We start from the raw sequence: 57,671 nt of genomic DNA, 5'->3' as shown, positions 1-57,671 counted from the left end.
TATGTGATGGCTTGCTGAAAGTATTCTCCAAAATGGGTATCTCTACCCTGCAATCCTATCAGGGAGCGCAGATATTTGAGATACTGGGTATCAACCAGCAGGTGGTGGATAAATACTTCACCGGCGCGGTTTCCCGTATCCAGGGCCTCGATACGGATGATATTGCCCGCGAAACACTGGCTAAACACTGGATGGGCTACGGCCGCAAAGAAACGCCGGTACAACGCCTCACAGAAGGAGGGGTGTATCAGTGGAAACGCAAAGGGGAATTCCATCTCTTTAATCCAACCACGATTCACTTGCTGCAATATGCCACTCGTTTAGGCGATTACAGCATCTTTAAAAAATATTCCAAAGCCGTCAACGAACAAAGTGAAAAGGCTTGTACCCTGCGTAGCATGTTTTCGTTTAAGCGTAACCGTGCGGCCATCTCCATCGATGAAGTGGAGCCGGCAGCCACTATCCTGAAACGATTTGCTACAGGTGCCATGAGCTTTGGCTCTATTTCCCATGAGGCACACTCCACCCTGGCAGTAGCCATGAACCGCATCGGTGCGAAAAGCAACACCGGTGAGGGCGGAGAAGATGAGCTGCGCTATGAAGAACTCCCCAACGGCGATTCTATGCGTTCTGCCATCAAACAGGTAGCCAGCGCCCGTTTCGGGGTAACCAGCTACTACCTCACCAATGCCGATGAACTGCAGATTAAAATGGCGCAGGGGGCAAAACCCGGCGAAGGCGGACAACTGCCCGGACATAAAGTAGACGATTGGATTGCCAAGGTAAGACACGCTACACCAGGTGTAGGACTGATCTCTCCGCCACCGCACCACGATATTTACTCTATCGAGGACCTGGCGCAGCTGATCTATGACCTGAAAAATGCCAACCGGGCGGCCAGAATCAGTGTAAAACTGGTATCCAAGGCCGGTGTAGGCACCATTGCTGCCGGCGTAGCCAAAGCACATGCCGATGTGGTACTGGTTTCCGGACACGATGGTGGTACCGGCGCCTCTCCGCTCAGCTCTGTTAAACATGCCGGTCTCCCGTGGGAGCTGGGACTCGCAGAGTCACACCAGACCCTGGTAAAAAATAAACTGCGCAGCAGGGTAGTACTGCAAACAGACGGACAGCTGAAAACCGGCCGTGACATTGCGATCGCTACGTTGCTGGGAGCAGAAGAATGGGGTGTTGCTACCGCAGCACTGGTGGTAGAAGGCTGTATCATGATGCGTAAATGCCACGTGAATACCTGTCCGGTGGGTGTAGCTACCCAGGATCCGGACCTGCGTAAACGCTTCAATGGCGATCCGCAGCACGTGGTAAACCTCTTCACCTATCTCGTGGAAGAACTCCGCGAAATCATGGCAGAACTGGGCTTCCGCACCATCAATGAAATGGTGGGACAGGTAGAATGCCTGCAACTGCGCGAGAATATTACCAACTGGAAAACCAAAAAACTGGACCTGTCGCCCATCCTGTATAAAGAAGCGGCTGCTGCTGAAACCGGGTTGTACAAACAGGAAGAGCAGGATCATGGTATCAGTGAAGTGATAGACTGGCAACTGCTGAAAGCCGCACAACCGGCACTGGAAAAGAAATCCAGGGTATTCCGGCAGTTTGCGGTAAAAAATACCGACCGTACGATCGGTACCATTCTTTCCAACGAAATCTCTAAGCTTTATAAAAGTGAAGGATTACCGGAAGATACCCTGCACTTCAAATTCCTGGGTTCCGCCGGACAAAGCTTCGGTGCCTTCACCACTAAAGGCCTTACACTGGAACTGGAAGGAGAAGCCAATGACTATTTCGGTAAAGGATTATCCGGCTCCAAACTGATCTTATATCCTCCGGTAGAAGCCGGGTTTAAGGCAGAAGAAAATATCATCGCCGGAAATGTTTGTCTGTATGGCGCTACTTCCGGAGATGCCTATATCCGGGGCAAAGCCGGCGAACGCTTCGGTGTCCGGAATTCCGGCGCTACCGTGGTAGTGGAAGGAGTAGGCGATCATGGATGTGAATACATGACCGGCGGAAAAGTAGTGATACTGGGAGAAACCGGCCGCAACTTCGGTGCTGGTATGAGTGGAGGTATTGCCTATGTATATGATGTAAAAGGCGCCTTCGCGAATCACTGCAACCGGGATATGATTGACCTCGATCCACTCACACAGGAAGACGTAACCATTCTGCAGGATCTGATTACTAAACATCACGCCTATACGAATAGTACGGTGGCGAAGTTTATCCTGAAAGACTGGGAAAATCAGTTACGTCATTTTGTGAAAGTATTCCCGAAAGAATACAAGGCTGTGTTGAAATCCGGTAAAGTACAGGGACAACAGGTAAGCCGCTAGACAACAAACAATCTATATTCATCATCAAAATATCCCTTGCAGGTAAGGGACTTGTGGAGGAAAATTATGGGTAAACCTACAGGATTCCTGGAATTTACACGCGAGTTGCCCGGGAAAGCAGATCCCCGGGAAAGGATAAACCATTACAACGAATTTGTTGCGCGTTTTCCGGAAAATAAACTGAATGAGCAGTCTGCCCGTTGTATGAATTGCGGGGTACCTTTTTGCCACAGCGGATGTCCGCTGGGTAACGTCATCCCCGAATTCAATGATGCGGTATACCACCAGGACTGGCAGAATGCCTATGATATCCTCACTGCTACCAATAACTTTCCGGAGTTTACCGGCCGTATCTGTCCGGCGCCCTGTGAAAGCGCCTGTGTACTGGGTATTAACCAGCCGCCGGTAGCTATTGAAGAAATAGAGAAACATATTATTGAAATAGCCTTCGACAAAGGACTGGCACAGGCTAAAATACCACGTGTACGCACCGGCAAAAAAGTAGCCGTTATCGGCTCTGGTCCGGCCGGACTGGCCGCAGCAGCCCAACTCAATTATGCCGGACATCAGGTGACGGTATTTGAGCGGGATGATCTGCCTGGCGGACTTTTACGCTACGGCATCCCCGATTTCAAACTGGAAAAATGGGTGATAGACCGTCGTATAAAACTGATGGAAGAAGAAGGCATCGTATTTCAGTGTAATGCCAACGTAGGCGTTAACGTTAGTATCAACGACTTATTGAGAGAATACCATGCACTGGTACTGGCCGGCGGCTCCACCATTCCCCGCGACCTGGGTATTCCGGGCCGCGAACTGAAAGGAGTGCATTATGCCATGGATTTTCTCAAACAACAGAATAAACGGGTAAGCGACATTGCCGTTACGGAAGAAGAGTTATGGGCTACCGGCAAAAATGTGGTTGTAATTGGCGGCGGCGATACCGGCTCCGATTGCGTAGGTACCAGCAACCGGCACGGTGCTGTCAGCGTTACACAGCTGGAGCTGTTGCCCAAACCGCCGGGAGAGCGCAGTACCTATATGCCATGGCCTACTTTCCCTATGATTCTCAAAACATCTTCCTCCCATGAGGAAGGGGCAGACCGCCAGTGGGCTATTGCTACCAAAGCCTTTATCGGCGACGACAATGGCCAGCTGAAAGCTTTACGCCTGGTGAATCTGCAATGGTCGCTCAGTGCAGATGGCAGACCTGCTCAGTTCACGGAAATACCCGGTTCTGAAAGAGATGTCCCTTGCGAACTGGCTTTATTAGCCATGGGCTTTATTCACCCGCAACATACCGGCCTGCTTGATCAGTTGGAAGTAGATAAAGATGAAAGAGGTAATGTAAAAGCGTCAGAAAAAGATTATCTTACTTCTATACCGAAAGTTTTTGCCGCGGGCGATATGCGTCGCGGACAATCACTGGTCGTATGGGCTATCAGCGAAGGACGGGAGTGTGCCAGAAAAGTGGATGAATTCCTGATGGGCAGCTCACAACTGGAAAGCAAAGACCACTCGCTGCAAGCGATGGCTTTATAAAATATTTACTAATCAAAACTTTTCTCATAAGCAGGTTTAGATTTTGTTGTAACCTTCAGCCGGGCCGGGTTTTTACCCGGCCTTTTATTTTTCTCTCCCGGTATCATATACCGTAAAAAGAATATCTTTTTTAGCCCCTTTCACATTTAAAGACAGAAATCCGATATCAGGAGAAACAAAGCCGCCATTCAGCTATTTCCTCCACTGTTCCTGTATCAAACCGGATACATTTGTTTTCTATGAAACATCTATGGTACATCGGCAGTTTTCTCTTACTGTTCTTCCCCGCATTGGCGCAGGAGGAGAGCGGAGTTAACCTGATTATCCATGCACAGAAATTTAAAAAAGGATTGTATAAATCCTTCGCGGAGTTTCAAAACAACAGCCCGTCTGCAGATGGCGACCTGGTGATAAAAACCCGTAGTAATGCCGCACAGATCTACCTGCTGGCCAACAGAAACGAACTGGTCCTCCGGGATGCCTATGGGCAGGAACATAAGGTGAAGAATTACTGGGGATATTGTGACGGACAAAACATTTATGTCCGGGACAACGGACTGAATAAAATCCAGGAGCTGGGCTTCTATTGCATATATGAACAGCATGGCGTGCAGCCCTCCCGCAGTTATATCAATCAGGCCGATATGACTATCAACAGTATGAATACACCCTATCGGCTGAAAAAGCTGATTAATATTCTTACCGGAGAAATACTGGAATTATCTGCCTATAACCTGAAAAAATATATACTGCCACAGGATCCGGAATTATTAAAGGAATTCCGGGCAGACAGACAAAGAAAAGATCAGGAAGCGTATTACATATACCGGTTTAATCAACGTAATAAACCACTTATCACAACGTCCGGCGGGTAGCTTCCTCACAAACCAACCTGATTATTTTATTGTAGACATGATGCCCCTGATAGTGGGACCGGTACCCTCATAAAAACTATGCGACAGTTCCTGGCTGTCACGTTGCTACCCTCATTTTTTATCGTTTTCTTCTCCCAATTTTATCTTAAAAAAGTGTGTCCGTTACCGTATTTAATGTATTCTTGCAGTAATAATCAATAACATGTACCCCTGGGTATGGATTTTGTTCTATGCCACAAACAAGTGCGCTAGTTAAGCCGTCATTGCGGCAAAGTAAACCTTAAACGTGTTATTGCGTTTATATTTCAGTAAATTACTATAGTAATAAATCATAGTGACAGAACCAGCAGAAACCGGAGAAAAACAGGGCCGCCCCTGGTGGCGTTGGCTTATATGGATATTTATTGCGGTGCTCCTTTTGCCCGTAATGGCCGTGCTGTTATTGCAGCTGAACGGTGTCCAGAATTATTTGAGAGAACAGGGAGAACAATACCTGCAACGAAAATTACATACCAAAGTACAGATCGGCTATCTGCGCGCCAGGGGATGGCAGTATCTCGAATTACGCAATGTATTCGTAGCAGATACTGCTAATAGTGCATTGTTTTATACAGGCTCCCTTAAAGTACACTACAATCTGTTGTCATTAATCAACAATGAACTGCGGATAGATAAACTGGAGTGGGATTCCCTGCTGGTGAATATTTACCGGTATAAGGGCGATTCTGCCTTCAATTACCAGTTTGCAGTAGATGCTTTTGTCAGCAAAAAAACAACGCCCGATACCCTGGCACCAGCTACCGGCACAACCATGCAGTTCCGGTTGAAAGATATTTCTCTGAACAACGTGAAAGTGAATTATGCAGATGTTCCCGGTGGTATGCATGCCGTACTTACCTGGAAAACCCTGCATGTTGATCCGGATGATCTCATCATCAACGATGGCATCTATGCTTTCCGGGGTATTCAGCTCAATGGGCTGAAAGGTTTCTTCCGGCAACAGTATATCCCGGCTGCCACTACAGGAGCAGCTCCGCCCCCGCCGGCAGATACCAATGCCACCGCCTTTCACCTGCTGTTGAAAAAATTACTGATTACCAACAGTACCTTCCTCTATGCCAGCGAAGGTAGTGGTATCAATACCTCCTGGAAAATCGGAGAACTAAAACTGCTCAATAGTAACCTGGACCAGGACTCTACCCGCATTCAGGTAGGAGAGCTGTCTATCCGCAACACTGCCGGCGCCTTTGCCATGGTGCCCGGAAAAGATACCACCCCGGCGCCACCGGATACCAGTTCGCCCAACACCTGGCAGGTATTTGCCACCCAGGTAAACCTGGAACGCCTCGGGCTCCGCTACGACAACGGCGGACCGGCTCCCAAAGCCGCCGGCCCCGACCCGGATTATAATCACCTGTTACTCACAGACTTCTCCGGCAAGATCACCAATATAAAATACCGCCCGGATAGTACCAGCGCAGAACTGAAATCACTCACGGCCCGCGACTGGTCAGGGTTTACGCTCCGGAAAGCCAATATGGACGTGTTGTTCACACCTCACTCCCTGGTACTTCGGAACTTCCTGTTGCAAACCAATAAGAGCACCCTGCGGAAACATATAGCCGTTACCGTACCTTCCTGGTCAGGTATTGCCGATCACCTGGATCAGCTGGGGTTAGATGCAAACCTCGACTCCGTACATATTGCACTCGGTGAATGGCTGCCTTTTGTTCCGGACGCCCGGAAAAACAAATCGTTTGCCCCGCTCTGGAAAAAAGAACTCTCCCTCACAGCCATCCTGAAAGGCACCCTGGGAGAACTGAATATCAAACAGCTATACCTTACCGATCACGAAGGCAACCTGATTAAAACAGAAAATGGACAGGTTACCCACGCAGCCAATCCGGACCTGCTCAACGCCAATCTGCCCAATCTGTATATCCAGTCCGGCAATAAGGCCCTGCGTTCCTGGCTGCCTGCCGGTACTTTACCTGATACTCCCCGGTTACCGGAGCACCTGCTCATTACCGGTCTTTTCAACGGGGGCATGAAAAGTATGATCACCCAGCTGCAGCTGAAAAGTGATTACGCCAATGCCTCCGTCAATGCACGGCTGGCCAATATCACCGATAGTATCCGCAGCACTTATGAAGTGAACGTACCTTATTTCCGGGTCCACCCGGGCATCATGCTATATGATACCACCTTCGGATGGATAGCCGGAAAACTGAATGCAGCAGGGCAGGGGTATACCCTTAAACAAATGCTGGCAAAAGCAGCCATACAGCTGAATGAAGCTACCTATAACGGCTATACGTACCATAATGTACAGGCAACAGCCGGTATCAATAAAGGAACTTTCCAGGCACAGGGCGAAAGCGCCGACAGCAATATTATCACCACCTTTGATATCAGCGGGCAACTGGGTGATACGGCCCTCCGTACCCTTAATCTGCAGCTGGCACTGGATAAAGCAGACCTTTATAACACGCACTGGTATAAAACACCGCTGACGCTGAAAGGCAACCTGTCCGCTAATTTCAACAGCCTGGACCCCACCCGGATAGAAGGAGATGCCTTCCTGAGCGGCTGGCAGATTATCACCGACAAGGATATCCTGAAACTGGACAGTACCTCATTGGTAGCCCAATACACGGATCAACAATACATTACATTAAAAAGTCCGCTCGGATTCATTAACGCCAACGGGCAGATTGATTACAGAAAAATAGGCGCCGCATTTTCCGGTATTATCAGCAAACCTATTATGCCGGCAGATTCCGGGCAGATCGTACACATCCCGGCCGGCCAATGGCTGCAATGGAATGGCTCCCTGATACTACCGCAAAGTCTCCAGCCACTATTGCCGGCGCTCCACATGGAAACGCCACTTGTAATGAATGGCCGCCTGAACAGCGACAGCAGTCTCCTGATCGTAAATGCGGGTATTCCTAAAATAAAATACGACTCCCTGCAGGTAGATAGTCTCCGGTTTACCGCCAGTATCCTGGATACATCCCTGCAAACAGATATATCACTGGCCCGGATGTTACATCCTACCTTCCCGCTCTACAATACCTGGCTGACAGCACATGCCAATACCGGGGTGGTAGACTTCAACCTGCTGCTCGATGATGCACAGAAAAAGGCCAAATACAAACTGGGCGGCATATTCACTTTCCTGCCGGAAAATGCCATGCAGTTATCGCTGAAGCCCGATCTGATGTTGAACAAACAACAGTGGGAGGTAGCAGCAAACAATATCCTGCGTATCAAAAACGGCGCTCCGGATACGGCTAATATCAAGCTGTCGCAAGGTGTACAGTCTATACAGCTGGCTACCCAAAACGATACTTCCGGTACCCCGCTGTTACAGGCCAACATCGCCAACTTCCAGCTGTCTACCATTACGGGCTTGCTGGCAACAGATACTTTACTGGCCAATGGCGTATTACATGCCGCCGCAACGGTCAGCAACTGGCAACGTTCCCCGCTGATCAATGGCAACGTGAAACTGGATAGCCTGGTGGTAAAAAACAAACCAATGGGCAACCTGCAGGCGACCCTGGAAAACAAACAGCCCAACCAATACCAGCTCAACGCAGTCCTGAATGGTAGCGGTAATGATGTGACAATAAACGGGGCATATGATAGTACCATCAATGCACAGGTCAACATCAACCGGTTGAATATGTCCGCCCTGGAACCTTTCACAATGGGTACCATCTCCCAGCTGAGAGGAAGTGCCAGCGGAAAATTTGAGATCACCGGCACCCCGGCCACAGCGGAAATACAGGGAAACCTGCACTTTAATGAAGCGGGTGGTATGGTGAACTTTATTGGTAGTACCCTTTACCTGCCGGATGAAGACATCGTGATCGATGAAAAAGGGATACAGTTCACCAACTTCGTTATCACCGACAGTCTGCGTAATGAACTGGTAGTAAATGGCCGTATCAATACCCCAGACCTGTCCACCTTTAACTTCAACCTGGATGTCAATGCCGATAATTTCATGGCACTCGGCAAACAGCAAAATCAGGATCAATGGGTATATGGCCCCGCTTTCATCGACAGTAAGGTGAAAATACGCGGCAACCTGGATCTGCCCAGGGTAGACGCCAATCTGAAATTAAGGGATAAGTCCAGCGTAACGGTGATGCTCCCACAGGAAGAACCAGGCCTCGCCGACCGTTCCGGCGTGGTAGAATTTGTGGATAAGTCCAATCCTGTGGATACCGCTTTACAGGCGAAACTGGATAGCCTCAAATACCAGAACCCCAAACTGAAAGGACTGATCTTCTCCGGTAATGTGGAAATCACACCGGAGTCTGTGATCAAGATCATTATCGATAAACAAAATGGCGACTTTGTACAGGCGAAAGGAGCAGCAAATATAAATGCAACCCTGGACCCCAGCAGTAAAATGAGCCTGACCGGCCGTTACGAGATTTCGGAAGGTAAATATGAGATGTCGCTGAATCAGCTGATCAAACGTTCCTTTGATATCGAAAAGGGTAGCTTCATTTCCTTTAATGGAGATGCCATGAGCGCCGACCTCGACATCACAGCCAAATACACAGTGAATGCACCGGCCTATGAACTGGTACAGGATCAGCTAAGCGGGAAGTCTACCGAAGACCGTAACCGCTACCGGCAACGCCTCCCATTCCAGGTATACCTGATGATTAAAGGTAGCCTGCTGAAACCCGACATCAGCTTCCGGTTGGACATGCCGGAGAAAGACCGCAATATGCTGGGAGGTACTGTTTACAATCGCCTCAAACAAATCAACCAGGTACCATCCGAACTGAACAAACAGGTGATGGGATTACTGGTATTAAATGCTTTCATTCCGGAAGATCCGATGAACACCCTCGATGGCGGTGGCGGCGTAGCCCAGGCAGCCAAAAACAGTGTGAGTAAGATCCTTTCCCAGCAATTGAACAACCTGGCAGGTAGCCTCATTAAAGGAGTAGACCTCAATTTCGACCTGCAGAATAAAGAAGACTATTCTTCCGGTACCGGAAAAGAAACCACCAACCTGAATATCGGCGCCTCCAAAAATCTCTTCAATGATCGTTTAACCGTTTCCGTTGGTTCCAATATCATGCTGCAAGGCAATCAGCAAAACGCCAGCTCACTGATCGGGGATATTTCGGTAGAGTATAAACTCACCCGGGACGGACGCTATCGGGTACGGGTATACCAACGTAACGACAACCAGTCTGTAATCGAAGGACAGGTGGTAGAAACTGGGGTAGCCTTTATGCTGGTAATGGATTATGACGAATTCAGGGAAATCCTCAGACGCGCCGGAAAAGATAAGGTGGCAGAGAAACTGCGCGATAGCAAAAATAAAAAACAGGATAAAAAAGACGATAAAAACACGACTACTCAGGATGCGGACAAGAAATAGTCATATCATTGTTGCTCACGTAATTGTTTGCCTGGCCATGCTGGTGATCAGCGCCTGCAGCACTACCAGAACAGTGCCTGCCGGCGATCGCCTGTATACCGGCAGCTCCATTAAGTGGGAAAATGATAGTACTTCAAAAAAGAAAAGTAGCAAGCCCAAAGACTATAGCACCCTGAATGATGGGCTGAATAAAAAAATAAGGCCCAACACCAACAGGAAATTCCTGGGTATGCCCTTTAAATTATGGCTATATAATTTAGGCAAGGAACCTAAAGGAAAGGGCCTGAATTATTTACTCCGCAAAAAATGGGGCGAAGCCCCGGTACTGCTTAGTCAGGTTAAGTCCGATTATACTTCCAAAGTATTACAGGGCTACCTGGTAGATAACGGTTACTTCGAAGCAGCCGTGTCTTCTCAGGTTAAAAACATCGGCAAGAAAAAGGCGGAAATAAAATATACCGTCGCACCGCATCACCGGTATACCATCAAAAGCGTTACCTATCTGACGGATAGCAGCGCCATTGGCAGAACCGTCAATAAAAGCAGGCCCGGCAGCGTACTGATAGAAGGGAAACCTTATTCCCTGGATATGATCAAGGCTGAACGGGAACGTATACACGCTGATCTGAAAGAACAGGGCTATTATTATTTTACACCCGATTATCTGCTCGTACAGGTAGATAGTACCAATAACGGCACCGTAGACCTGTTTGTTAAAATAAAGGACAATACGCCCATGCTGGCGTTGCGGCCATACCGGATGCATGATATTACCCTGTACCCGGACTACTCCCTGGAAAATGATTCCGCTTCCACCATGGGTACCCCTTTATTCTATAAAGGCAATTATATTGTGGATTCTGCCAAACGGTTTAAGCCCATTGTATTTGAGCGATCTGTATTCCTTCGGCCAGATAGCTTATACCGGTTAAGTTCCCATAATATTACCCTCCAAAGGCTGATCAACCTGGGTACCTTCAAATTTGTAAAAGGACAGTTCCGGCCCATCCGCGATACCTCACAGCATAATATTGTAGGAGGTAGTCCCAATGTAACAGTCATCAGAGATACGGCTTCCCGTCCGCGAAAAGACTCCGCTGCCAGACGCGATGCCTTACAATCCGTTACATACCGGTCTATGGTCAATAACCGGGTGGCATTGGATAGTGGCTGGCTGGATGCAAAGTTTTACCTGACGCCCTATAAAAGACGTTCTCTCCAGGCTGAGTTGCGGGGTACCTCCAAGTCCAATGGATTTATAGGCTCCCAGGTAAAACTCACCGCCAAAAACAGAAACTGGCTGCACTCGGCAAACCTGTTGGAAATATCCTTGTCTGGCGGGATGGAATGGCAAACCGGCAACAGAAGCGCCGGTGGATCCAATTCCTATGCGGTAGGAGCAGAAGTAGCTGTTACGGTACCTCGTTTCCTGACACCTATAAAGGGGATTAATATCCGTACACCTTATGTGCCTCGTACACGTATCAGTGCCGGATACGAATTATATAGCCGCGCAAATCTGTATAACCTGAACGCATACACGCTGCAGCTGCAATATATGTGGCAGCGTACCGCATTCCTGAGTCATACTTTTGCCCCCATCGCGGTCACCTATGTATTGCCGACCAAAACAACGGCGGCGTACGACAGCATCCTGAAAAATGATCCCAGCCAGCGGGCTGCCATTGAGAAACAATTCATCATGGGAGGCAATTATACGATCACGTATAATAATCAATCCGCTAACCGTATTCATAGCTTCTATCTGAGTGGCAACCTGGATGTTTCCGGTAACCTTGCCGGATTACTCATCAAAAAAGGAGATTCTACCAAAAACATCCTGAAAAATCCTTTTGCCCAATATGAAAGACTGACACTGGAAGCACGCCACTACTGGGCGCTTGGGAAAGGAAAACAATGGATTAACCGCCTGATATTAGGATATGGTTTGCCTTATGGCAACTCTTCCACACTGCCTTTCGTGAAACAGTTCTTTACGGGTGGTAGCAGTAGTATCCGTTCCTTCCGGGCACGTACATTAGGGCCGGGTTCTTATCATAATCCGAGAGTAGATTCTTCTGCTTTGCTGGCCAACGAAGCAGGGGATATTAAATTGGAATTCAACTCTGAGGTACGTATACACGTAGCCAGCGTATTTAATGTAGCTGCCTTTGTGGATGCCGGTAATATCTGGTTGCAGAAACAAGTACCCGACAAACCCGGCAGCCAGTTTAAGTTTGATACCTTCTATAAGGAAATTGCTGTAGGCGCCGGTGTAGGTGTGCGTATAGATGCTTCTATAGTAGTTGTACGTTTTGATATGGCCATGCCTTTACGTATTCCTTATTTACCGGAGAATGAACGCTGGGTAATCAATAAAATAAATTTCGGTGACCCGGAATGGCGTAAAAAGAACCTGATACTCAATATCGCCATCGGCTATCCGTTCTAGCATCGGATATTAAAAATAGCAAGGGGAGATATGTACTGCACCAGCCGTATATATCTCCCCTTGTTGATGATAGCAGTTCTTACAACACCTCTTTCAAGTGTTTGTAGTTGGACTTCACCGCGTCAAATACATCTTCATATCTGCCGCTTAAAATCAGTTTGCCCATCCATAACGCAAACCCTTTCATTTGTGCAAATTCTATCTTGGGCGGCATCGCCAAAGCTTCCGGATTGGTGAAAACATTCACCAGTACCGGGCCGGCTGTTTTAATGGCTTCGCTTAAAACGTTCTCCACTTCCTCCGGCTGACGGATCGTAAAACTCTTGAATCCCATCGCTGCCGCCACTGCCGCAAAATCAGGATTTTCCATATCGGTTTGCCAGTCCGGAATTCCGGCCACTTCCATTTCCAGTTTTACCATACCCAGTGCACGGTTATTAAACACAATTATTTTAACCGGCAGCTGGTATTGTTTGATGGTCATCAGGTCTCCCAGCATCATGGTAAGTCCGCCATCGCCACAAAGGGCAAATATTTCCCGGCCGGGCTGCGCCAGCGCAGCACCTATTGCCTGTGGCATCGCATTCGCCATGGAGCCATGATTAAAAGATCCCAGCAGGGTGCGTCTGCCGGTAGCTTCCAGGTAGCGGGCAGTCCATACATTCGTCATGCCCGTATCCACAGTAAAAATTGCATCCTGGGCAGCCAGCCGGTTGAGCGTAGCAGCAACAAACTCAGGACTGATGGCATTTTCTTTTCCCTGGTCTGTTACGTAGGTCTGTAACCGTTGTTTCACTTCTCCGTAAAACGATAGCATCGCATCCAGGAAAGAACGGTCTGTTTTTTCTTGTAACAGGGGTAATAAAGCATTGAGGGTATCCGCAATATCGCCGCATAATCCCAGTTCAAGGGCCGCCCTGCGTCCCAGCCGCTCCGGCTGAATATCTACCTGTATAATTTTTGCCTTTTCCGGCATAAAAGGCGTGTAGGGAAAATCTGTTCCCAGCAGCAATACCACATCCGCTTCATGCATGCTTTTATAGGCCGATGCCAGGCCCAGTAATCCGGTCATGCCTACTTCATAGGGATTATTATGCTGAATCCCCATTTTTGCCCGGAAAGAATAGGCCACCGGCGCCTTTAACAGCAAAGCCAGGGCTACTACTTCATCATGTGCGTCCACGGCTCCTAGTCCGCAATAAATAGCAACTTTATCTGCTTCTTTCAACAGGCCGGCCAGTTGCTTCAACTCTGCCGGCGAAGGGCATATAACAGGGCGGGGATGATATACTTTGGTGGACGTCGTAATTTCCTTTGCATCTGCCGCCGCCACATCTCCCGGCAATCCCAATACTGCCACCCCATGTTTGTGTATTGCGTGCTGCAGGCCGGCCTGCAACATGCGGGGTACTTGTTCTGCAGTGGTAGCCAGCTGGTTATAACAGCTGCAATCATCAAACAATTTAATGGTATTCGTTTCCTGGAAATAACCACTGCCAAATTCGTTGGTGGCACAGGTAGAAGCAATCGCTATCACCGATGCACCAGAACGGTGTGCGTCATACAAACCGTTGATCAGGTGTACATGTCCGGGGCCACTGCTGCCTGCACAACAAGCCAGTCCGTTCAGCTGTGCCTCTGCACCGGCCGCATAGGCGCCGGTTTCTTCATGCCGTACATGTATCCATTGAATACGTCCATCCCGCCTGACAGCATCATTCACATGATTCAGACTATCGCCGGTAACGGCATAAATACGTTTAATGCCTGCTTCCGCCAGCATATTTACTAATTGATCTGCTACCAGTGTTCCCATAGAATTATTTTTTGAATGTTGAGCAACTTATAAAAACACCCCTGCACCTACATTGTTCAGGTACTTGACATCGCAACGCCGGTGTAAAAATTAATTAGCAATCGCTGCAGCATACCTGTAAATTTGTATCTCTGTTGATAAAATATGCGCGTATGAGAATTTCAAAAACCACACTGCCAGACAGCTCCCTCCTGAAACAAGCCGGCCAGAGAATAGATTATCAGGATGGTTTTTCTACTATCATTACTGCCACTCCTCCGGTAACCATCGAACAAACAGGTAACGCTTTTTTCTCTTATTCACCCCGGTGGGTAAATGGTATGATGACCGTACGGGACAAACTGGTGGGTTTATTCGGATTAAAAACAACCGGCAATGGCCCCCGGCAAATTACCATCACACCAGGAGCGCAGGCTGGTGTTTTTAAAATAATGGATAAAACCGAACAGGAACTGATCATCGGGCAGGATGATAAACACCTCGATTTCCGGGTGTCTTTATTGCTGCAGCAGCAAACACCAGCAGCGCAACAGCTAACCTGTACCACGGTTGTATATTATCACAACATATGGGGCCGGATTTATTTCATCTTTGTAAAACCATTTCATCGCCTGATTGTGCCAGCAATGTTGAAAAACATACAACAACATCTTCATGGCTGAAACGATCGGAAATTTGGCTTATTTTTATGCTATTGCCTAAACAATAGCAACATGAAAACTATCCCTGCAAACGTGCAACGCACTTCCCTGTTTATTTTTACAACCGCGCTGTTGTTTTGCACGACTGCCTGCAGTCGTAAAATCACACAAACGGGCAAGGCATCCTATTATGCCGATTCTTTTGATGGCCGGCGTACCGCCAGTGGCGAAGTATTCCGCCAGAATCATCTGACCGCCGCACATAAATCATTGCCTTTTGGTACCAAAGTTACTGTCATCAATGTTTCCAACGGAAAAAGTGTCAAGGTGCGGATAACAGACCGTGGCCCTTTTGCAGCCGGCAGAATCATTGATTTGTCCCGTAAGGCAGCTGCCAGAATTGGTATGATAAACACCGGAGTCGCCAATGTGGAAATAAAATATAAAAAGAAAAAATAAGTATAAGAGACGGCATGAAACCGTCTCTTATATAGTTTGTTTAGTTCGTTGCGTGTACACCTTCCGCTATTTCTTCCACTATCTTTTTACAGAATGCCGGCAGATCTCCGGGATTACGACTGGTTACCAAACCGTTGTCGGTAACTACCGCTTCATTTACCCAGGTCGCGCCTGCATTTTCCAGGTCTGTTTTCAGTGATGGATAGGAGGTTACTTTCCGTCCTTTCAATTCACCGGTTTCTATTAATGTCCATGGACCATGACAGATCGCTGCAATAGGCTTTCCCGTTTCAAAAAAATGATGAACAAAACGGACCACTATTTCATCCGTACGTAAATAATCCGGATTCATCACACCTCCCGGCAACACTAATGCATCATACTCCGCGGCGGCCGCATGATGAATATTTTTATCTATCTGATAATCTTTTCCCCAGTTTTTTTCTGCCCAGGCACGTACCGCATTTTTTTCCGGAGAGATGATCTCCACTGTTGCCCCGGCTTCTTTTAAAGCCTGCAAAGGAGCAGTAAGCTCTACTTCCTCAAAACCATTGGCCACTACTATGGCTACCTTCTTGTCTTTCAACTGATTTTTCATAAGATGATCATTTATATGGTTAAAAATATCCCGAAACAAACACAGCTGGTTTCGGTGGATGCTTGTTGATGGTAGTAGGTGCACAAAAACAATTCCCATAACATAAAAACAGCTAACAATAGCCATGGCAGATACTATCAGGAAATAAGGCCTGTAAATAAAATTGCCCACACCGGGGATGTTTGTTGAAAAATGATTTTCATTCCATTGTAATTTTTTGCGATCAGTATTGCATTTAGCGTGGCCGGCAGTTTTCTTTGTTGTTACTCAACTGATGAACAATGAACAGAAAAAAAATGATGGCAACATTACTCACTATTGCTGTGAGCGCCGGCTACACTTTTGCCCAGACAGCAGCAGCTGTATTACCCGGATTTACAGCTTACGCTGATCCTTTGGAAGAAAATGTCACGATAGACGAAGCAAAAGGTATTATCAACTGGACTGATAATACCAATGCAGTCAATTTCTATTTTCACGCTGTTAAAACAGGACCACTGAAAATAGCATTGATGGCAAAATCAACGGCTCCCAACAAAATCAAGGTAAGCATCAACGGAACTGAAAAAATAATCAGCATTCCTAACAATAGTGATTATGAAAAAATACCCGCATTGCAAACCAGCATCAAACAACCAGGTTTCTACTGCATCTCTTTAAAAGGAGTAGAGAAGACGGGTAATAGCTATGCGGAAATTCAGTCGGTTACATTGGAAGGAGCCGCAGCCCAACAGATACAATTTAACCCCAAACCCTGGCGTCGGGCCGCTTCCGTACATTTAAACTATCCGGTTCCGGAAGGAAAAAATGCCGAATGGTTTTATGGCGAAATAAAAGTACCGGCAGGAGAAGATAAAACAGGTACCTACTTTATGTCTTGCGGTTTTCATCGCGGATATTTTGGGATGCAGGTAAATTCTCCTACTGAAAGAAGAATTATTTTTTCTGTTTGGGATGCAGGCGGAGAACCCGAAGAGCGCAGCAAAGTAAAATATGAAGATCAGGTAGTGATGCTGGCAAAAGGGGATAGTGTAATCGCCAGCGGTTTTGGTGGAGAAGGTACCGGTGGCCACAGTCACTGGGTGTATAACTGGCAGGCCGGAGCTACCTATCGTTTTCTGATGCATAGTGTACCAACAGGCAACACCACTACCTATACCGCTTATTTCTATGTACCCGAACACCAGGAATGGAAACTGATCGCCAGTTTCCGCGCACCAAAAGATGGGAAATATATGGGACACCTGTATTCATTTCTCGAAAACTTCTCTTTTGAAAACGGGCATATCGGCAGAAAAGGATACTTTGGTAACCATTGGATTAAAACAGACACCGGCGAATGGATCGCACTTACAAAAGCAAAATTCACCAACGATGCTACCGCAAGGGCTAAAGATCGTATAGACTACGGTGGTGGTGTGGAAAACGGTTGGTTTTATCTGTGGAACAGCGGTTTTAAACCGGCCAATGCACAGTATGGCGATCTGTTTGAACGGCCGGCAGCCGGCACACATCCGGAAATAGTCTTGCCCCGGTTCTGATAATTACCTCCCTGCCTGGTGGCTGTACCAGGCGGGGAAATCATTGCTTCTCTACATAAGATAAATAGTAATATCAGTATTGGCTGACAGGTATTCCTGTTTATTAATATAGTTACCCCATGGGCTAAATGTGACAAATTTATTATCTATTCTCTCCTGCATTTTTTTGGTTAAGCCCCCGGTCAGAAAAAAGCATCGGATAATGGATAAAAAGAAGATAAATACAGTACTAACGGGATTGCATACACTAAAAATGGAAAAATTACACAGTAGCTGTCTCAAAATGAGCAAAGGCAGGGCATTACTGCCCTGCCTTTAATAGCTATTTCCGGAATACGGAAAGTATTCATCACTCTTGTGGGGTTTACAAACAACTACATATCATTTTCATAGGTGTAGGAATAGTTCCTGTCTTACATTGAATAACGAATGTAGGCTGCTGTTATTAAGTAATGATTAAGGGAATCTTATTTTAATTTAAATTCGGTTTTCAATCCAGCAAATACATAGGGCATATGGCTGCAAAAAAAAATATTTTACCGATTCCGGATGTGCTTAATCCTTTCAAGGTAAGGAAAGAGCGGATTATGAATTTTAATCCCGCTACCGGTACTACAACCCGTACACCTGCAGCCGAAACTAAGATCACCGTATTTGACTATAGCAGCGATAACTGCCAAACCACCACACTGCCTGATATAGCAGCTACTTTTCCCTATCTCTCTTCCTCCAAACTCAGCTGGATAAATATCGACGGACTGCGTAAAGAAGATGTGCACACCGTATGTGAAAAGTTTCAGATCCATCCGCTGATTGAAGAAGATATACTCAGTGTAGGGCAGCGGGCTAAAATGGATATGATTGGAGACCGGCTGTTTTGTTTGCTGCCGATGATATATTTTAATGCCGGCAGTGCTACGATAGATTTAGAGCAGGTGAGCATTGTACTGGGGAAAAATTTTGTGATCTCTTTTCAGGAAGATCCTGAGCGTGACGTATTTGACCCGGTGAGAGATAAACTGCAATTACACGGCTCCCGGATACGTAACGGAGGCGCAGATTATCTTTGTTATTCTCTCCTGGATGTAATTATCGATAATTATTTTGTTGTACTGGATAAGTTAGGGGAGCGGATAGAGCTGATGGAAGATGTAGTACAACACACACCGAATAAACGTAGTCTGGCCCGCATTAACTTTTTACGGCGCCAGGTGTTCCTGTTTAAACGGGCCATCGCACCGGTGCGGGAACTGGTAAATGGTTTTTTGAAAAGTGAAAGTGATTTACTGGACGATAAAGTTACCAAGTACTTCAAAGATGTATACGACCATATCATTCAATGTAATGACCTGGCAGATAACTACCGCGATATGGTACTCAATCTGCAGGAGATGTACCATACCCAGCTCAATCTGAAAATGAATGAGATCATGAAGGTATTGGCCGTGGTAACCACCCTGATGGCCCCCCTCACGCTGATAGCGGGTATCTATGGTATGAATTTCGAAAATATGCCCGAGCTCAAATCCCCGATGGGTTACTTCTATACATTGGGAGCCATGGGCATACTGTTGATACTGATGATTGTTTTATTCAGAAAGCGGGGCTGGTTTTAACCCTTCTTTTTATATACCGGTACTGAAGAACAAGGTTCACCATACATGATGCTTTTAGCTACCGGGCGTAATAACCGGGTTACTTCGGCATAGGCTACTTCTCCGACATGTTTATCCCCACATCCTTTAATTACAATACGCTTGTCGTTGAAGGCTTCCACATCCAGTTTGGCCAGGTTTTGCAGGAACAGGGTTTTATAGATAAACTCCGCGTCGCCAAAAGCAGCATAGGCAGCTACAGGTTGGAGGTTCGTCATCACCAGCATATAAGCCCATAAAGGAATCACGGTATCTTCACTGCAGATTAAACCCACATTTTTTCCACGGTATTGTTCCCAGTCCAGTGACTGCATCGCGGTTCTGAAATCTTTCTCTTTCAGGATCATGCCCATAAAGAGGTGTGCTTTCAGATCAAATACCACAATCTCTCCCTGAGGTAAATAATGTTCCAGGTCTATGGTTTCCAGGCCACTCTGCGCTACTTTATTTATGATTTCGTCCATTTTCTCCTTATTTATAACAACAAATTTACGAATATCAAACCAGGAATATTGCAAGGGGGGCAATGCACCACAATTACATTAAAATAATAAATATATAATGGTCATTAAAAAAGGGAAGCGGTAAAGCTTCCCTTTCTATGACTATGTCAGTAAAAATGTAACTATTAGAAAAATTTGCTGCGGTTATCTTTCACATCACTTTTCTTCTTCAGCACTTCAAACAGTTGTTGATCCAGCATGGATTTAATGCTTTGCTCGTAGGCAGCCTGCTGGGTAGCAATATCCTGTGCAGGAGCTGCAGTTGGTTGGAAAGCATCTACTTTAATAACATATACACCTGCATTACCTTCGATAGGTGCAGATACGCTGGCAGTACCCCATTTTTTGTTAAAGACAGCACCGGCAACACGTGGTTCAAAGCCCATAGAAGCAATGAAAGGAGTGGCGAAAGTAACACCTTCTGCTTTCAGCACCGGTTGGTTGGTAGCTTTGGCAGCAGCATCCAGGGAAGCTGGTGTTTGTAATTTAGCCAGGATCTGTTCTGCTTTCTTATGTTTTTTCACTTCTGCTTCTACCTGTGGTTTTACATCAGCCAGTGGTGCAGTACCTTCTTTACGGATGCTGGTCAAAACAGCTACTACATATTTATCATCGAAAGTAAATACGTTGCTGACATCACCTTTTTTAGACTCATAAGCCCAACGCACCAGTTCGCGGGATTGTCCGATACCTGGGATCACGAAATCCATCGGGCGTACGTTATCCGCAATTCTTTTATTCAATTTACCTTGCTGTACTTCTTTTTCGAAAGCAGCAGCACTACGGCTTTTACCGGCGAAGTCGCTGGCAGCGCCATAAGCGGCATTGTTGGTTTCTTTGCTGGCATCTACAGATTTACCGAGGTAAGCTACTTTAATAGCCGGACCAATATTTTTCTGATCCATCACCTGCATAACGTGGTAGCCAAACTGAGTTTTTACCACTTTAATCTGACCTTTAGCTCCTTCAAAGGCGAAGGCTTTAAATTCAGGTACAAATTGAGTAGAAGGGGTAATATCATATTCGCCACCGGTTTCTTTACTACCCGGATCATCAGAGTAGCGGGTTACCAGTTCTTTAAAGTCGGCGCCGCCTCTTACTGCTACCTCAATGCTGTCTGCACGTTTTTTAGCAATAGAATCCGGAGCACCACCCTGAGGACCAGAAGCAATCAGGATGTGACGTACTTTCACGCTGTCCGGCATGCTTTTACGATCAACCATTTTCGCAAACACGATCAGGTTATTATCATAATAAGGACCGTAGATAGCGCCTACCGGCAGATTTACGATAGAATCTTTCTGAGGAACTTTCGCTTCGTTTTTGGAAACGTATCCATCATAGAATTTAATATCAGAGTTACGGTTAATAAAACCGGCAACATCTTTAGTGGTATCCAGTTCAGCTTTCAGGGCCAGAATCTGCTGAATCGCAGCGTTGGAATCAATAGCAGAAGGAACAGCATCAAAAGATACATATTCTACTTTGCGGGATTCTTCTACTTTGAACAGTTGTTTGTGATCCTGGATAAAACGCTCCATTTCTGCATCGGTTGCTTTAATAGTAGAATCAGCAATAGAAGCATAAGGAACATTTACATAAGATACAGTAGCTGTCTGACTGTTATCTGCCAGCTGTTGTTTAGCCAGCCAGGAAGGATAATATACACCTTGTTTAACCAGGGTAAGATATTTCTGTTGCTCCTGTGATTTGGCGATATAGCTTTCCAGTTGTTCCAGTGCAGCACGGATCTGTGGATTGGTACCTGCCTGGGCAATGGTTTGCTCCATGGCAACGCGGTCAAATTTACCATCACGGGTAAATTGTTGTACCACAATCGGATTCGGGTTTTTACCTTTTATCTGATCCACCACTTCTGCTTCTGTCACTGCAATACCCAGTTTTTTATATTGGGCCTGCATAATCTGCTCATTCAGAAATTGGTTCCACACCTGCTCACGGATATACTGACGGGTTTGTTCATCAATATTACCGTTAGGCATTTGCTGACGGGCGCCGTTTTCGGCATCCTGAATACGACGCTGGTATTCTCCGAAATCCAGCTCTTCTCCATTGATTTTACCTACGCTCGTATCACGGCGGGCAAGAGAACTTTTGCCAAAAAAGGCATCCTGCAAGAGGAAACTAACAATAGCCAGGCAAATCACTACTACGATCACGACGGCATATTTGTCCCTGATTTTCTGAATTACTGACATATATTATATAGTCTACATTTTTAAGGATAGCAAAAATAGAATAAAATAACTGTAACTGCAAAAGAGTATTTTATGCCATGAAACCCTTTACAGTAAAGGGTTTCATGGCATTCTAACACTTTTGTGGGCTGTATATCATTCACAGGTTTTCCACATGTGAGTAAAATGAGGAGGTTTATTTTTTTACTTGTTTTGATGTTTTTAAAGGCCCGCTGTAGCTGATAATTACCCTAAAATGACGGTTGACCGTTCAGAATGGTTTATACACAATTGTTAAAAACAGCTTTTTCACAATCCACATGAAAATGTGAATAAAATACACCTATAATCCATTCAGTATCGTTTTGACCATTTTTCATTCCCGGCCATTTTTTTTCCACAATTGATGTGTAAAAACCCCTGTAAAAGCCAAAATAAGGTGGGAAAACATGCCTTTGTACACAGGCAAAAGTAATTTTGTTATTGTGCCAAAAGTTACGCTTAAAAATCCGGGCTCTGTTTTGTGGATAGTAAATGGCATCTTTTAACATTTTCCTAATACACACATCACAGAAAAGATTTTCACCAACAACGATATCCACGTATGTGGATGAAAACACGAAAATCCAGTATTGGCGCGGAAATGGTATGTTAATTAGATGTGGAAAGTGTAGAAAAAAGGAATAACAACTACATTTGTACACGGGCTGGAAAATTAATTTCCACATATTCACAGCCCTAATAGTAGTGGGCTTTTTCTTTTAAATATTTAAATAAGTATATAGCTATGATTATAGAAATCGCTGATGCGAAAAAAAATTTGCAACACAATGGATTTTTGGATATATCAGTTGACCCGGGTTTGGATTTATTTGCAGCGATCGAAAATTTAAAGAAGAAAAAAAATGCCATTGTATTGGCGCACTATTATCAGGAGCCGGATATCCAGGATGTGGCGGACTATATCGGAGACAGTTTGGGACTTAGTCAGCAAGCTGCGAAGACAGATGCAGACATCATTGTTTTTGCCGGCGTACATTTTATGGCGGAAACCGCAAAAATCCTGAGTCCACAGAAAAAAGTGCTGTTGCCGGATCTCAAGGCCGGCTGCTCCCTGGCCGACAGCGCGCCTCCGGAACTGTTTAAAAAGTTCCGGGATCGTTATCCTGATCACATCGTTATCTCGTATATTAACTGTTCGGCGGGTATCAAGGCACTCAGCGATATCATTTGTACGTCTTCTAATGCCGAAAAAATCATTGAAAGCGTCCCTCACAATCAGCCCATCATCTTTGCACCTGATCGCAATTTAGGGGCCTATCTGATCAAAAAAACGGGTAGAGACATGGTTTTGTGGAATGGAGCCTGTATGGTACACGAAATTTTCTCCCTGGAAAAGATCACCAAACTGAAGATTCGTCACCCAAAGGCAAAAATAATTGCCCATCCGGAATGTGAACCGGCGGTGTTGGCTATTGCAGATTTTGTTGGTTCCACCACGGCGTTGCTGAAGTTCAGTCAGAAAGATGATGCCCAGGAATTTATTGTTGTTACTGAAACGGGTATTCTTCACCAGATGCAAAAAGAAAATCCGGGTAAAACATTTATTCCTGCTCCACCAAATAATGCTTGTGCTTGTAATGATTGTCCACACATGAAATTGAATACACTGGAGAAGCTTTACCTGTGTATGGAATACGAACAGCCGGAAATTACTATGGAAGAAACACTGCGTATAGCGGCTAAAAAGCCGATTGAGCGGATGTTGGAAATTAGTGCACAAGCTGGACTTTAATATAACATGTTGATTTACAATTAAATTTGAATTTTATTTTTATATAATAGATTTAAATCTACTGACTGAAAGCCGTGAGAATTGTATATACTCACGGCTTTCGTATGTGTATACGAATCGGTTAATTCTCAGCGTGTTATGAAGCTGCTGAGCTTTCGATATTTTAGTTTGTTTCCCGACATCTCTCCTTTATTCACGTGCTGGTATGGCTTCAGAGCATTCTTGAAAGAATTTACCGTTGTTTTTTTGTTTTTTAGCGGCTTGAGAATCCAATTTTTTTTTATCTCCTTGGGTAAGTGCAGGTTTTTATTTTTTATTCTATTGTCAGCGCACTAGTTATTTCATGAGGATGCTGTATTTGTATTTTTTCCTGATATGGGGTGCGAAATTTTAACTGTCGCAGTGGGAGCCTACTCAAAAATGAAGGCGCTGAGAATTTCATAAATTTTTTTTCTGTGTGGTTACGCCGTAAGTAAATTTTCTATCGTATTCTCAGGCCTTATCTTTTTTTCTTCTTTACAGATTTTTGTGCATTAAATGCCGTTTACAGCCATACCTAACGACTTGATATTACCATTCATCTTTATATTTTTTATTGCGCTATTGGATGCTCAGGTAGCAAGGATGTTATTTTTTAGGAAGGCCATGAGAATTGAATTTTTTTTCAGATGCTGGGGTAACCACGGGATTTTGCATTTTGTATTATTCTCAGCACGCTCATAAGGTCATGAGAATAAGGGCAGTTCCAGGGTACCCCGGAGGTCGCGGCATCCATTAAAATCTCAGGGCTTTGCGAGGGCGCTGAGAATCCGATGAAATGAATAAATAAGCTTCAGTCTTGTTTTGGGTTAATCGGTGAAATTCTCAGCGCGTTATGAAGGCGCTGAGAATGAGATATTACCAGCTACTTTTTAGTCGCTGATCGGATGGGCTTTTTACAATAGATTCTCAGCGCGCTGACAAGGCGCTGAGAATTGTATGCCTGTACCAGCTTTAAATTTTTCCCGGAATTTTATTTTGGAACAATTCTCAGCGCACAAGGAGGGCGCTGAGAATCCAGAATTTTGTGATTGTGTAATCCTCCTTTTGCGGAATAAAATTTAGTAAGATTCTCAGCGGAAAGGGAAGGCGCTGAGAATTGTGTCTGCAATATTTTTCCGGGGTAAGGACATGTTTTTGAATTTTGTGCTGATGAGATGATGATGGGTGGCGACTGAGAATTGCATATTTTTTTGTATCCGGGAAGATGGACGAAGTTTAATGTTCGGCGTATTCTCAACGGGTGAGATAGGTCTTGAGAATTAAATATTTTTTATGCGGTTGAACTGATGATGGAAAAGAGAAAGGAGAGGGCATCAAAAAAATGAGGAAGTAAATTTTTTAGCGCAGAAATAATTCTTTGCTTAAGAAGATATTTTTTTAAGAAATCCCAATGAAAATGTGGAAAAGGTAAAAGAGATTTCGCAAATAATTATTTTCGGGGAGGAAAAACATGAATTTTAGGAAGAAATGTGGAAAAAGCGACGTTTTTTCACAAAAATTTCTGTGTTTTTCTATTTTAATTAAAAATTTCTGTAAAAAAGGAGTAGAAATGTGAGTAAATCACTGGAAAAAGGTGAGTGAAGTGGAAAAAAGAGGATTTTTTCGGAAAATTTTCTGTGTTATTGGGGATAAAATAAAAAAGTAGAGGAAATTATATTTCCTCTACCCAAATATGATCAGCTTCAGTTTTTCTTAAAGACAAATTGTACCCGGCTACCATTATTGAAATAGGATCACCCAGTGGTGCAATTTTTTCGATCTTTACTGTTTCACCAGGTACGCAACCCATTTCCATCAGTTTAATATGAAGATCATCTTTTTCGAATTCTACAATTACCGCGCTTCTACCTGCCGACAGGGTGGATAATTTAATAATGTCTTTTTTCATTATCTACTGATTAATCTGTTTAAACTTAGTCCCGGCACCATGGGAAGTTGTTAATAATGAATGAATGCCTCGCAAAGGTACCCTTGAAGATGCAATATGCAAAAAAGAATAGGGATCGAATCCAAAATTTCACTTTACTTTTACATGCATATAATTTTAGACATCGAGATGGCAATTCAATTTACAGTTCACGAGGTTAAAGTGAACCTGAAAGAAAAGAGAAAATTAAAATCATTCCTTGCAGCATTATTTGAAAGAGAAGGGCAGGGGTTAAAAAGTTTGCATTACGTGTTTTGTTCAGATGCATACCTGCTCGAAATCAATAAACAGTTTTTACAGCATGATACCTATACGGATATTGTGACTTTTGAGATGGGAGAAGATCCGGATGTAACGGAGGGGGAAATTTATATTAGTATTGATCGGGTAGTAGACAATGCGTTAAAGTTTGGGGTCTCAAATGAGCAGGAATTACACCGGGTTATTTTTCATGGTGCTTTACATTTGTGCGGGTATAAAGACAAAAGTAAAAAAGAAGCGGAGCTGATGAGAAGTAAAGAAGATGAGAATCTGGCACTTTACTTTGAAGCGTAAATCTTTCTTTAAAAATATTCCAGCATTAAAATGTTCCACGTGGAACATTTTTCATTTTAGGATCTTTTGAATCAGCGAAAAATTTCTGTGAAATTTACAGGAAGAGAAGGGAATGTTCCACGTGGAACATTTTAATTTTCGCTGTCATTTTCTGAAAAACAGATCCCTTTTTGTAGCTGCTAATGTTCCACGTGGAACATTCCACTTTCTATCTACAATCTCCCTTCTTCTACGTAATTTTGCACTTTCTAAAATTGATTATGTTTCCATCATACGATATAATTGTTGTAGGTGCAGGACATGCGGGCTGCGAAGCTGCTGCTGCTGCTGCCAATATGGGTTCCAAAGTACTATTGGTAACCATGAATATGCAAACCATCGCTCAGATGAGTTGTAACCCTGCCATGGGAGGTATTGCAAAAGGACAGATTGTTCGGGAAATAGATGCTTTGGGTGGTTACTCCGGTATCATTACGGATCAATCCATGATTCAATTCCGGATGCTGAACCGTTCCAAGGGGCCCGCTATGTGGAGCCCCCGCACACAAAATGACCGGATGCTTTTTGCCGCGAAGTGGAGAGAGGCTTTGGAAAAGACACCGAATGTGGACTTCTACCAGGATATGGTAAAAGGATTATTGGTAAAAGATGGTCGTTGTTATGGGGTAGTTACTGGCTTAGGACATGAAATCAAAGCTAAAGCGGTAGTACTTACCAATGGTACCTTCCTGAATGGTGTAATACATATCGGGGATAAACAGTTTGGCGGAGGACGTGTGGCAGAAAAAGCGGCCACCGGTATCACCGAACAACTGGTTTCCCTGGGCTTTGAAAGCGATCGTTTAAAAACAGGTACCCCGCCCCGGATTGATGGCCGGAGCTTGGACTATTCCAAAATGGAAGAACAGTTGGGGGATGAGGAAATAGTAGGATTCTCTTACCTCGACGTGGAAAAAATAAAACCGGCTCAACAAAGAAGTTGCTGGATTACCTATACAAGCGATGCTGTACATGAGATGTTACGGACTGGTTTTGACCGGTCGCCAATGTTCCAGGGACGTATTCAGGGAACAGGGCCTCGTTATTGCCCCAGCATTGAAGATAAAATAAACCGCTTTGCCGAAAGGGAGCGGCATCAGTTGTTTGTAGAACCGGAAGGTTGGGATACCGTAGAGATTTATGTAAACGGATTCTCTACCTCTTTACCGGAAGATGTGCAAATGAAAGCATTACGCCTGGTGCCCGGCTTTGAAAACTGCCGGATGTTCAGACCTGGATATGCGATTGAATATGATTTCTTCCCACCTACACAGCTCCAGTTCTCCCTTGAAACCAAACAAGTGCAGAACCTTTTCTTTGCCGGACAGATTAATGGAACCACCGGTTATGAAGAAGCTGCCTGTCAGGGATTAATGGCTGGTATCAATGCGCACCTGAAGGCAAAAGAAGAAGCACCTTTTGTACTGAAAAGAAGTGAAGCCTATATTGGTGTGTTGATCGATGACCTCATCAACAAGGGTACCGAAGAACCCTACCGGATGTTTACTTCCCGTGCGGAGTTCAGAACACTCCTGCGTCAGGACAATGCGGATCTCCGGTTAACGGAAAGAAGCTATAAAATGGGCCTGGCATCAGAAGAAAGAATGCAGAAAGTACAGCAAAAGAAAGATGGGGTGACACAGATAAAAAACATCCTGAAAGAACTGTCTATCGAACCGGAAGAAATCAGTGCATTGCTGACCGAAAAATCATCAGCCCCACTTACCCAAAAACAAAAGGCACATCAGATTCTGTTGCGTCCGGGACTGGATATCTTTGCTATGAAAGATCAGGTACCAAAGATTGGACAGGCCCTGGCCGGATTCAATAAAGAAACTTTGGAACAGGCAGAGATCCAAATCAAGTATGATGTGTATATTGAGAAGGAAAATGAATTGGTGAAAAAGATGAGCCAATTGGAAGATCTGGTGATTCCGGAGAACTTTGATTATGCAAAATTGGTATCGCTGTCTAATGAAGCCCGACAGAAATTTAACAAGATACGGCCACATACTTTGGGGCAGGCTAGCAGGATCAGTGGAGTGAACCCTAGTGATGTGCAGATCCTGATGGTATACATGGGACGATAATTATAAAACAACGACAATATTTAAAAGGCATGCTGAATTCATCAGTGTGCCTTTTTGATTTTTTAAAGTCCATTTTTGCAAAAAAATGGAGAAATCGGCCAAAAATCGACTTTCAGAAAGGGGGTAAAATTCGAAGATCTTGAAATGCCCGGATATAAGTGTTGAAAATAGGGGTGAAGTGAAAATAACGCCTAAAAATGCGATTTTTTACGTCTAAATAATTTTTCGCGCCCCAGGCAACCCTTTTTTTGATCTACACGTATAAAAAGGTGAAGCATCATTTTTACTGTGATAATTATACCGGGATGCTTTTGAGAAGAACCAAAAACTGTTCTTCATAAAACCAGGCAAGAATTGTTTGTGCATGACCAACACCATATTAACGACCTGATAGCAGGTTGCTGTAAGAAAGACCGCAACAGCCAGGAATTACTGTACCGGAATTTTTTCGGGTACGGAATGAGTATTTGTTTGAGGTACGCACAAAATAAGGAGGAAGCCGTAGAAATTATGAACGATGGTTTTTTGAAAATATTCCAGCACATTCATTCTTTTGATACATCCAGACCATTTAAAACCTGGCTTGGAAAAATCATGGTCAATACTTCCATCGATTTTCTGAGAAACAAAAAGAAGCTGGTTTTCGTAGAGGACATTTCCCAGGTAGAAGATCCCGGAACAGATGATCGGATTGTCGAGAAGTTATCCTATGAAGAATTGCTGAGAGAAGTACAGACATTACCGCCGGCCTACCGGACTGTATTTAATTTGTATGTAATGGAAGGTTTCCAGCATCAGGAAATCGCCAGTATGTTGCGCATCTCAGAAGGCACTTCCAAATCCAACTTATTTAAAGCCAAAAAAATACTGAAAGAAAAAATAATAAAAGCCACCATACATCATTCATCAACAGATGGAATAGGGATAAATATGTCGTTGTATAAAAATGAGTGAAGCATTTGAAAATAGTGTCCGCGAAAAGCTGAATGAAGCTGATATTCCTTTTGACCAGGATGCCTGGAGAAAAATGGAATTACTCCTGGATGCAGAAGAGGGACGAAAACCCGCTGCATACTGGTGGTGGTTATTGTTGCTACTACCGGTAATAGCCGGGTGGTGGTGGCTCCCTGTTTCAACCACTATCAGCCGGAAAAATCGGTTCCAGGTTCCGGCTATTACAGACACCATTTCCTATCCCGCTATTACAAATGGGCAGGCAGTCCAGCTGCTACAGGCGGCGGCTGTTCCGGCTCCCCTAAAAGTTAATCATCTCCCGAAAACAGCATTGGCGGCAACTGCGGAGAATTATAAAGAAAAGAAATCTGGGGCTGTTACACCCACTATTATCAGACCGCTCCCTTTTAAGGTGCTTGTCCCGGAAAAAGAAGTTGCTGATGCCTATTTACCTGCCGCCGGTAATATTTCGTTGATAGCATCCGGCTATGATGAGGATGATGATTTACTGCCGTTAAAAATTGTTAATAACTGTAACGACTATACGAAAAAAAAAGACACGATTGAAATACCTGTCAATACTGAGATACAGCCAATAGCTAATCAACGTGTAGTACATAATAACCAAAGGAGAAAGGGTTTGTATTTTGGTATTACCCTCGGCTCAGATATTAATGTGACGCCTTCGTTCAAATATGGTAATATGGGGGTGAATGCCGGCGTTGTCTTGCACTATTACTTTGGCCGGAAATGGTTTGCCACTTCCGGCGCCATCTACAATAAAAAAGTATATGCGGCCCCTCCCGGTGATTATAAAGCCTGGGCCTGGGCACAGGACCCGGCCATGTATTACAAACTGGATAATGTAAAAGCTTATTGTGATGTATTGGATATACCGATCAACGTCAATTATGCTTTCCTGGAAAGAAAGAACAGCCTGTTTAGTGCTACAGCCGGGATATCCAATTATTTTATGGTACTGGAGAAATACCGGTATAACTACAAATATGGCCAGGTAAAGGAACGCTCCCTGAAAAATGAGAATCAACATTATTTCGGTGTATTGAACGTGGGGCTTCTGTACCAACATCGGGTGGGGAAAAAGCTATTCATGGGGATACAACCTTACGCCAAAATTCCACTAAGTGGGATCGGGGATGGGCAGATCCGGCTATATTCAGCTGGGGTATCACTACAGTTGAGTATGCCTGGGAAAAACGCGGAATAAGCAGCTATTACCTGTTATTCCCTATTCCTATTATGCTTCCACATGGTTTATATACATGGCTAACGGCTGTGGCACGACATTTTCAGGCATTTTTAGTGTTAAATGTTTATCACTATGGCAAACAAAAACAACAAAAATGCTAAACCGGCGCCCCAAAACAGCGAAAAACCGGTAAAAGAAACGGAACAATTTCCCGGGTATCCTACCTATCCTGCCAGCGAAGACATCATGAACCCCAACAACCGCGATAAATCCGTAGATCTGGATATGGACCAGGTTACCGGATCTTTCCGGCATAACAGTGAGCTGCCCGAAAGTAAACATACCCGCGGTGAACAACGGGAAGAAGGCGTGCCTGACTGGAGACAGGATAAAGTAGGAGATGACCTGGATATTCCCGGCGCAGAATTGGACGATGACGCGGAAGCTATCGGGGAAGAAGATGAGGAAAACAATCTTTATAGCCTGGGAGGCGACAGGCACGAAGATCTGGAAGAAGATAGGGGTGAGTTCCCTGACCTTGAAGAAGACCGGAATTAGGCCCCTATAAGAGGGGCGTAAGTAAACGGCATACCGCATCGAGGAACCGGTTCATCACATTTCGTTTGTTCCACCGCGTTTCCTGGACAGGAACAGCATGCAACAGATCTTCTTCAAATACCCGGTTTAATTTGGCCGCCACTTCTTCATCATACAATAAAGCGGCAATCTCACAGTTGAGGTAAAAGCTGCGGTTATCGAAATTTACAGAGCTCACCCAGGCCAGATTATCATCTATTACCATGGTTTTGGCGTGAATAAAACCACGGGTGTAAAAGAATACTTTTACGCCTGCTGCCAGTAATGGCTTTATATACGAAAGTGCTGCATGCTGTACTATAAAAGAGTCTCCTTTCCACGGTAATAACAATTGTACTTCTTTACCTGCTAAGGCAGCCATTTGCAAGGCGGTCAGCAGTTCTTCCGTAGGAATAAAGTAAGGGTTGGTAATCCTGATTCTTCTTTTAGCGACGTTGATAGCCATTAATATACATTCCATCGCCATCGGCCATTCAGAATCCGGTCCGCTGGCTACAATATCCGTAAAACAGGTGCCGGTGAGGGCAGACGGTCCAAAGTAGGGCGTTTCAAAGGGAAATACTTCCTTACTGCAATAGCGATAACTCATCAGGAACTGCAGCTGTAATATGTTTACGGCATCTCCTTCTATTTTCAGGTGTGTATCCCGCCAGTAGATGTTGTGCTTGCCGTTATTGATGTATCGTTCATCGAGGTTAATGCCGCCAACAAATCCAACGGTGCCGTCTACAACAATGATTTTTCTGTGATTGCGGTAGTTGGCATTCAGGTAGAAATCTACCAACACTGGTGAAAAAGGATATACACTGGCGCCATGTGCTTTGAGACGTTTGGGAATTTTACCGATACGATCGCTGCCCATATCATCGTAGAGGAAACGTACCTGTACTCCCTGTTGCAGTTTCTCTATTAATATCTCCGCTATGGTGTTACCGACATCATCGTCGGCAATCATGTAATATTCAATATGGATATGGTGTCTGGCTGCACGGAGGGCAGCATAGACGACCGGAAATTTTTCTTCTCCATTGATCAGCAATTGTACCTGGTTATTTTTCGTTAAAACAGATTGCCGGGTATTCAGGAGCATGGCAGAAAGCTCCTGTTTATTACCTGTTTTTTTTCGGAGTTCTACCTGCATTTGTTCTATATGGGGCCGCTGTGATTGCCAGTATTTGGCAAACAGCACTTCATCTTTGCTGCCTTTCAGGGTAAAGCGTCGTTTTTTACGGAGGTCCCGGCCTAAATAATAATAGACAATGAGGCCTACCACCGGCACAAATACCAACAGCAGAATATAGGCCATCGCTTTCACCGGATTGCGGTTTTCCAGCAGAATGGTACCGGCAACTCCCAGAAATGTAAGTGCGATGAGTAGGTAGCTGCCTATCTTGATATAGATGTGCCAGTTTGATTCTGACAGATAAGTAATAAGGGTATGCAAGGTTTCTCCTGATTTAAACACATGAAAGATAACTAATTAACAGATACTGTTATTAGCCCGCTCCGGGTGATATACCTGGAGCTATTGATGATAAATAATGTAATTATTATGCCGTGAAGATAATCAATCAAAGTGGGTATAGAACGACTGTATTACTGTGATGAAAGCGGGAAAAAACGAACCGGTTTTCAGTAAGCTGAAAACCGGTTCGTAGGAAGGGTGATAATATCATTTTATTATTACGTATATACGTTAACGTTATATACAAAATAATCGTCTCCGGAAGTATAAAAAATACAAGGGATGCTTGGTGAGAAAACACTCCGGTATTTTTCTTGTCAACTATTCTGCCGTGAGCTCAAATATATTGCTGGTGAGCGCCTGCGGGCGTACACCAGATAAGTTAATACCCACATTCATCAGGAAATCGCCCCGATATACCCGCTGAAAATTAAAGGAAGAAACAGTGCCGGGAAACAGGTTTATTTCTTTGATTCTGTAATGCCGATGTGGATCGAGTCCCTGTAGTTTTACCAGTGGAAAAATATCCTGTTTTTGTACCTGCATCATGTAGTTAAAGATGATGGCCCGTTGCCGGTTTTCGCTGCTGTATAAAAAGACAGCCCTGTGTTGCTCATAGGGAGATACCAACCGGTAAATATTACCACTCCATACAATATCACTGATACGGCTATACGTTTTTACTGCATGCTGGCTAAACTGTAGCTCCTGAGGCGTAAAATCACTCACTTTGATATCGTAACCCAGTTTGCCCATCATGGCTACATCGGTACGGAATTTCAGCGACTGCCGGCCCCAATTTGTTACATGAGCTGCCATTGTTTTCGCCGGGAAGAAATGAGAATAACCATATTGGATATAAATTCTTTCCAACCCATCTGTATTATCACTGGGCCAGAATTCCGTAAAATATTTTAAAGCGCCATAGTCGGTGCGGCCCCCGCCACCGGAGCATAGCATGATAGGCAGGTGTGGATATTTGGCCCTTACTCTTTCCAATACCTGGTAGAGACTACGGGTATAGGCAATAAATAGGTGTGATTGTTTATCCTGCAGGAAAGGAGCGTAGGTATTGGTTAGCATGCGGTTGCAGTCCCATTTGATATAGGCTATCCCCGGCGCCTGCGACAAGGTTTTATCGACTACCCCCACCACAAAATCCTGTACAGCGGGATTAGTCAGGTCCAGCACCAGCTGATTCCTGAAATAATGTTCTGCCCGATTGGGAAGCCGGAGTATCCAGTCCGGATGTTGGGAATAAAGTTCACTTTTGGGGTTTACCATTTCCGGTTCCAGCCAGATACCGAATTTCACTCCTTGTTTATCTGCCTCTTTCACCAGGTAACCCAGTCCATGCGGGAGTTTGGTGGTATCCGGGTCCCAGTCTCCCAGACCAGCATGATCGTTGTTGCGGGGAAACTTGTTGCCAAACCAGCCATCATCCAGTAAAAAGAGGTCTACGCCCAGGCGCGCGGCATCGCCGAATAAATGAGTTAGCTTTTGTTCATTAAAATCCATGCCGGTAGCTTCCCAGTTGTTGAGCAGGGTAAACCGGGGGCCATGACCATCCAGTACACCATAGTTGAGTGCCCAGTGATGGAGGTTTCGGCTGGCTAAACCTGTTCCTTTGGAAGACCAGGTGAAGATCAGGGCCGGTGTGGTGAATACCTCGTTAGGCGGCAGCGTGTACTCGCTGGCGTAAGGATTGATACCGGAACTGATATGGAGGGACTGGTTTTCATCGATCTCAAATCCGAATCTGAAATTGCCGGTCCACGCGAGGGTCCCAGCCAGCACGTCACCGGTATTTTCTTCAGCCGGTTTATCCACACCCAGTAAAAACATCGGTGACTGAAACATATTGGCCCGTACCCCCAGTTTGCTGTCCAGTACTTTCATGCCTGGTGTCAGGTATTGGGTGGTCATATTGGCTTCTTTTGCCCAGTTGCCGTGGAACTGGGTCAGCCAGTATTTGCCGGGGTTAAAATGCAACATGGAAGAAGCATAGGCTGTCAGCCGTACCGGTTGAGATTCCGTATGGCTGATGGCAGACCAGGCTTTGATCACATCTTCCTGTTCATAGGCCTCGAAGTACAGGGTAACGTTTACCGGATACACGGGATCTTTAAGGGTAATGGTGGTGAGGGTTACCAGGTTGTTTTTCCGGGTAGTGGCGTGGGTAACATATTGGAGATCCAGGGATGGGTTGCCATCTGGATGTATCATCCGTATTGCCGGGTCCAGCAAGCTTTCCATACCGGCAGGTACATAGGCTTCCTGTACTAATCTGACCAGGGAATCCGGTAGTACCGGTTGTTGCCGGTCGCCCAGAAAACGTTGTATAAGTTTACCTTCTCTACTGATCCCGTATACCAGTTTGGTATGCTGTGTGGCTATCTGAATCAGCTGATTTTGTGCAAATGCCAGACATGGGAGCAGGAATAAACAAAATAGCATTAATCTTTTCATGTGGATGGATTTACTAACGTAGGAATAAGCGTACAAAATACAAATAAAAAGAAAGGATGATCCCTTACCGGCAGGTTAATTTTTAGATATAAATCGTATCATGGTCCCGTTCAGCAGGCATAACCGCTGAATAATTATTACTTTTAAAAATCGCAGAAAAACCATATCAGAAATGACAACCCAGATTATCATTGTACTTGCGCTTACCCTATTGATCAACCTTATTGGCACGTTAGCCTATGCGGTAAGGATTGTAGGAGTACAGACAGGCCGTATTGCCATTACTTTCTCTCTTTTTAATATCCTAATATTAATATCCAGGACTGCCAATGGATTTCAGGCACCTCTACTGGCCAAAACAGTGGAACAAAATATAAAAGACCATATTTTCGAAAACACCTTTGTTTTCCAGTTGATTATTTTTTCCTGCACCCTGGGAACGGTACTGGGTGCTTTCCTGATACCCACTTTCCGGCGCCTGTTTTCCCGGGCGGTAGTGCATTTCAGTGTGCATAAATCATTACCGGCGTTATTCTATTTGGGATTTTCCGGCGCCGGGATACAGTTTGTAAAAGAGAGTATTAAAATGCCCTCCGCAGCACATGTAAAAAACCTGGACTTTAAGAGCGCTTTTCCGTGGAAAATATTTTCCTACAATGTGCTGGCGGTAGCGATTACAACAATAGGCGTGTTGTCCTGTGTATATGCTGCTTATCTGAACCCCGAATATCGGACTACCGCCAGTAATTTATCGGCCGTCATCAATGGTTTTGCCACTATTCTGATGTCGTTGTTTATAGATCCGCACATCTCTGTACTGACGGATGATGTTGTATTGGGAAAACTGAGTCAATCCGCTTTCCGGCGATTTATTATATACATGGTGCTGGCGCGGGTAGTGGGTACTTTGCTGGCGCAGGTACTCTTTTTACCCTGTGCAAAAGTGATTGCTGTATTGGCCGCTTCGCTGTAAAATATTATTTCCTTTTGCGTTAAGATCGGATTAACATTTTTCTCGGAAATTTCGTGCTTTTTTGGGGATGGACTCTAAACCTAGAAAATTATTTGTGCTGGTAGGTTATCCGCTTGCAGGTACCAAAAGAACGTTACAACATGTTTTTGACCGGAAACATTTTTTCCCATTTAAACGACCCTTTACGGCTCCTCATTTGAATGGACAAAGCTTTGTCGTCATCAATGCGTCTAACAGTACGATTACCTCTGCCGCCTATCTGGCACATGTAAGGGATGTATTGGAACATCATATACATGCACATATTTCGTTTGCCATCGGTATCAGTCTGGTATTTGATAACAGTGAGCACGATGTGCGGCCTATTCTGCAGTATCTCCATCATAGCAGATTCGACGTCCACTACCTGCTGCTATACAGCTGTATGGATGAAAAAAGGGTGATCAATGAAGAAGACCTGACCTTATTCCGGAAATGTGTACAACGGGGAAAGATAGACTTGTTTGATTTGTTGGTGAGCCATAGTACGGCTCGTTTAGACCGCCGCTCCACCAATATTAGCCGGCATATCCAGGCGCTTTTAAAATGTGATGATAATTTGCCGGTAGAAAGTCCGTAATTGTGATAAGTTGTTAACTTATTACTATGAGGTATATACGGCACCTTTTACTGTTTCTGCTATTGACGATGGTTATTAAAGCCGGTGCCCAGACAGATAAATGGCCGGGTACCTGGAAAATGACCTATAAGCGGGGAACTGCTGCGCCCATACACCTGGAACTGCAGATTGGAGCAGGCAAGCAGCAAACCTTGTATCCCGCGTTACTGAAACTGGAATACCAATCTTTTTCCGGTACCTACGAATTGCTACTGGCCAAAAAAAATGACTGGCAACTGGGTATAGGCAGAAATAAATTTCCAGTCAGTGAAACCCCTTTCCGGTTAGGCCCCTGGATGATTTATCTGAACGGTACATTTGACTATGAAGCCGGAACCCCACCAGTCATGCATATAAAAAGAATGTGGATAAATTCCTTCGGGTTATTTATGCATAATTTATATGCAGAAGATGAAATTTATGTGCACAGTAAAGTGGCATTGCGCAACTTTTTATACAATGAAGATATCCGGTTAAAACAAACAGCTGTTGCTCCCTGGAAAAGTACGCAGACAAAACGGATACTGGAGGGGGATGCGGATTCCATTTACTTTGGTATCTATGATCTGATAAAGGTGAAAGACAGTGTAGCAGAAATGATGATCATTGATAAAGATGAACTGGATAAAGATACCGTTACACTACTCCATAACGGGGTATTACTGAAAGACCGGATGGAAGTCAATGAACATACCCGGCAGCAGCGGCTTCAGCTGGATACCGGTTTGAACATCCTCACTTTTTTTGCTGATAACTATGGCGGTATTCCACCGAATACCGGAGATCTGCGCCTGCACGCTGATGGGCATCCCTATAGTTTTGATTTCAGTAACCGTTCCAATAAATATGCAACGTTTCTGGTGGCACAGCTTTATCGGGAACCAACTGTCCCGAGGCGTATTATAGCACCATTGTTACCCCGTACAAACACGCAGCAGGCTACTTCCCGGAAAGATCAGTTTATTACTTCTCTGACGGTGCAACAACGCAATATTGTGCTGGAATTATGGGATGCACAACAGGAAGATGGCGACAGTATTTCGCTACGGTTAAATGACACCTGGATTGCCAGCGGATTTCCGGTGAAAAAACAAGTGCAGCAGCTTCTGGTTGTTTTACAACCAGGAGAGAATAAATTACTTTTTGTGGCCGATAATCTGGGGAGTATATCACCTAATACTGCAGTGTTGCGTATCCGGTTTGGATCATCCTCGAAAACATTGGAACTGAAAACGGATTTTCAACGGAATAATCTGGTCCGGATTTTCTGTGAAGAGGGGGCGGGGGAGTGAGAAAGGAAAATATTATTTCCCGTAAATGAATCGGTAGATTTTTTTCCATTATAACTCAGTTAGGTTATAATAATAGATAATTTTTTCCATTATAACGATGTGGATGTATAATTTTTTCCAATATGATATTTAATGAATTGTAGAAAAATGGGAACAGATCTCCATCTGTTGATTGTTCTATTTTATTTATTGCTTTCTAAGCATACCATATTAAAATATGGATATCTGCAGTTCATGAGGGATGATGAACTGTTTCAAGGAAGCAATTATTCGGAAACATAGGATGGGCTATCGGGATGTAATAAAGCCACGATATCTCAGGAAGGGAACAAGTATCAATAACAGTAACGTACAAACGAAAAATTATGTGTGTAACAATCGACTTACTGGACTTTAAACAAACAATTAAGATCTTCATGAAAAATATTTTTTGTATTTCTGCTTTCAGTTGATCTTATGAGGGTACGAAGACAGCGGGATCTCATATAGTGCTAAAAGGAACGCCAGCTTATAGATAGAAGGGGGAATAACAAAATAAATCTTAATAGCTAGTGAAGTGTTATCCGGAACTTTCTCAATAACCGGACAACCAGTAGGAAGAAGAAGTCTTTCTTTGCATAATACAGACTGATATACATTAAAACTGTCTCCTTGTTTATACAAACACAGGAGACGGTTTACTTTCGTTACAGTCTGTATTGACGGAGCTTTTATTTTACTACCGGGAAATTTCCTCCATCAATAATGAGGTTCGCGCCTGTGATATAAGAGGCTGCCGGAGAAACCAGGAAGTAGATCAGTTCTGCTGTTTCTTCCGGCTCAGCCATTCTTCCTAATGGTACACCGCCAACCCTTTCAAAAAGTTTACGGGTCATTTCTTCCACTGTGCAATTGGCTTGTTGGGCATAATTCTCCAAAAAGGCTGTCATAGCGGCTGTTTTATTTAAACCTGGAGACACGGTTACGACTCTTACCCCGTTACCGGCTACTTCTGTAGCCAATGCTTTACTATAGGTATTTAATGCTGATTTTGCGACACTGTAAGCCATCGTAGACTCCCAGATGGGGAACTGGCCGCTGGTAGAAGATATATGAATGATCACCCCACTTTTTTGCTCCAGCATTTTAGGCAATAAAGCTCTATCCAAACGAACAGAAGAAAGCAGGTTAACTTGCAGGGCCAGGTCCCAGTGTTCATCCGTTAGGGTGCTGAATCCTCCACCTGGGTACGTGTTGGCCCCCATGTTATTAATTAGTATATCTATTCGCCCGAATTGCTCATTGATCATATTGGCTACTTTGCTGACCTCCTCAGCCCGGGATAGGTCTGCAGCAATAAATGAATAGGTAACATCCGGTTCATTCGGTGGGTTTCGGGCGGTGACGATAACCGTTGCACCTGCTTGCTCCAGTCTTCTGACAATAGCCTTACCAATTCCCTTTGTTCCTCCGGTTACAAGGGCAATTTTCCCCTGTAATACCGCCTCAGTTGCTTGTTTATTTTTCATGCGACTTGTTTTTTAGTGATACGATGTTCATTTACTGAAAAATCGATTTACATTAGTTTCATAAAGTAACTAAAACCGTTGCATTCATTTATTCGCACACCACGAATTGGCGGTAACGTTCAGGTAACTAAAAGCCGAAAAGTGGTAACATTCATGTAACCAATGAAGAAATTTAAAGCGCATACATCTTCCTGCCCAATCGTGCATACGATGACTTATATCGGCGGGAAGTGGAAACCAATTATCCTGGGCCGGCTGGTAAATGGAGCTGTTCGATTTGGAAAGCTGGCGGTACAAATACCGGATATCTCGCGCAAGATATTGACTGAACAGTTGAAAGAATTAGAGGATGACGGATTGATTATCCGGCACAGTTATAACGAAAAACCACCGCGTGTCGAGTATGAACTAAGCGAGATCGGTAAAATGGTTATCCCCATCCTGACGGCTATGACAGCATTTGGAGCGCAAATGCACGACGCTATAACCAAACATAAACAGAGTATTGTAAGGCCCCAATAGCTGCTTATAATGAAGTATGGAATGGGAGTTAGGATATTGATCTCTCTCCTGGGTACATGAGTGGCAATAAGCGTATCTGTGAATTGAGGGGTATAGTCGTGTACTTAATACAAACATCATTTAAGTGATGTTTCGACTTGGGAGCCCAAAGAAGGCTAAACGCTATGCTTAAAATTTATGATTAGCCCAGCTTTTCAACTTGATCCTGATTAGCATCAGATGGTGCGGAATTGTTATCATAATAGTGAGGGAGTAGAAAAGTATGGGCATAAAAAAAGCCTCACATTTCTGTGAAGCTTTCTTCGTGGTGTGAGCCGGGATCGAACCGGCGACACAAGGATTTTCAGTCCTTTGCTCTACCTACTGAGCTACCGCACCATCTGTTTTGTTGTCCTTCTCTCGTGAAGGGATTGCAAAAGTAATACAATCTTTTGAATTGCAAAATTTTTTCAAATATTTTTTATAAAAAAACTTTCTCAGCGAGAATACCACTCCACAGTTGATTCCTCCAATACAGCGACTGCCGGGCATATTCAGCTGCTTCTGTCCACTTTTGCTGATCGTCGCCACATAGTTCCTGTACCATTTGCATAGCCAGTTGACTGTGGTGATCGCCGTCTACTTCGATGTGTCTTTCCAGGTAGTAGATGAAGGTATCCAGCTTGCCGGGAAACTTCTCTGCAAGATCTTTTACCAGGGCATAAAACATATCCGGGATCAGGTCTTCGCGGCCAAAAGTAAAGACCGCAGCCATGATATGTGCCTGGCCGCTGGCAATCACGTCAAAAGTAAACCCTAAAAAGCCCTTTACAGCCTCAGGAAGCGCCGATTCAGCCAGGATAGCTCCAATAGACTTGCCGGCATTTGCAGCGGCTATAATCGCTTTTATTTGTTGCGTATCTGCACCTGCCTGTTGCATGGCGCGTTCGTACAATTCAAAATGGCTGCAGCGGTCACCGTTCATATCCACATCGCTCTCTTCACCGGTTACAATTTCGTTGATCAGGTAACGGGTAGCGGCGCTGCCTTTAGGTATCCAGGGTACTTCCACACAGGTGAGTTGCTGCTGCAATCCTTTTAGCAGCGACATAAAATCCCATACTGCATATACATGGTATTGCATGAACATGCGTACATCCTGTAAGGTTTCTAAAGTAGCGTATAACGGGTGGTGTACCACTTCTTCGCGGGTGGCAGCGATGGTTTCCTGTATATTCTTGATACTCATTGCATTCTCTCTTACGTACCGAAATAAAAATTAGTTGCCGTAAACGACCAGGAACTTGATGCGCATCAGCTTCAGCTGTTCCAGTGAATAATCGTTTTCGATCAGCTCTTCCCGGGCCAGTGCCAGGCTGGATGTTTCACATCCTTTAAAATACTCCATGATTTCATCCTGGGCGTAATCGTCCAGTTCTTCATCCAGGCAGTAATCAATATTCAGTTTGGTACCACTGGCTACAATGGTTTCCATTTCATCCAGCAGTTGGGAAAGGGTGATTTCCTTGTTTTTGGCGATGGTTTCCAGCGGTATTTTTTTATCGATATTCTGGATGATGAATACTTTCATGCCGCTTTTATTCACGACACTTTTCAGTACGAAATCATCCGGTTTAACGATATCATTTTCTTCCACGAATTTGGAAATGACATCCACGAACTGTTTACCGTAACGGATAGCTTTACCCTTACTCACGCCCTGGATCTTTTCCAGTTCCTGAACCGTGGTAGGATATTGCGTTGCCATATCTTCCAGGGATGTTTCCAGGAAAATCACGAAAGGAGGAAGGTTCTTTTCCTTCGACACTTTTTTGCGCAGTTCCTTCAGCATTTCGAAGAGGGCAGGGTCTGCAGAGGCCTGTGCTTCGGCAGTTGCTTCTTCTTCCTCATCGGCGCCGTCTTCATCGAACTGATGGTTCAGGGCCACCATGATAGAGTAAGGCTTCTTCAGGAATTTGTTGCCTTTATCGGTTACTTTCAGCAGGCCGTATTCTTCGATATCTTTTTCAATCAGGCCTTCCAGCATCATCTGCCGCATCAGGGAATTCCAGAAGTGTTCATCGAATTCTTTGCCTTCGCCGAAAACCTCCAGCTGATCGTGGCGGAAGGTGCTGATCTGCGGACTTGTTTTACCGGTAATGATGTTGATCACATAAGTGCTGCCAAACCGTTCTTCGAGGGCACGGATGGCTTTCAACATGATAACAACGCGGTTTTTAACTTCTATTTTTTCTTTAGGATTGCGGCAGTTATCACATTGTCCGCAGTTTTCCAGATCGAATTGTTCTCCGAAGTAGTGCAGGATAACTTTACGGCGGCACACAGCACTTTCGGCGTAGGCAACAGTTTCGTTAATCAGCTGGGCGCCCATTTCACGTTCACTGAGTGATTTATCGCGCATGAGGTGTTCCAGCTTTTGCACATCCTTGTGAGAGTAGTAGCAAACGCAATGACCTTCCAGTCCGTCGCGGCCGGCACGACCGGTTTCCTGGTAGTAGTTTTCCAGGCTTTTAGGAATGTTGTAGTGAATTACAAACCGTACATCCGGCTTATCGATACCCATTCCAAAAGCAATAGTGGCCACAATTACCTCCGTATCTTCATGCAGGAACATATCCTGTCGCTGGGCACGGGTGGTCGGATCAAGACCGGCATGATAAGCAACGGCCTTGATGTTGTTGGCCACCAGCATATCTGCCAGTTCTTCTGTGGTTTTACGGTTCAGCGTGTAGATGATACCGCTTTTGCCTTTATGCTGGTGAATAAACTTTACAATATCTCTGATCGTCTGGTCTTTCTTGCGTTTTGGCCTGATTTCGTAGTACAGGTTAGAACGGTTGAAGGAAGAAATAAAGATATTCGCGTTATTTAAAGCCAGGTTTTTTACAATATCGCTCTGTACTTTAGGGGTAGCAGTAGCGGTTAATGCAATAATGGGCAGATTTCCGTTGATCTGGTCGATCATTTCTTTCAAACGACGGTATTCCGGTCTGAAATCATGTCCCCATTCAGAAATACAATGCGCCTCATCCACGGCAATAAATGAAATGTTCAGTTCCTTGAAAAAGTCCAGATTTTCCTGTTTGGTGAGCGTTTCCGGTGCTACATACAACAACTTGGTTTTACCCGATAGCAGATCTGTACGCACTTTTTTGATTTGCGCTTTGGAAAGAGTGGAATTCAGGAAGTGTGCTACGTTATCCTTACTGCTGTAACCGCGTACCAGATCAACCTGGTTTTTCATTAAAGCAATAAGGGGTGAAACAATTAGTGCACAACCAGGGCTCATGAGAGCAGGTAATTGGTAGCATAGTGACTTACCTCCACCAGTTGGCATTATGACAAAAGTATCTTTACCGGCCAGGATGCTTTTTATAATTACTTCCTGGTTTCCTTTAAAGGAATCGAACCCGAAATGTTCGCGTAATGCATCCATCAAACTTTCCTTTACAACAGCCATTGCATTCAAATTTAAACTCTAAAGAACTAACAAATGACGAATTATGTTTATATGTTTTTTAGGGGACACGAAGTTACTGAAAAAACGCGGAGTATCAATATTAATTACGTGATAGCACCAGTGCTGACTAAAAAATGATAAATTTGTAAATCGTCATGAAAAGGAATCAAAGCATTAACATAGGACAGACAGCCAGGCGCACAATTGCGATGGAGGCCTCAGCAATTAATGATTTGCAGCAATTTATAGATGCCGACTTTGAGAAAGTGGTGGAGCTTGTTGCCCAATGTGAAGGGCGACTGGTGGTAACAGGTATCGGTAAAAGTGCCATTATTGCGCAGAAAATTGTAGCCACCCTGAACTCTACCGGTACCGCGGCGCTTTTCATGCACGCGGCGGATGCTATCCATGGTGACCTGGGTATGATCCGGCAGGAAGATATCGTAATGTGTATTTCCAAAAGCGGTACCTCCGCGGAAATAAAAGTACTGGTTCCCCTGGTAAAAAATTTTGGCAACACCCTGGTGGCCATGGTGGGAAATACAGCCTCTTTTCTGGCAACAGAAGCGGACTATGTATTGAACACGACGGTGAGTCAGGAAGCTTGTCCCAATAACCTGGCGCCTACTACCAGCACCACCGCCCAGCTGGCGATGGGGGATGCTTTAGCCGTTTGCCTGATCGAATGGCATGGCTTCACAGCGGCGGATTTTGCCAAATTTCACCCCGGCGGCGCATTGGGTAAGAAGTTGTATCTTAAGGTAGGAGACCTGAGCAAACAACATCAGGCGCCCCAGGTTTTAGACAACGCTTCTTTAAGAGAAGTGATTGTGGAAATATCGTCTAAAATGCTGGGTGTTACCGCTGTATTGGATGAACAAGGATTACTCCGGGGTATCATTACAGACGGAGACCTGCGCAGAATGCTGGAGAAAAATGTGCCGGCCGCTGCCGTAACTGCAAAAGATATTATGTCACTGCACCCTAAAATGATTCAACAGGATGAATTGGCGATCAACGCATTGGAAATGATGCGTCACCACGACATCACACAACTGCTGGTCATGGAAGGAGAGCAGTATAGAGGTATTATTCACTTACATGATTTAATCAGAGAAGGAATTATTTAGAAATGACACAGCTGAACAGCCATTTTTATGTGGCCATTATGGCGGGGGGAATAGGCAGTCGCTTCTGGCCCCATAGCCGCACCGACAATCCCAAGCAATTCCTGGATATCCTGAATACCGGGAAAACCCTCCTCCAGTGGACGTATGAACGTTTTATACAGTTCATACCAAAGGAGAATATCTTTGTGGTAACGCATCAGCAATATACTTCCAAGGTGAGTGAACAGCTACCGGATCTGGCAGAGGAAAATATTGTGAGTGAGCCTTCCCGTAAAAATACAGCTCCCTGCGTCGCCTACATTTCCCACAAAATCCACAAACAGGACCCGCTGGCCAACATTATATGCGCGCCCGCTGATCACCTGATTATGGACGGTCCGGCTTTTACCAATGCCTGTCTGAATGCCTTGCTGTTTGTTCAAAAACACAGCGCACTCCTGACCCTGGGTATTAAGCCTACCCGCCCGGATACCGGTTACGGCTATATTCAGTTTGAGCCGCAGCAAGTGGCAGATAATGTATACCAGGTGAAGACATTTACAGAAAAGCCTAACCTGGAACTGGCGAAAACATTCCTGCAAAGCGGCGATTTCCTATGGAATGCCGGCATCTTTGTCTGGAATGTGAAAACCATCCTGGCAGCATTCAAACAGTATTTACCGGAAATCGATGAACTGTTTGAACAAAGCACTTTTGCACTTAATACGCCGCAGGAAAAAGAAGTGATTGACCGGGTATATCCACAATGTACCAACATCTCCATCGATTATGGTATTATGGAAAAAGCCGGCAACGTATATGTGATTCCTTCCAACTTCGGTTGGAGCGATCTCGGTACCTGGGCATCGGCCTACGAAAACCTGGAAAAAGATTACCTGGGCAATGCTGTACAAGGTAAGAATGTGGTGGTGATAGATGCTACCCGTTGTATGGTAAAAGCACCCAACGATAAATTGGTACTCTTACAGGGACTGGATGAATTTATCGTGATTGATACCCACGATGTATTAATGATCTGCAAAAAGGAAAATGAACAGCAGATCAAAGAATATGTAGGAGAAATAAAACGTAACAAAGGCGAGAAGTTTTTATAGGATAAAGATCCGACCCGTTATTGAAATAAAGGTATTTGATCGAGACAGCAGGATGATATTACTGTCAACATTAAATACCTTTATTTCAAAATAAAAAACGGTCAAATCTTTATTTATGTCAAAACTGCCAAACACCGGCACTACTATATTTTCTGTGATGTCAGCCCTGGCTGCAGAAAATAAAGCCATTAACCTCTCTCAGGGATTTCCGGATTACGACTGCAGTGATGAGCTGAAAGCCATGGTAAATGAAGCCATGCAGCAAGGCCACAACCAGTATGCCCCCATGCCGGGATTAATGCCGCTCCGCACCACCATCGCGGCCAAGATCAATGCCCTTTATCAGCAGGAAGTAAACCCGGATACCGAAATTACCATTACCCCCGGCGGTACTTATGCCATCTTTACTGCGATAGCTACGTGTATACATCCCGGTGATGAAGTCATCATTTTTGAACCGGCCTATGACAGCTATATCCCCAATGTGTTGGTCAACGGCGGTAAACCGGTATTGATTCCGCTGTCTTTTCCGGATTACCGGATCGACTGGGCAACCGTGCGCAGTAAAATAACGCCGCGTACCCGCATGATTATGCTGAATACGCCTCATAATCCCACAGGTAGTATTCTGCAGGAAAATGATATCCAGGAACTGGAAAAGCTGGTAGCAGAATTTGATTTGCTGGTGCTGTCTGACGAGGTATATGAACACCTTATTTTTGATGGCGCGCTGCATCACAGTATTTTACGTTATCCGGCTATTTATCGTAACAGCTTTGTGACGTTTTCCTTTGGCAAGGTATTTCACAATACCGGCTGGAAGATGGGATATTGCGTGGCGCCGGAACGCCTTATGCAGGAATACCGGAAAGTACACCAATACCTGTGTTTTTCGGTAAATACACCGATGCAGTATGGACTGGCCAGGTTCCTGGAAACACCATCCCATTATCTGGAGCTGCCGGCCTTTTATCAGGAGAAAAGAGATTACTTCCTGTCGTTGCTGAAAGATACCCGTTTCACCCCTTTATCCAGCAAGGGAAGCTATTTTCAGCTGGTGAAATACGACCGGATTTCGGATGAGGGAGATAAAGCTTTTGCCACCCGTATTACCAAAGAGTTTGGCGTTGCAACGATTCCGATTTCGGCATTTTATCAGGATGGGAAGGATGACCGGGTAATCCGGCTGTGTTTTGCCAAAAAGAAAACAACCCTGGAGGAAGCCGCCGCCAGGCTGGCCCGGATATAAATAAAAGAAGGAGGTCGTTAACCACTGGCTTGTCAATCACCCCTAAAGATTGTATAACCAGTATATTAACGCCTCCTTTTGTGATACCCTATCAGAAAGCAAACATCTTATTCTCAGTCTTTGCCGGTATTAAACGGCAGCAGCGGTTTCATTGGCTTCGCTGTTCTGCAGGATGAGCGTGTGGTCCATAAAGCTCACTACGCCGGTTTCCACATCATAAACAGCCCCGATAATACCTACTTCTCCTTTCAGGATCATATCACGCAGGATATGGCTTTGTTCCATAATCGCCTGCACAGAACGTTCCACATGCAGATTGGTTACCGCATCCACAAATGCGTGGTTGTGAGAGTTCCGGTTTTCGGTAATCGTTTTTTCCGCAAAGATGGCCGGCCGGATTTTGCTGAGCAGCCCTGTGAGGTTACCCATTTCCACGCCATCGCAGGCGCCTTTGATGGCTCCGCATTTGGTATGTCCCAGTACCACAATAAATTTGGAACCGGCTGCTTTACAAGCATACTCCAGGCTACCGAGTACGTTATCGGAAATCACGTTGCCGGCTAAACGAATGCTGAAAATATCGCCCAGTCCCTGATCAAAAATCAATTCTGCAGAAGTACGGGAATCCATACAGCTAACGATAGCTGCCATGGGCCATTGGCCGTCGGAAGTTTCATTCACCATCTGTAAAAGATTGCGGTTCAGCCGCAGGTTATAAACGAAACGTTTATTGCCGTCTTTTAACAGTTCAAGTGTTTTATTTGGAGTGAGATCGCCTTGAGATTTTTTATTGAGTGTTTTCATTTTTTTCATTTTTTGATGGTTTTAAAAATGAACGACAGATAAGCATGGTTTCCCTATTAATCCTTACCCTGCGTTCGAGATGAGCGCTTCTTTAGTTCAATTGCAATTCCTTTAGCAGCTCTTTGTGATTACCACTGGAAATAGTATGCACTTGTCCGGAGTTTAACTTCGACTGTTCTTCCGGCGACAGGTCCGGTGTATTCTGAATGTTATACACTGGTTTAAAGCCTGTCAGGATAACTTTGATGTTATGCTGCGGCGCTTTGATTTCTTTAAATTCCCGGATGGTTTGCAGCACGTCAAAATCGATATAAGCGGTTTTATGTGCGTCAATAATCAGGGTTACATTAGGTGGCATATGATCTAATGTCAGGAGGATGCTGGCTTTATTGAGGAAAGAAACTTCCTGTGCCAGTTCCAGCCGGATATTATCACCGGAATGATATTTTTCTTTACGGAAGAAATAAGAGCTTTTCATATTACCCCGTAAAATAGCCAGTACACTTACGGCCATACCCAAAGCAATACCAATCAGCAGATCTGTAAATACGATTGCCAATACAGTAACTACGAAAGGTATCCATTGGTATTTACCGTTTTTAAACATCTCTTTGAAGATGGATATTTTACACAGTTTATAACCGGTTACCAGCAATACGGCAGCCAGTGTAGCCAGCGGAATCATATTTAACACGGTAGGAATGATCGCTGCACATACCAGTAATAAGGTACCATGTACCATGGTAGCCAGTTTGGTTTTACCGCCGGCATTGATATTGGCGCTGGAGCGCACAATAACGGAGGTAATAGGCAAACCACCAATCATACCACTTATGATGTTACCAATACCCTGTGCCTTTAATTCTCTGTTGGGAGAGGTGTGGCGTTTCATCGGGTCCAGTTTGTCTGTTGCTTCCACATTCAGTAATGTTTCAACAGAAGCTACGATCGCAATCGTAACGGCAGTTATCCACACTTCTTTATTACTGATAGCTGCGAAATTGGGCAGGGTAAACTGACCAATAAAATCCTGGAAGCTTTTCGGAACGGGTAAGCTTACCAGGTGATTTGATCCCAATGCCAGCACGTCATTGCCAGCAAAAGCGACATTGAGTCCAATGCCTGCAATTACTGCCACGAGCGGTGCCGGCACAACATTCAGTTTCGGGATCTTGCTCCAGTACAGAATAATAAAAATGGAGATGATGGTAATTAGTGTCGCACCAAAGTTGATATGGTTAATGATGGAAAAAAGTGCACTGAAAGTATTTTCGCCGTCTGCCTGTAAAAAGGTGAAATCACCGTTTGCATCTGCATCATACCCGAAGGCGTGTGGCAATTGCTTTAAAATGATGATAATACCAATGGCGGTCAACATACCAGTGATGACATTGGACGGGAAATAATTGGCGACGGTACCGGCTTTGATTAAACCGAACAGGAGTTGTATGGCGCCGGCAATAACAACACTCAGCAGGAATATATCAAACATGCCCAGTTTGGTAATGGCGGTGAGTACTACTGCTGTCAATCCTGCTGCTGGTCCGCTCACGCTCAGCTGGGAACCACTCAGGAAACCAATCACAATGCCACCCACTATGCCGGAGATCATACCGGCAAATAAAGGGGCACCGGAAGCCAGGGCGATGCCTAAACACAGGGGCACGGCGATGAGAAAAACGACGAGACCTGATGAGAAGTCGCCTTTGATATTTGAGAATAAGGATGTTTGCTTGTTCATAACAATAAGCTTTTCCGTTGCGGGATCGAACTACCGGATAGCAGTATCGACTGCAACCGTATAGGATACACTAAGTGATAAATACTACTGTTGCGAACTGTATACACGTATCTCAGATGCGGGTACAGGGAGTCCGGCAGTAATGGAAATAAAATAAATAAGTAACTGGAATGTAAGAAGGCCGCCCATAGACAGGACCGCCAGTGTGATTTACGCTATAAAGACGTTGGGAGGGGGGGCATGTATTTCCTGAGCAGGGTTGCTGGGAATATCTTCCATTAAATGATTGTGCAATACGCCGAGGAAGAGTAATGGATTAAACTGCAGTTCCCCGTCGAATTGCTTGCAGAACTTCAGCTCTTTTGCCAGCTTCAGATGATCCGCGTTACAATCCACCGGATGTTCTTCTACAATCTGATTATTAAAAAGCAATTTCCCTACTTCCTTGATGGGAAGCAGTTGGGAGACCATTAGGCTCAACAGAAATATGCCGATAATTTTCTTCATGTACACCGTCATACCTATTAGTTAATGAAGTATGCTTGTTACAAAAGTAAATTAGTGAAAGCATATTTGGTAAGTTATAGGAATTAAAATAATGTTAAAGCATTTTAACAAAGCCCAGTGACCTCTCCCATTAGGCATATGTAAGTTATATAATATATAAGGGCATCATTCATAATAACTGGGAAAGATTTTCAGCAAATAGTCGTTCATCCCTCTTAATAACCGTTCATCACAAATAGATATTTGGGTTTCCGGGTATACTTATCTGGTAAGATGTTTATCTGGACTGGCTTTTCCTCATTTATGCCGGTAATATTTAAAACAAGTTATTTTGCTTTCTATGGTATTGTGTATTGCATAGTAGTAAATAATTCCTATTTTTGTGTCGTAGTAGTGAAAGAACAACAATAAAATTTCATTCATAACCGGCCAAAAGCCAATCGGAGTAAACAACATTTTAAAGCTCACTTGCCATGAATATAGATAACACACAATCGCAGATGAGGAAGGGCGTGCTTGAGTTTTGCATCTTGTCCATCATTAAGCAAGGTGAAGCCTACCCTTCGGATATCATCGAAAAGATGAAAGAAGCGAAGCTGGATATCCTGGAGGGCACACTTTATCCTTTATTAACCAGGCTCAAAAATGCAGAATTGCTCACATACCGGTGGGTAGAAAGCAGCTCAGGACCTCCCCGGAAATATTTTTCCATGACCGATAAAGGGGAAGCTTTTTACCGCGAACTGGAAAGCACCTGGAACGAGTTGGCCAATGCCGTACATCAACTAACACAAAACAACGCATCCCTTTAAGCGAATACTTACCTAAAACCTAAACGCAACAATCAAAATGAAAAAGATCATCAACATAAATCTGTCGAGTCGGCTTATCCCTATTGAGGATAGTGCATACGAGATACTCCGTCAGTATCTTGACAGCCTGAAAAAATATTTTTCGAAAGAGGAAGGTGGGGATGAAATCGTAAGTGATATTGAAAGCCGCATTGCTGAAGTGTTCCAGGATAAAATGAAAAAAGGAGCACATTGTATTACCGACGATGATGTGGTAGCCGTAAAAGCTTCCATGGGCACACCGGAACAATTCGACGATGTTCCTAAAGAAAATGCACAGGCCGAAGAAGAAGCCTATAATTATATACCGCGTCCCCGGAAACGTTTATACCGCGATCCGGACAACAAAGTACTGAGCGGTGTATGTAGTGGTTTGGGCGCCTACTTTAATATAGACCCGGTGATTTTCCGGATCATCTTTGCCCTGCTGGCCATTGGTGGCTTTGGTACAGGCATCCTGGTATACTTTATTCTGTGGGTGGCTACGCCATCCGCAGATACCGCAGCCGAAAAACTGGAAATGCGGGGGGAACGGGTAGACCTGAATAATATCAAAGCTACCATTCAGGACGAGTTGCACCACATGAAAAACCAGATGAAAAATGTAGGGGAGGACTTCCGAAATTTTTCTCAGGGCCGCGGCAGGCAGGTAGGTAATGACCTGGAACGCTTTTTTGTAAACCTTGCACATGGTTTGGGAAAAGTACTGGTATTTGTTACCAAAGGCTTCTTCTATTTCTTTGCTGCCGTTATGCTGATCTGTCTGGTCGCTGTAGGCATCGCCATTGCAGTTTCTTCCGCGGCCCTCTTCCCGTTAAAAAATCTGTTACTGACAACTACTACCCAGAGTTACTTATTCTGGCCGGCACTGGGACTGCTGATTGGTATTCCTATCGTAGCCCTGCTGATATTTATTATCCGTAAGCTGACGGGTGTAAAGCAAACCAACCGGTATGCCAGCTATACCCTTACCTTCCTCTGGTTGATAGGACTGGTATTTGCTGCCATCGTTACTTCTTCACTGGTAAAGGATTTCAGAAGACCAGGTACCGAAACTACCGCCTTTGCCCTGCAACAACCTTCTCAGGGTAAACTGATCCTGAAAAGAACCACCGGCCTGTTGACAGAAGAAGATGATTTCAGCATGTTTGATGGTAATTTACTGGTGGCAGATGATACTGTGATCATTAATAATATCCGGATACGTATCGAGAAAAGCATGAACGATAGTTTTGCGGTAGATGTAGCACAGTATTCCAGAGGACGGAATGTTCAGGATGCCAGACAACTGGCACGGGAAATCGGCTTCCAGCTGAATCAGCGGGATTCCATCCTGTACCTGCCGGAAGGCTTCTCTATCCCTTCCCATTCTCCTTTCCGCGGTCAGCGCGTGACGGTAGTCATCAAGGTGCCGGTAGGTAAGAATATTGAAATAGACAAGGAAGTATATCGTAAATATTCCTTTACCCGCCATAACAGAGATGATGAGTGGGATTTTAATAACGACGATGATGACGCGCAACCACTGAACCTGAAAATGACGCCAAACGGCACCGATGATGCAAAACCTGCAAAACCGGCCATAACGCCGGAGTCTAAAGACTCTACAGAAGGTGGTTACCGCTATAAAGGAAATGTCAGCCTCAATGCTGCTGCTACCGGTCTTCAGCAGGCCTCCGCCACAGTAAAAGCCGAAATTCCCATAGATAAAGCTTTCTCATTCCTGGCCTTCAGTATGTATTACATCTTTAAGGATAAAATTTAACAATCAGGAATTTAACATAACGTATTGCAGCATAGCGGTAAGATGATCCGCAGTGCTGCAATACGTGTTTTCAGGGGGGAGCAACCATTCTTTTCCCTTCCGCTTTTTTCCCGATTTGATCATTACCCCGGCCGATTAATGTTTAACTTAGCGCATTCAGGTCACAACATTAATCAACAGGATAAGATAAGGAATGCAGGCACCCATAAACATTGCGTTGGTAGGAAATCCGAATAGTGGTAAAAGTTCTCTTTTTAATGCGCTTACTGGTCTGAACCAGAAGGTGAGTAACTTTCCCGGAGTAACGGTAGATAAGAAAACGGGCACCGCTCAGATTGTACCCGGTCTCACGGCTAACATCATTGATTTGCCGGGAACCTACAGTCTGTATCCCAAAAGTGCAGATGAGTATGTCACCTATGATGTTCTCATTAATCCGAACAGCGATGATTTACCGGATATGGTGATCATTGTGGCGGATGCGTCCAACCTGAAACGTAACCTCCTCTTTTGCTCCCAGATCATTGACCTGAAAATACCGGTGATCATTGCGCTCACCATGATGGACCTCGCCCGTAAAAAAGGCGTGGAAATAGATCTAGATGGGCTGGAAAGAGAACTCGGCGTACCGGTGGTGGCCATCAATCCCAGAAAAAATAAAGGCGTAGCAGAACTGAAAAAGATCATAGATCTGTCTGCCCGCACCCAATACAGTAATCCTCCCCGCGATTTTATCAACAACGGCGACCTGGCCAGACCGGTTATTGAAACCGTAAAACAGGTACTGTCCTGCAAAAGTGATTACGGTGCGCTCCACATTGCCGTGAATGTAGACGACCTGGCTTTTGTGACGCCCGCTGCGAAAAAGAGCATTGAGGAATCACTCCGGTCATCACAGTTCAACAAAACGAAGGTACAGGCGGAAGAAATTATGCAACGGTATGCCCGCATCAAGCATATCATGAAAAATACCGTTGTAGAAACAGACCCGCTGCAGAAACAGCTGCGTTCTGAAAAAATAGACGACCTGTTACTGCATCGTTTCTGGGGATATGTGATCCTGTTGGTGGTGATGTTCCTGCTGTTCCAGAGTATTTTCTGGCTGGCATCCTATCCGATGGACTGGATCGAAGGCAGCTTCGGCGCCCTGAGTGGCTGGTTGAGCAGTGTGTTGCCCGACAATAAAATAACAGACGTATTTATAAATGGTATCCTGGCTGGTATCAGTGGGTTTGCGGTATTCATACCACAGATCATGATCCTGTTCGGATTGATCACTGTATTGGAAGATACCGGCTATATGGCCCGTATCAGTTTTCTTACCGACCGCCTGATGCGCCAGGTAGGCCTGAACGGGAAATCTGTCATGCCCCTCATCAGCGGGGTAGCCTGCGCGGTACCGGCTATTATGGCTACCCGTACCATCGAGAACAAAAAAGAGCGGTTAATTACCATCATGGTAACGCCCCTGATGAGTTGCTCCGCCAGGTTACCGATTTACACTATGATGATTGCACTGGTAATACCAGACAACCGGGTACTGGGTATCCTGGGGCTGCGTGGCCTCGCGATGATGGGACTTTATTTGTTGGGTTTCTTCATGGCGATCTTTATTGCTGCTGTCATGAAGTTGTTTGTGAAGATTAAAGAGAAGAGCTACTTTATCATGGAACTGCCGGTATACCGGGCGCCCCGCTGGAAAAACGTGGGTACAACCATGGTGGAAAAAGCGAAAATATTTGTGAAAGATGCCGGTAAAGTGATTGTGGTGATTTCCGTGATATTATGGTTCCTGGCTTCTTATGGGCCTGCCAGCAGAATGGAGCCGGTACATGCCAAATACGAAAAACTATTGTCGGAGGTAAAGGAGGATTCTCCGGAAGCGGCCGAACTGAATAAACAATTCCAGTCTGAAAAGCTGGCCCATTCCTATGCAGGTATCCTGGGACATGTGATAGAGCCGGTGATTCGTCCGCTGGGTTTTGACTGGAAAATAGGTATTGCCCTGATTACTTCTTTTGCCGCCCGTGAAGTATTTGTGGGTACCATGGCCACCCTTTACAGTGTGGGAGAAGATCCGGATAATAACAATGCCACCCTGCGGGAGAAAATGGAAGCGGCGACGTGGCCCGACGGTGCGCCGGTATATACCCTGGCTTCCGGGTTATCGCTCATGATATTCTATGCATTTGCCATGCAGTGTATGAGTACCCTGGCGATTGTAAGACGTGAAACCAAGTCCTGGAAGTATCCTGTGATCCAGCTCGTGTATATGACAGCACTGGCCTATGTTTGCAGTTTTATCATCTTCCAGATCTTCAAATAATATCCTGTACATTGCGTTTATGGTTAACCATAAACGCAATGTACCATGAAGCTCCTCTTTTACACATTTTCTTTACTCCTCGGGCTACCTGCCCTTTCGCAGAACATTGATTCTGCGCTACTCATCAAAGATCTACGCACCCTGTCTGCCGATAATTATGAAGGCCGTAAAACAGGGACCCGCGGTAACCGCCTGGCGCAACTTTACATCCTGGATCAATTCAAACAGATTGGATTAACTGCCTATAACAACACTTACGAGTATCCCTTTTATTACCAGCGTGGCAGCACCCGCATTATGGGCACTAACCTGTATGGCTATATTCCGGGTACCCTGAGCCAGGTAATTGTGATTACCGCGCATTACGATCATCTGGGCACTTTCAAAAGTGCTTCTCCCCGCGACACCATCTACAACGGTGCTGATGATAATGCCTCCGGAACGGCAGGCCTGCTGGCGATGGCACGGTATTTCAAGCAGCATCCTCCCCGTTACACCCTGGTTTTTGCCGCCCTGGATGCAGAGGAGCAAGGATTACAGGGTGCCAAAGCCTTCCTGCTGCAGCCTCCTGTACCCATTGCACAGATGCGGCAGAATCTCAACATGGATATGATTGCCCGCGGCGACAGAAACGAGCTGTATGTATGCGGGACCTATCATTATCCGGCCTTGAAAAAATATGTGGATACAGTGGCTGCCCAGGCCCCGATACGACTGCTGACGGGGCATGATCGTCCTTCCGATGGTAGCGGAGACTGGACCGGGCAAAGCGATCACTATGAGTTTTTTGTGAAAAGGGTACCGTTTCTGTATTTCGGCGTGGAGGATCATGCGGATTATCACCAGGTAACCGATGAGTTTTCGCGGATAAATCCGGTTTTTTATGTCCGTTCTGTCAGAACAATTCTGCAGGTGGTAGAAAAAATAGACCGGAATCTGTAGTTATCTGAACCGGAGATCTTCGATGAAGTCGAAGCCCAGTTCTTCCGGCAATACGCCGTTATTTTTCATGCCTACATTTATTTTGTCCCGCCAGCGGGTTTGCGCGGCCGGGTCGAGGCCATGTCTGGTCTCCTGATCAAACTGGTATTGCAGCCGGTTCATTTCCCGGAATGACTGGAGGTACTGATATTGTATAATACTGTCATAGTCGTCGCGGTTGAGGGCTGTTTGCTGCAGCTTTTGCCGGAATCTTTCCACTACCAGGCGGGTGATATCGAAGTGCAGCTGTTCATGGGCCAGCGCATAGTTGCTCTGTGCGTCTGTGCGTACCCAGGAGGCGCTTTTAATAAAAAATACCTGGAGCTGCAGGGTAATGCGAAGGGTATCGTGTACCAGCCGGCTGCTGCCTTCATAGGCAAAGCTGGTATAGGCTACCGCGGCGCTGGGGCCTGCAGGGGAAGGTGTGCCCCGGAAATCATTCCATTGCAGTTTCCTGTCCGGCGCATAAAAAATGGTATCGGTATCCGGATTGCCGGCAGTTTCCCGGTAGGTAAAGCTGAGTTGTATCACCGGATGCTGTTGAATGGTTGCCGGTGCATTATACCGGTCTTTCACCCCCCAGGGCAAAAAAAGGAAGCACAGTATGGAAGACGACGATAACATAAAAGAAAGCAGCTGCGGTTAAAATTACTGTAATGCCGCTTATCCCTGCGTGGTCTGTCAATTTTTGGCGATTATATAACATTTGAAAGCGGGGGATAGCACCGTTTTAACAATCATTTTCCGCCGAAAACGGGCTTTTTTCCGTAATTTACTTTCGACCAAAACAATCGCATTATGTACGGCGGTGGATATATTTTTGATGAACCCAACGGAAAGCAATTGCGGGATGAGCAATTGCACGATGAGCCGGAAAAACTCGCGGCTTTCGAAGAACGTATTGCCAAAGGCGAGAAAATTGAACCCGGCGACTGGATGCCGACGGAGTATCGCCGGCAACTGATCCGGCTGATAGAACAGCATGCCCATTCTGAAATCATCGGCGCATTACCGGAAGGTACCTGGATTACCCGGGCGCCCGGCTTTAAGCGTAAACTGGCACTGATTGCCAAGGTGCAGGATGAAATAGGCCATGGACAGTTGCTGTATAATGCCGCTGAAACCCTGGGTAAATCCAGGGAAGCGATGATCAATGATCTGCTGAGTGGCAAATCCAAGTATTCCAATGTATTTAATTATCCGGCCGAAACCTGGGCGGATGTAACCGTAATAGGCTTCCTGATAGATGCTGCTGCGATTGTAAACCAGGCCGCCAATGCAAAAGGGTCTTATGGTCCTTATTGCAGGGCACTGGACCGGATCTGTTATGAAGAAAGCTTCCACCTGAAACAGGGGCACGATGCATTTATTGAACTGGCTACCGGTACGCCGGCACAGCGGGAAATGCTGCAGGATGCACTGAATCGCTGGTGGCAGCCGATTATGCATTTCTTTGGCCCTCCGGATAAAAACTCGCAGCATAGTCAGAAGCTGATGGAATGGCGGGTGAAAATGGCCAGCAATGACGATATGCGTAATCAGTTCCTGAATGCGTATGTACCTAAAATATGGGAGCTAGGCTTAACACTGCCCGACGCTGCATTAAAAAAG

General features: G+C 45.0%; 42 protein-coding genes and 1 tRNA gene (2 of these 43 only partly in view). 27 read left to right on the top strand and 16 right to left on the bottom strand.

The annotated features are described in order from the left end of the window. The 5 genes from gltB to tamL form a co-directional block, all read left to right on the top strand. Window positions 1–2,357: the 3' portion of a glutamate synthase large subunit gene (gene gltB, locus OL444_RS03140; RefSeq protein WP_264734692.1), read on the top strand. The gene continues 2,173 nt to the left of window position 1, outside the view; only the last 2,357 of its 4,530 coding nucleotides appear in the window; its start codon lies off the left edge, out of view; its stop codon occupies window positions 2,355–2,357. A gap of 66 nt (window positions 2,358–2,423) precedes the next feature. Next, window positions 2,424–3,899 (top strand): glutamate synthase subunit beta, encoded by a 1,476-nt coding sequence (locus OL444_RS03135; protein WP_264734693.1) that lies wholly within the window; start codon window positions 2,424–2,426, stop codon window positions 3,897–3,899. 239 nt (window positions 3,900–4,138) lie between these two features. Further along, a complete protein-coding gene (locus OL444_RS03130; RefSeq protein ID WP_264734694.1) occupies window positions 4,139–4,774 on the top strand; it encodes a DUF6563 family protein in 636 nt (211 codons plus the stop codon). 334 nt (window positions 4,775–5,108) lie between these two features. After that, window positions 5,109–10,193: a translocation/assembly module TamB domain-containing protein gene (locus OL444_RS03125; RefSeq protein WP_264734695.1), complete on the top strand. Its 5,085-nt coding sequence runs from the start codon at window positions 5,109–5,111 to the stop codon at window positions 10,191–10,193. Further along, a complete protein-coding gene (gene tamL, locus OL444_RS03120) occupies window positions 10,177–12,645 on the top strand; it encodes a translocation and assembly module lipoprotein TamL (protein WP_264734696.1) in 2,469 nt (822 codons plus the stop codon). The genes OL444_RS03125 and tamL overlap by 17 nt, the downstream gene beginning before the upstream one ends. A gap of 79 nt (window positions 12,646–12,724) precedes the next feature. Here tamL and OL444_RS03115 read toward each other — a convergent pair whose 3' ends face one another. Beyond that, window positions 12,725–14,461: a thiamine pyrophosphate-dependent enzyme gene (locus OL444_RS03115; protein WP_264734697.1), complete on the bottom strand. Its 1,737-nt coding sequence runs from the start codon at window positions 14,459–14,461 to the stop codon at window positions 12,725–12,727. Window positions 14,462–14,613: 152 nt separating this feature from the next. On the opposite strand from OL444_RS03115, the gene OL444_RS03110 reads away from it, so the two are divergent. Together OL444_RS03110 and OL444_RS03105 are read left to right on the top strand one after the other, a co-directional pair. Then, a complete protein-coding gene (locus tag OL444_RS03110; RefSeq protein ID WP_264734698.1) occupies window positions 14,614–15,123 on the top strand; it encodes a DUF2867 domain-containing protein in 510 nt (169 codons plus the stop codon). 51 nt (window positions 15,124–15,174) lie between these two features. Next, window positions 15,175–15,561 carry a septal ring lytic transglycosylase RlpA family protein gene (locus OL444_RS03105; RefSeq protein ID WP_264734699.1) on the top strand — a complete coding sequence of 129 codons (387 nt, stop codon included), beginning with the start codon at window positions 15,175–15,177 and terminating at the stop codon, window positions 15,559–15,561. Between the two features lie 40 nt (window positions 15,562–15,601). Here OL444_RS03105 and OL444_RS03100 read toward each other — a convergent pair whose 3' ends face one another. Further along, the gene (locus OL444_RS03100) at window positions 15,602–16,159 is read right to left on the bottom strand and encodes a type 1 glutamine amidotransferase domain-containing protein (RefSeq protein ID WP_264734700.1); all 558 of its coding nucleotides are present in this window, start codon (window positions 16,157–16,159) and stop codon (window positions 15,602–15,604) included. A gap of 281 nt (window positions 16,160–16,440) precedes the next feature. Between OL444_RS03100 and OL444_RS03095 the strand changes: the two genes are divergently transcribed. After that, complete coding sequence (locus tag OL444_RS03095; RefSeq protein ID WP_264734701.1) at window positions 16,441–17,700, top strand: DUF3472 domain-containing protein; 1,260 nt, start codon at window positions 16,441–16,443, stop codon at window positions 17,698–17,700. 515 nt (window positions 17,701–18,215) lie between these two features. Then, window positions 18,216–19,316 (top strand): magnesium/cobalt transporter CorA, encoded by a 1,101-nt coding sequence (gene corA, locus OL444_RS03090; protein ID WP_264734702.1) that lies wholly within the window; start codon window positions 18,216–18,218, stop codon window positions 19,314–19,316. On the opposite strand, the gene OL444_RS03085 is transcribed toward corA, so the two are convergent. The 3 genes from OL444_RS03085 to OL444_RS03075 all read right to left on the bottom strand — a co-directional run bounded on the left by OL444_RS03085 (window position 19,313) and on the right by OL444_RS03075 (window position 22,658). Then, window positions 19,313–19,819, bottom strand: a complete 507-nt coding sequence (locus OL444_RS03085; protein ID WP_264734703.1) for a DUF2480 family protein — start codon at window positions 19,817–19,819, stop codon at window positions 19,313–19,315. The two genes, corA and OL444_RS03085, sit on opposite strands and share 4 nt — an antisense overlap. 164 nt (window positions 19,820–19,983) lie before the next feature. Beyond that, a complete protein-coding gene (locus OL444_RS03080; RefSeq protein WP_264734704.1) occupies window positions 19,984–22,077 on the bottom strand; it encodes a peptidylprolyl isomerase in 2,094 nt (697 codons plus the stop codon). A 260-nt stretch (window positions 22,078–22,337) separates the two neighbouring features. Then, window positions 22,338–22,658, bottom strand: coding sequence for a hypothetical protein (locus OL444_RS03075; protein ID WP_264734705.1), 321 nt, complete (start codon window positions 22,656–22,658; stop codon window positions 22,338–22,340). A 185-nt stretch (window positions 22,659–22,843) separates the two neighbouring features. Between OL444_RS03075 and nadA the strand changes: the two genes are divergently transcribed. Then, window positions 22,844–23,851 (top strand): quinolinate synthase NadA, encoded by a 1,008-nt coding sequence (nadA, locus tag OL444_RS03070; protein ID WP_264734706.1) that lies wholly within the window; start codon window positions 22,844–22,846, stop codon window positions 23,849–23,851. A 1,693-nt stretch (window positions 23,852–25,544) separates the two neighbouring features. Here nadA and OL444_RS03065 read toward each other — a convergent pair. Next, the gene (locus OL444_RS03065) at window positions 25,545–25,781 is read right to left on the bottom strand and encodes a FeoA family protein (protein WP_264734707.1); all 237 of its coding nucleotides are present in this window, start codon (window positions 25,779–25,781) and stop codon (window positions 25,545–25,547) included. A gap of 168 nt (window positions 25,782–25,949) precedes the next feature. Here OL444_RS03065 and ybeY point away from each other — a divergent pair, with 168 nt between their 5' ends. The 5 genes from ybeY (at window position 25,950) to OL444_RS03040 (ending at window position 31,226) form a co-directional block, all read left to right on the top strand. Then, the gene (gene ybeY, locus OL444_RS03060) at window positions 25,950–26,375 is read left to right on the top strand and encodes an rRNA maturation RNase YbeY (protein ID WP_264734708.1); all 426 of its coding nucleotides are present in this window, start codon (window positions 25,950–25,952) and stop codon (window positions 26,373–26,375) included. 260 nt (window positions 26,376–26,635) lie between these two features. Further along, window positions 26,636–28,504, top strand: a complete 1,869-nt coding sequence (gene mnmG, locus OL444_RS03055; RefSeq protein WP_264734709.1) for a tRNA uridine-5-carboxymethylaminomethyl(34) synthesis enzyme MnmG — start codon at window positions 26,636–26,638, stop codon at window positions 28,502–28,504. A gap of 360 nt (window positions 28,505–28,864) precedes the next feature. Continuing rightward, a complete protein-coding gene (locus OL444_RS03050; protein ID WP_264752003.1) occupies window positions 28,865–29,458 on the top strand; it encodes an RNA polymerase sigma factor in 594 nt (197 codons plus the stop codon). Continuing rightward, a complete protein-coding gene (locus tag OL444_RS03045) occupies window positions 29,451–30,686 on the top strand; it encodes a porin family protein (protein WP_264734711.1) in 1,236 nt (411 codons plus the stop codon). The genes OL444_RS03050 and OL444_RS03045 overlap by 8 nt, the downstream gene beginning before the upstream one ends. 114 nt (window positions 30,687–30,800) lie before the next feature. After that, the gene (locus OL444_RS03040) at window positions 30,801–31,226 is read left to right on the top strand and encodes a hypothetical protein (protein ID WP_264734712.1); all 426 of its coding nucleotides are present in this window, start codon (window positions 30,801–30,803) and stop codon (window positions 31,224–31,226) included. Between the two features lie 4 nt (window positions 31,227–31,230). Here the strand turns inward: OL444_RS03040 and cls are convergent, their stop codons facing one another. Both cls and OL444_RS03030 read right to left on the bottom strand, forming a co-directional pair. Beyond that, window positions 31,231–32,709, bottom strand: a complete 1,479-nt coding sequence (gene cls / locus OL444_RS03035) for a cardiolipin synthase (RefSeq protein WP_264734713.1) — start codon at window positions 32,707–32,709, stop codon at window positions 31,231–31,233. Window positions 32,710–33,051: 342 nt separating this feature from the next. Then, window positions 33,052–35,199, bottom strand: coding sequence for an alpha-galactosidase (locus OL444_RS03030; RefSeq protein WP_264734714.1), 2,148 nt, complete (start codon window positions 35,197–35,199; stop codon window positions 33,052–33,054). Window positions 35,200–35,371: 172 nt separating this feature from the next. Between OL444_RS03030 and OL444_RS03025 the strand changes: the two genes are divergently transcribed. From OL444_RS03025 to OL444_RS03015, 3 genes are all read left to right on the top strand, one after another. Next, on the top strand, window positions 35,372–36,172 hold the full coding sequence (locus OL444_RS03025; protein WP_264734715.1) for a lipid II flippase Amj family protein: 801 nt from the start codon (window positions 35,372–35,374) through the stop codon (window positions 36,170–36,172). Between the two features lie 67 nt (window positions 36,173–36,239). Further along, window positions 36,240–36,791 (top strand): hypothetical protein, encoded by a 552-nt coding sequence (locus tag OL444_RS03020; RefSeq protein ID WP_264734716.1) that lies wholly within the window; start codon window positions 36,240–36,242, stop codon window positions 36,789–36,791. A gap of 26 nt (window positions 36,792–36,817) precedes the next feature. Next, window positions 36,818–38,122 carry a hypothetical protein gene (locus OL444_RS03015; protein WP_264734717.1) on the top strand — a complete coding sequence of 435 codons (1,305 nt, stop codon included), beginning with the start codon at window positions 36,818–36,820 and terminating at the stop codon, window positions 38,120–38,122. Window positions 38,123–38,832: 710 nt separating this feature from the next. Here OL444_RS03015 and OL444_RS03010 read toward each other — a convergent pair. Continuing rightward, window positions 38,833–39,630 (bottom strand): SDR family oxidoreductase, encoded by a 798-nt coding sequence (locus OL444_RS03010; RefSeq protein ID WP_264734718.1) that lies wholly within the window; start codon window positions 39,628–39,630, stop codon window positions 38,833–38,835. A gap of 162 nt (window positions 39,631–39,792) precedes the next feature. Between OL444_RS03010 and OL444_RS03005 the strand changes: the two genes are divergently transcribed. Next, on the top strand, window positions 39,793–40,152 hold the full coding sequence (locus OL444_RS03005; RefSeq protein ID WP_264734719.1) for a winged helix-turn-helix transcriptional regulator: 360 nt from the start codon (window positions 39,793–39,795) through the stop codon (window positions 40,150–40,152). 305 nt (window positions 40,153–40,457) lie between these two features. On the opposite strand, the gene OL444_RS03000 is transcribed toward OL444_RS03005, so the two are convergent. The 3 genes from OL444_RS03000 to recQ all read right to left on the bottom strand — a co-directional run bounded on the left by OL444_RS03000 (window position 40,458) and on the right by recQ (window position 43,612). Next, window positions 40,458–40,530 (bottom strand) — tRNA-Phe (locus OL444_RS03000). A gap of 82 nt (window positions 40,531–40,612) precedes the next feature. Next, window positions 40,613–41,380 carry a DUF3050 domain-containing protein gene (locus tag OL444_RS02995; protein ID WP_264734720.1) on the bottom strand — a complete coding sequence of 256 codons (768 nt, stop codon included), beginning with the start codon at window positions 41,378–41,380 and terminating at the stop codon, window positions 40,613–40,615. Between the two features lie 30 nt (window positions 41,381–41,410). After that, on the bottom strand, window positions 41,411–43,612 hold the full coding sequence (recQ, locus tag OL444_RS02990; protein ID WP_264734721.1) for a DNA helicase RecQ: 2,202 nt from the start codon (window positions 43,610–43,612) through the stop codon (window positions 41,411–41,413). 155 nt (window positions 43,613–43,767) lie between these two features. Here recQ and OL444_RS02985 point away from each other — a divergent pair, with 155 nt between their 5' ends. From OL444_RS02985 to OL444_RS02975, 3 genes are all read left to right on the top strand, one after another. Then, window positions 43,768–44,742 carry a KpsF/GutQ family sugar-phosphate isomerase gene (locus OL444_RS02985; protein WP_264734722.1) on the top strand — a complete coding sequence of 325 codons (975 nt, stop codon included), beginning with the start codon at window positions 43,768–43,770 and terminating at the stop codon, window positions 44,740–44,742. Window positions 44,743–44,744: 2 nt separating this feature from the next. Then, window positions 44,745–45,836, top strand: a complete 1,092-nt coding sequence (locus OL444_RS02980) for a mannose-1-phosphate guanylyltransferase (RefSeq protein ID WP_264734723.1) — start codon at window positions 44,745–44,747, stop codon at window positions 45,834–45,836. A gap of 115 nt (window positions 45,837–45,951) precedes the next feature. Continuing rightward, window positions 45,952–47,085 (top strand): methionine aminotransferase, encoded by a 1,134-nt coding sequence (locus OL444_RS02975; protein ID WP_264734724.1) that lies wholly within the window; start codon window positions 45,952–45,954, stop codon window positions 47,083–47,085. A 129-nt stretch (window positions 47,086–47,214) separates the two neighbouring features. Here the strand turns inward: OL444_RS02975 and OL444_RS02970 are convergent, their stop codons facing one another. The 3 genes from OL444_RS02970 to OL444_RS02960 all read right to left on the bottom strand — a co-directional run bounded on the left by OL444_RS02970 (window position 47,215) and on the right by OL444_RS02960 (window position 50,137). After that, window positions 47,215–47,898, bottom strand: coding sequence for a carbonic anhydrase family protein (locus tag OL444_RS02970; RefSeq protein WP_264734725.1), 684 nt, complete (start codon window positions 47,896–47,898; stop codon window positions 47,215–47,217). 82 nt (window positions 47,899–47,980) lie between these two features. Beyond that, a complete protein-coding gene (locus OL444_RS02965) occupies window positions 47,981–49,630 on the bottom strand; it encodes a SulP family inorganic anion transporter (RefSeq protein WP_264734726.1) in 1,650 nt (549 codons plus the stop codon). Between the two features lie 210 nt (window positions 49,631–49,840). Next, window positions 49,841–50,137 (bottom strand): hypothetical protein, encoded by a 297-nt coding sequence (locus tag OL444_RS02960; RefSeq protein WP_264734727.1) that lies wholly within the window; start codon window positions 50,135–50,137, stop codon window positions 49,841–49,843. 473 nt (window positions 50,138–50,610) lie between these two features. Here OL444_RS02960 and OL444_RS02955 point away from each other — a divergent pair, with 473 nt between their 5' ends. The 4 genes from OL444_RS02955 to OL444_RS02940 all read left to right on the top strand — a co-directional run bounded on the left by OL444_RS02955 (window position 50,611) and on the right by OL444_RS02940 (window position 56,021). Further along, entirely contained in the window at window positions 50,611–50,949 is a 339-nt protein-coding gene (locus OL444_RS02955; RefSeq protein WP_264734728.1) for a PadR family transcriptional regulator, read from the top strand. Between the two features lie 37 nt (window positions 50,950–50,986). After that, window positions 50,987–52,753 carry a PspC domain-containing protein gene (locus OL444_RS02950; protein ID WP_264734729.1) on the top strand — a complete coding sequence of 589 codons (1,767 nt, stop codon included), beginning with the start codon at window positions 50,987–50,989 and terminating at the stop codon, window positions 52,751–52,753. Window positions 52,754–52,946: 193 nt separating this feature from the next. Continuing rightward, window positions 52,947–55,079, top strand: a complete 2,133-nt coding sequence (gene feoB, locus OL444_RS02945; RefSeq protein ID WP_264734730.1) for a ferrous iron transport protein B — start codon at window positions 52,947–52,949, stop codon at window positions 55,077–55,079. 45 nt (window positions 55,080–55,124) lie between these two features. Beyond that, window positions 55,125–56,021, top strand: a complete 897-nt coding sequence (locus OL444_RS02940) for a M28 family peptidase (RefSeq protein WP_264734731.1) — start codon at window positions 55,125–55,127, stop codon at window positions 56,019–56,021. On the opposite strand, the gene OL444_RS02935 is transcribed toward OL444_RS02940, so the two are convergent. Further along, entirely contained in the window at window positions 56,022–56,636 is a 615-nt protein-coding gene (locus OL444_RS02935; protein ID WP_264734732.1) for a hypothetical protein, read from the bottom strand. It abuts the gene before it with no gap. Window positions 56,637–56,858: 222 nt separating this feature from the next. Here OL444_RS02935 and paaA point away from each other — a divergent pair, with 222 nt between their 5' ends. After that, a protein-coding gene (gene paaA / locus OL444_RS02930) for a 1,2-phenylacetyl-CoA epoxidase subunit PaaA (RefSeq protein ID WP_264734733.1) crosses the window boundary here: on the top strand, window positions 56,859–57,671 show its 5' portion. Its footprint extends 186 nt past the window's final position; 813 of the gene's 999 nt are visible here — the first part of the coding sequence; it begins with the start codon at window positions 56,859–56,861; the stop codon falls past the right edge of the window.

The sequence above is a fragment of the Chitinophaga nivalis genome (genome assembly GCF_025989125.1).
GTDB lineage: Bacteria > Bacteroidota > Bacteroidia > Chitinophagales > Chitinophagaceae > Chitinophaga > Chitinophaga nivalis.
Note: the sequence above shows the minus strand (reverse complement) of the source record. Positions and strands in the feature narration are given on the sequence as shown.

Coding starts and splice junctions, on each gene's coding strand:
- feoB (WP_264734730.1), top strand. CDS start 52,947: ATGCAGGCACCCATAAACATTGCGTTGGTAGGAAATCCGAATAGTGGT.
- tamL (WP_264734696.1), top strand. CDS start 10,177: ATGCGGACAAGAAATAGTCATATCATTGTTGCTCACGTAATTGTTTGC.
- OL444_RS02950 (WP_264734729.1), top strand. CDS start 50,987: ATGAAAAAGATCATCAACATAAATCTGTCGAGTCGGCTTATCCCTATT.
- ybeY (WP_264734708.1), top strand. CDS start 25,950: ATGGCAATTCAATTTACAGTTCACGAGGTTAAAGTGAACCTGAAAGAA.
- OL444_RS02965 (WP_264734726.1), bottom strand. CDS start 49,630: ATGAACAAGCAAACATCCTTATTCTCAAATATCAAAGGCGACTTCTCA.
- recQ (WP_264734721.1), bottom strand. CDS start 43,612: ATGGCTGTTGTAAAGGAAAGTTTGATGGATGCATTACGCGAACATTTC.
- OL444_RS03085 (WP_264734703.1), bottom strand. CDS start 19,819: ATGGACGAAATCATAAATAAAGTAGCGCAGAGTGGCCTGGAAACCATA.
- OL444_RS02985 (WP_264734722.1), top strand. CDS start 43,768: ATGAAAAGGAATCAAAGCATTAACATAGGACAGACAGCCAGGCGCACA.
- OL444_RS02960 (WP_264734727.1), bottom strand. CDS start 50,137: ATGAAGAAAATTATCGGCATATTTCTGTTGAGCCTAATGGTCTCCCAA.
- OL444_RS03135 (WP_264734693.1), top strand. CDS start 2,424: ATGGGTAAACCTACAGGATTCCTGGAATTTACACGCGAGTTGCCCGGG.
- OL444_RS03110 (WP_264734698.1), top strand. CDS start 14,614: ATGAGAATTTCAAAAACCACACTGCCAGACAGCTCCCTCCTGAAACAA.
- OL444_RS02975 (WP_264734724.1), top strand. CDS start 45,952: ATGTCAAAACTGCCAAACACCGGCACTACTATATTTTCTGTGATGTCA.
- OL444_RS02980 (WP_264734723.1), top strand. CDS start 44,745: ATGACACAGCTGAACAGCCATTTTTATGTGGCCATTATGGCGGGGGGA.
- OL444_RS02955 (WP_264734728.1), top strand. CDS start 50,611: ATGAATATAGATAACACACAATCGCAGATGAGGAAGGGCGTGCTTGAG.
- OL444_RS03040 (WP_264734712.1), top strand. CDS start 30,801: ATGGCAAACAAAAACAACAAAAATGCTAAACCGGCGCCCCAAAACAGC.
- corA (WP_264734702.1), top strand. CDS start 18,216: ATGGCTGCAAAAAAAAATATTTTACCGATTCCGGATGTGCTTAATCCT.
- mnmG (WP_264734709.1), top strand. CDS start 26,636: ATGTTTCCATCATACGATATAATTGTTGTAGGTGCAGGACATGCGGGC.
- OL444_RS03065 (WP_264734707.1), bottom strand. CDS start 25,781: ATGAAAAAAGACATTATTAAATTATCCACCCTGTCGGCAGGTAGAAGC.
- OL444_RS03015 (WP_264734717.1), top strand. CDS start 36,818: ATGAGGTATATACGGCACCTTTTACTGTTTCTGCTATTGACGATGGTT.
- OL444_RS02995 (WP_264734720.1), bottom strand. CDS start 41,380: ATGAGTATCAAGAATATACAGGAAACCATCGCTGCCACCCGCGAAGAA.
- OL444_RS03030 (WP_264734714.1), bottom strand. CDS start 35,199: ATGAAAAGATTAATGCTATTTTGTTTATTCCTGCTCCCATGTCTGGCA.
- OL444_RS03115 (WP_264734697.1), bottom strand. CDS start 14,461: ATGGGAACACTGGTAGCAGATCAATTAGTAAATATGCTGGCGGAAGCA.
- OL444_RS03020 (WP_264734716.1), top strand. CDS start 36,240: ATGGACTCTAAACCTAGAAAATTATTTGTGCTGGTAGGTTATCCGCTT.
- nadA (WP_264734706.1), top strand. CDS start 22,844: ATGATTATAGAAATCGCTGATGCGAAAAAAAATTTGCAACACAATGGA.
- OL444_RS03105 (WP_264734699.1), top strand. CDS start 15,175: ATGAAAACTATCCCTGCAAACGTGCAACGCACTTCCCTGTTTATTTTT.
- OL444_RS03080 (WP_264734704.1), bottom strand. CDS start 22,077: ATGTCAGTAATTCAGAAAATCAGGGACAAATATGCCGTCGTGATCGTA.
- OL444_RS03045 (WP_264734711.1), top strand. CDS start 29,451: ATGAGTGAAGCATTTGAAAATAGTGTCCGCGAAAAGCTGAATGAAGCT.
- OL444_RS03025 (WP_264734715.1), top strand. CDS start 35,372: ATGACAACCCAGATTATCATTGTACTTGCGCTTACCCTATTGATCAAC.
- OL444_RS03010 (WP_264734718.1), bottom strand. CDS start 39,630: ATGAAAAATAAACAAGCAACTGAGGCGGTATTACAGGGGAAAATTGCC.
- OL444_RS03100 (WP_264734700.1), bottom strand. CDS start 16,159: ATGAAAAATCAGTTGAAAGACAAGAAGGTAGCCATAGTAGTGGCCAAT.
- OL444_RS03005 (WP_264734719.1), top strand. CDS start 39,793: ATGAAGAAATTTAAAGCGCATACATCTTCCTGCCCAATCGTGCATACG.
- OL444_RS03130 (WP_264734694.1), top strand. CDS start 4,139: ATGAAACATCTATGGTACATCGGCAGTTTTCTCTTACTGTTCTTCCCC.
- OL444_RS03095 (WP_264734701.1), top strand. CDS start 16,441: ATGAACAGAAAAAAAATGATGGCAACATTACTCACTATTGCTGTGAGC.
- OL444_RS02940 (WP_264734731.1), top strand. CDS start 55,125: ATGAAGCTCCTCTTTTACACATTTTCTTTACTCCTCGGGCTACCTGCC.
- OL444_RS02970 (WP_264734725.1), bottom strand. CDS start 47,898: ATGAAAAAAATGAAAACACTCAATAAAAAATCTCAAGGCGATCTCACT.